Below are 56,870 nucleotides of genomic sequence, written 5' to 3' on the forward strand. Positions count from 1 at the left end.
CGCTCAAGGATGGCCAGATCGTCACCGCCGGCGGTCGCGTACTGTGCGCCACTGCCATGGGCGCCAGCGTCGACGCCGCCCAGCAGCAAGCCTACAGGCTGGCCGCCGCTATCGACTGGGAAGGCTGTTTCTACCGCAAGGATATCGGCTATCGTGCCATTGCCCGCGAGCGTGGTGAAAATCTGCAATAACCCGGCCTTTCAGCCAGGCAGGGGCGTGTGGCCCTTGCCTGTCTGCCGGGACGCCGCGCATAGTTATAATCTGGCATCAACCTTTGAAGGGAACTCGCCGTGCGCTGGCTCAGGATTGCCATAGGCTTTACCGTTACCCTGCTGACGCTGCTCTGCATGCTCCCGGCCCAGGCCGCGCCAGGCAGTGGTTGGGCGGTATTGCTCGACGAACAGGGCGACCTGAAGCTGAGCGACATCCGCTCCGCCCGCTACACCAATCAATTCAGCCCCATCGACCTGGACCGCCTCAAGGCGGCCGAACCGGGGGGCGCGCTGTGGTTGCGCTTTCGCCTGGCGCCCGACAAACATGAACAGATCCTGCGTATCTTCGCGCCCGACCTGTCGCGCCTGAACCTCTACGTACTGGACGGCGACGCACTGATCGACCAGCAGATCGGCGGTAATGCCCAGCCTCGCACCGAGCCTTCGGTGCCCAGCAGCGACGTCATGCTGGCCCTGCCCCGCAGCGACAAGCCCCTGGATGTCTACCTCAGGCTGGCATCGCGGCACGAACTGCGTCCCTATATCACACTGCAACCGGCAATCATGGCCGCCGCCGACCAGAACCAGACCCTGATCTATGGGCTGCTGTTCGGCTGCATCGCCATGCTGATCCTGCACAACCTCACCCGCTACGCCTACACCCGCTCACGCAGTTGCCTGTGGCTGGCGGCCTGTGAAGGGCTGCTGATGCTAAGCCTGGTGCTGTTGCTGAACCTTGCGGGAGGCTGGCTACCGGACTGGCCAGCGGTGCAGACGCCTGGCGCCTACCTGGCCCTGCTGCTGACCGCGCCCTGCGGGCTGATGTTCGCCTACCGCTTTTTCGCGCCCCTGGGGCCGCACCCGCTGAATCGGCTGCTGCTGGGGGACATCGTCTTCATCATGCTGTGCTGCCTGTTGCTGCTGTTCGTCAACACGCTGCCGCTCAACATCATGACCTATGCGTTGGTGGCCCTGGCCGGCCTGAGCATGCTGTTCGTCAGCGCCTGGCACTGGCAGAAGGGCTACCGCCCGGCCCGGCTGTTCGTCGCGGCCATGGTGGTCTTCAACCTCGGCACGCTGATCATCCTGCCCGCGCTGCAAGGCCTCACCGAAGTGGCACCCCAGGGCCTGATCGTCACGTTGCTGGTGTTCATCTGCATCAGCGGTCTGCTGATGAGCGTCGCCCTGGGCGAGCGCCAGCGCTCGATCAACGAAAGTCGTTTCAGCATCAGCCGCGACCTGGCTGCCAGCAACGCCGAGATCAATGCCAAGGCGGAATTCCTGGCCAAGATCAGCCACGAGATCCGCACCCCGATGAACGGCGTGCTGGGCATGACCGAACTGTTGCTGGGCACGCCACTGTCGGTCAAGCAACGCGACTACGTGCAGACCATCCACAGCGCCGGTAACGAGCTGCTCACCCTGATCAACGAGATTCTCGACATCTCACGGCTTGAATCCGGCCAGATCGAGCTGGACGACGTACAGTTCGATCTCAACGCGCTGATCGAGGATTGCCTGAGCATCTTCCGCGCCAAGGCCGAACAGCAGAATGTCGAACTGATCAGTTTCATCCAGCCCCAGGTACCCCGGGTAATCAGCGGCGACCCGACGAGGCTGCGCCAGGCGTTGCTGAGCCTGCTGGAAAATGCCCTGAAGAAGACCGACGAAGGCGAAGTACTGATCGTCGTGGCCCTCGACGAGCGCAGCAAGCAGCCGCGCCTGCGCATCGCGGTGCAGGACAGCGGATCGCCCATGGATGCCGAGGAGCGCGACACGCTGATGCACGCCGAATTGCACAGCAAGAACTTCCTCTCGGCCACGCGCCTGGGTGGAAACCTGGGCCTGGTCATCGCCCGCCAGCTGATCATGCTGATGCACGGCGAGTTCGGCATCAAGAGCGGCAACCAGGGCAGCACCCTGTGGCTGACCCTGCCATTGGACCCGGACCGCCTCGAACACCCGACCTCCGACCTCGACAGCCCACTGCAAGGCGCACGGGTGCTGGTGGTCGACGACAACGAAACCTGCCGCAAGGTACTGGTGCAGCAATGCAGCGCCTGGGGCCTGAACGTCAGCGCGGTGCCATCGGGCAAGGAGGCCCTGGCGCTGCTGCGCACCAAGGCGCACCTGCGCGATTATTTCGACGTGGTCCTGCTGGACCAGAACATGCCAGGCATGACCGGCATGCAACTGGCGGCCAAGATCAAGGAAGATCCAAGCCTGAACCACGATATCCTGCTGATCATGCTCACCGGCATCAGCAACGCGCCGAGCAAGATCGTGGCACGCAACAGCGGGGTCAAGCGCATCCTCGCCAAACCGGTGGCCGGTTATACCCTCAAGACCACCCTGGCCGACGAGCTGAACCAGCGCAACAGGGGCCACGCCCCCAGTTCCCCGGCAAGCGCGGGGCCTACCGCCCCGGTGAAGGTACCCAGCGACTTCCGCATCCTGGTGGCCGAGGACAACAGCATTTCCACCAAGGTCATCCGCGGCATGCTCGGCAAGCTCAACCTGCAACCCGACACCGCCAGCAACGGCGAAGAAGCCCTCAAGGCGATGAAGGAGCAACGCTACGACCTGGTCCTGATGGATTGCGAGATGCCGATCCTCGACGGTTTCTCCGCCACCCAGCAATTGCGTGCATGGGAGATGGGCAACCAGCGGACCCGCACGCCGGTGGTCGCCCTGACGGCGCACATCCTGGCCGAACACAAGGAACGGGCCCGCCAGGCAGGGATGGACGGTCATATGGCCAAGCCGGTGGAACTGTCGCAACTGCGTGAGCTGATCGAACACTGGGTGGCCCAGCGCGAACAGCAGAACCGCACGGCGCAAACGTCCTGAGCCGACAGACGTCCCATCGCCTGATAGACTCCCGTCGTCCTTCTCTGCCTTGAGCCTCGACCATGCTCCATGTGCTGTTCAGCGTTTACCTGAAGATGCTGGTGCTCTACAGCCCCTTCTTCGTGTTGTCCTGTTTCATCAGCCTGACGCGTGGCTATTCGCGCAAGGAACAACGGCGCCTGGCCTGGAAGGTCGCGATCGCAACGCTGGTCTCCAGCGTCTTGCTGTATTTGTTCGGGCGGGTGATTTTCACTGTGTTCGGCATTACCGTGGATGCGTTCCGTATCGGCGCTGGCAGCGTGCTGTTCATCTCGGCGCTGGGGATGGCCCAGGGCAAGTCGGCCGTACAGACCGACAACGTTCAGCAGGACGTGACCATCGTCCCGCTGACCATTCCCCTGACTGTCGGCCCTGGCACCATCGGCGCCTTGCTGGTGATGGGCGTGAGCCAGCCGCACTGGGACGACAAACTCACCGCCATCGTCAGCATCGCCCTGGCCAGCTTCACTGTCGGCGTCGTGCTCTACCTGTCCAGCCGCATCGAGCGGATCCTGGGTGACCAGGGCTTGCAGATCGTCAGTCGCTTGATGGGGCTGTTTGTCTGCGCGCTGGCGGCGCAGATCATCTTCACAGGGGTGAAAGGCTATCTGGGGCCATAGCCCGACGCCCCTTCACCCCAGCCTGCGACGGTTGAATCGCTGGCGCAGGACTTCCCTGCGGTGCTCGCCCAGGTACTCTTCGATGTCCTGCCGGAACTCTTCGTAGCGCGCCGGATTGAAGGTCACCAACGATTTGCCGCGAAAGATTTCCCGCGCCGAGGACTGCCAGTTCACGAACAGTACGCCGCCGTTACTCGAAGTACCGACCTGCCTGATCGAGGCAGACGAAGCGATCAGGGTACCGTTGGCCAACTGCTCGCAAGGGATGACCGACAGGCGCGCCCCTTCGGGCGTCTTGACCTGGCTGTTGAACAGGTTGAGGGTGTTGTTGTCCTGCTTCAGGCCGTCGATCGTGGTGTTCACCACGGCACCGAGCACCGAAGCCGCCGGCACGCTGGCCTTCACCCCGTCGATGATCCCCCTGACGATATCGCTGATGACATTGTCCATGTCCACCCGCTGGGAGCTTTCGGAGTAGCGGGTGTAGCCATCATCGGCCACGAAACACCCCAGGTCCCGCAGACAGTGAATAAAGGCGTCGTACCAGGCCAGGGTGTTCTTGCCGCGAGGCACTTCGTAGTTGGCCTCCATGATCGCCATGGTCATCAGGTTTTCCATGATCGCCATGTTGGTGAGCGACATGTTCGTGCCGTAGCCCAGCAACGCATCCCCCAGCATCAGTGCATCCAGGGCCTTGGTAGGGCTGTCATGCATTTCTGCGGAACGACGCACGCGTCGATGGGCAGAAGCCAGCGCCTTGCGCCTGTCGATACGGGCGCCGATCAGTTCAATACTTTGTTCAACGCTGATTTTACTTTCAAACTGTTCCATATAACTTTCCTTGGTTATTCAATGACCGCTCCTGCGGACCAGCGTCAATCTAATTTATTATTCAAACGCACTACAACTCCGCCCCATTACAGCGTATGTAGTTACAACCGCTCATTACAATAAAATATTCAGCCTCAAAATAAGCGGCGTTAGCCATACACACTTTTCTCCTTGCACTGTATTTATAAAAAAACATTCCCAAGGAGAATCTTCCATGAACGACGAATCATTGACCGGACTGGTCACAGGCCCCAATCTGCTGTCTTATATCGAAACGCTGTCCCTGCAGGACCACAACGATATTGCCGATTGCAACAACATCGCCACCCAATCGGCGGACCTCGGCCATGACCGCTACACCGACGCCAAGGGCTGGTTCGAAGAATATGCCCGCACCCTGAACTTCCTCGGCTGGGCGCTACATGGCGACTCCATCTTCACCCGCACGCAACATCTCGTATCGGGCTCCGTGGCCGACTTCCTGGTCCAAAGCGCCTGGTCCATGAGGGATTCGCGGCAGGCGAACGCCATGATCGACACCCTCGACGCGTTGAAGATCGAGCGCCTGGCCATGCTTTCATTCGACAATGAAACCCGGGAGGGGGAATCGTTCCAGATCATTCCGGCTCGCTACGACACCCAAAACAATCTGAACATCGCCGTGTATAAACTCCAATTGAACGTGAACATCAAGAAGCGTGGTTTTCTGTTCTGGAACTGGGAACAGCGCTCGGCCACAATCACCCAGCAACGCATCTTTTTAAGATTGGACAGGAGCGAACTGGAGCGCAAGCGCGGACTGATCAGGAACAAACTGAACGAGCAATCCATGCGGCGATTCAATTTAAGGAGAATCGCCTCATGAATGGCAGAATGAGCTGATTCAGCACTTTAGGCCGTCTCAACCCACCAGGTTGCTCTCTAATACTTGCGGGACGCTCAGCAACTCTTTCAGCGTTATGCTGTCCTGAGACTTCTGCCGAGCGTCCATTCGCTTGACCAGCGTCGAAACAGCATAACGCCGATGTTCTTCAAAGCTGAGCAGCACTTCTCCACGCAGATTGATATCCGCGGCATAGGCTTCTCGGAATATCACACTGTGCCCATTGTCCGGGTCGATGATTACCAGGTGTTCATCGACAAGACTCAGCAGCAGCTTTTCCGGTTCGTCCAATTCCCAGATCAGCTTGCCCGGCTCTGTCGCTGCGTTGTCCAGGGTATGCCGGCAGTTGAGAATGACCGACTCGAGCCTCAACCAGGCCGCTTTCGACAATCGGTAGCTCTGCGTGCCTTGCCCCATGCGCAGGACCAGGGTCGTGATGCCGTCGGGCATGAGCGGCAGGAAATCGTCGATCTTGGTCTGCCCTTCCATGACCATGACCTCGCCAACGCGCTGCACATAACTGAGGGGCCCCGCATGCCCGATGTCCGGATAGGTCAGCAGTTTTCCATGGCGGCCTTCGTGAATCAGCAGGTTGGTTTGCTTCTTCGTCCCAAGCACTTCGAAGGACTCGGGAATCGCGGTCCGTGGAACCCGTATCAGGCGTTTGCTCTGGGTGACGAACCATTTCAGGTTATCGGGATCCTCCACCGACAACAGCGGGCCATGGAAAGGATACTCCAGCAATCGCTTGAGTCCTTCATGCTCGCGCCCCCCCTGAGCGATGCTCCACTCCAGCGTGACACCGGTGATGAACGCCGGCTCCGGCTCTCGCAACGAGACCACCACGCCTTCGAATGTCACGCCACGCAAGCCAGCCCCTTCGACCGTCAGTTCGGCGAACTGCCAGGGCGCCCATACACGTTGCGGGACGGGCAGGGCGTCAGCCTGCAACAATTGCGAGCCTTCGCCAAAGGCCGGCTCCAGGCGTTGCGGATCGATGAACGCCTGGCGATAGACTTCACCATTTGAAACATTGAACAGCCAGGCCGCCTCGCCGTCCGGAGTCGTCCTGAGCAGTCGCAACTCCTTGCCATGCCCCGGGTCGATCAACAGCAATCTGTTGTCGATGTACCAGGCCCCCAGCTTCGCATCCCCCTTGAAGTTGGCCAGGCCGATCAAGGCGAGGGGCCTGCCCGGATAGCGCCGGGCCAACGGGTCCAGTGCCGACCACCAGTACGCGCGGTCCTTGAACCAATGTTCGGTCACACCGCCCAGTTCCTGGCGTCCCTGGTCCGTCAGGTTGTAGAACAGGCCATCGGACATCAGTGCCAGATAGCCGTCCTCGACGGCGATGATATTGTCCAGTTTCTCAGAGCGTAGCCATCGGTTGGACCACTGCCCTTTTCCCTCCACCAGGGTGCGCTGCCTACGGCACAGCTCCTGCCTGGTCCTGTCGTAGATGACGAACACATCGCTCCCCTGCGCCGGTGTGAGCAGCGTCAGATCGGTGAGGTTCTTGATCGAGTCCGGCCACCCACGGTAATGATTGCGTCTCGGCGAGGGGCGGATGATCAACTGATCGCTGCGGCGAACCCAGGCCATGTCTCGCAACGTCTCGTCGATCTTCCAGCAGACCGAAACAAAGGGGGCCGGCTGCCAGTTGACGGTGGCATAGGTACGGTCAGCGACGTACGGTGTAAAAGGGTAGCCAGCACCCAGTACCTGCGACCAGTCGGCCAGCGTTTCGCTGGCGCTGAACACCGATTCAAGCGTCGGATCGAGATCCCGGGTCACGGAACTCAGCAGCAGTTGCCCATCGTGGACGACATAGACCAGCACCTCGGTGGTCTGGTCCTCGCGGGTGATTTCCTGCGCCACATGCACCACCCCCTGGGCATCCGCCTCGACACTTTTGATGATCGTCTGCCTGTCTTTCGCAGGCCATAGCCAATAACGGTGGCTCAGCAGCCCGGTGACCGCATCGACTTGCCAGACGATCAGGTTCGCCGGTTCGAAAAAGTAGGCGTAGCGGCCCGCCACGGTCCCCAGGATCGCATCCTCGGCACCCGGTACATCGTCGCGGATATACAGGAAACGATCTTCCCGGGCGTCATACCAGGCCGTGAGATAACGGGGCTCGTCCGGCTTTTCGAACGGAACCAGATAGTGGTGCACAGGCGTGTAGGGCATCACCAGGCGATGCTCGCGGGCCAGGGCCTTGAGGTGCGCCTGCAACACCTGCCGATCCATGCCTGGCGGCACGTCCTGCTCGATGAGGGCCAGCTTGAGCTGCGTCATCTCGACCTGGAACACCTGATTCCCGCTGATGCGCAGCAATATGGCGTGGCGGCGCGTCCCCGTGAAGTTCACCTGGACATCGCCAACGAACATCCTGGTGTAGCGCTCGAGCCGGATATCGTCCTCGCTGGCCCAAGGAGCGTCCAGCACCCAACTGGCCTCCTGCAGGCTCAACGACTCCAGGGTGAGGCTCACGCCAGGATTGAGCGTTACCGCACAGCGTTTGCCGGCGCTGCGGATCTGATAGGCGATCTTCCCGCGCCAGTCCGTGGGGATGGCAGGCACCACCAGTGAACGCTCGTGGTCGTCGAGCAGCACATCGATGACCGTTGGCCGGTAATCCGGGACCAGGCGGTACAGGATGTAGTCGCTGGGAAACGAATAGAACGAAAACAGGAACAGCCAGCCGCCATCGGCTTTCCTCTTCTCCAGGCGCCGTGCCGTGTCGAACCCGGCATCATGGCGCAGGCTGGCGAATGGCAGCGCCTTGTACTCATAGCGATAGCAGGCTTGCGGCGTGCCGGGCAGCATGATGGCCTGTCCGGCGGGCGGTGTGAACATGACCCGACCGGGCAGGCGCAATTCGCTGCGGATGTCGATCGAACGGTCATAGTCGAGATCGAACGTCGGCACACCGAAATGATCCCGCAACGGGTACAACCTGGGACTGTCCAGCTGAAGTTGGCCGCGCGCCAGGTCCAGTGTCCGGACAATCAACGAGGCGTTCGGGAGCCACGCGTTGCCATGGGCGTCAAACCGATAGGGCTGCAGATGCGCCTTTGTCATCTCGTCGAAGAACAGTCCGACCTGCTTGGCTTCTTCGGCAATGGTCGCGAACCCCTGGGCCAACGCCGCCACCCCCACCGCCAACCCGCCCAGGATCACCCCCGCCCCGCCTAGAAAAGCCCCTGCGGTGGCGGAGCCCGCAGCGAGTGCTCCGGCCGACAACACCAGGCCGGCCGAGTCGAACGCCAATTGAGTACCGAACTGGGCACGTGCGACTTCGTTGGTCGCGGTGGCCAACTGATAGATGTCGAACCCGACATTCGCCAGTTGCAGCAGGCCGCCGGTCGCTTCGCTCAAGCCAGACCCCACGGCCGCCTTGACCACGGGAGCGACGGTGCGGGCGATCAGTTTCTCTTCTGCCAGCGCCTGGCGGACCAGCCCGACCAGGCCCGCCACATCGGACACGACGCCATGCACCAATTGCGCGTAATTGACATAGGCGTGCAGCCGGACTGCCAGGGACAGCGGTCGATCAGGCCCTTCATGCGCGGTCAGCGCCATCATCAGCGCCTGGATGGCGAAGCCGGCATTGAGGGTGTGGACACTGCCCACCTCGGCAGGATCGCTGGGCAGGGAAGGCTTGTTGGCCAAGGCCAGGAAGCGTTCCGACAGGTAGCTCTTGATCCGCAGGAGCCGGTGGTCATCCGACGTGACCCGCACCAGGTGCTCGGGCTCTTCAGGATCGATCAGGCTCACCCGGTACGTGCCATCCGACATGATCTCCAGGGTCTCGAACAAAGGCACGAGCCGGGGGGCCAACTGATCCTGCTGACGCAGGCCGGTAGTCACTTGCGCGATCTGCTGTCCCCACCAATGACCATCCAGCGCCAGCAGGCAACTGCCGAGTCGGGGATTGCTCATCAGCGACTGCCCACGGGCAGAGGCCAGCCGCTGTTGGACAGGATGTTGCGCCTGTCCTGGCAAGGCACCGGGATGCAGCAGGTCCGAGACCTTGATCGCACCCGGTAACGCAATTTTCGACACGCGCGTACCGTCCAGTTCAAGCAAATCGAAGGTGGGACGCGTCGCGTCGCCGTAGGCGGCGTAATAACCGGCCATTCCCTGATCGAGGAAAAACCGCTCCAGCGCTTGCCTGAACCGCGTGGCGTGCTCGAACTCGAAGACACCGAAATTCGGATCGTAGAAATGATAGGTACTGCGCTCGCCTTCGACAGTCCTGGCCACCAGCATGGCGTGGTTGTCGGAGCTGAGCATCAACGTGCTGGTGGTGGTCCTGGCCTGCAACGCCTCCACGACCTGCTTCAGGTCCGAGCGCGCCAGCGCGCTGCCGACGTCACCGACCTGCACCTCACGCAATGCTTCCACCCCTTGCAGGAAGGTCACGCAATCGCTTGCCTCGGGCTCGATGGCTCCCAGGTAGAAGCGCTCGCGCAAGGTGTTGACCGCCGCTTTTCCCGTCGACAAGGCCGCCGCCATGGCCAGGGTCAATGGATAGCAACGTCCGCCCACCCTGTCCCCTTCGCCCTGCAGCAGCAGATCCTGGGGCACAGGCTTGGTCACGTCGGCCTCGAAACCATCCAGTACGACTCCGACACGCTCGGTGACCCGGATACGGAACTCGAGCTGCGCCAGTCGCTGGATCCGGGCCACTTGGCGCCCCCACTGGCGCAATGTCAGCGGCCGCTCCAAGGCGTCTTTCTTCAGGCCCAGGGCAGTGTCCGAATGCAGGAGCGAATATTCGACCGGGTCAGCCAGTCCGGCCAGGAATGCCGGCGCCTGCTGTCGGTACAACGCCTGCTCGATCATGGCGTAGCTGCCCACGGTCCCCCGCTCGCCAAGGTTGTTGGCCAGGTTGTCCAGATGCGGGCGAAGTGCATCGAAGTTGCGGTTGTCCAGGGACTTCGCGCCGATCAAGGTACCCAACAGCAGGCGTTGCAAGGGGCTCAACTGGACCACGTCGAGATCGCCATCGGCGAGCTGGCCCAGCACTTCGGCAACAGAAAGCCGCTGCGTTTGAGGATCGCCCAACGAGGCAGGCGCCAACAGGCTGGAACCTTGGACGCGAATTGCCTGGCGCGCATCGAAACTCAGCGGTATGGGCTGGTCGAAGGCCACCACGCCGGTATGGCTGCGCCCCATCATCGCCATGAAAGGCTCGCCCAACTGATCGGCCAGATGCTGCAGCAAGTCGGTGGACAGCACGTGACGCCCTTCAACCACCGGCCAGCCTTCATCGAACTGAAGCGTGCGGTATTTGAGCAGTTCCGCCAGCTCACCGGCGTAACGCGCCTGGAAGAGGCCCTGTTGCCAGCGTTTTTTCTCATTGCCCAGCCATTGCACGACGTCGCTTTCGTTTTCTTTCCAGGAATGGTCCAGTTCTTCCTCGGTGGCCCGGTTCACCGTTGCGACAGCAGGTATGGCGAGCTCGCTACTCCATCCTTCGGCACTTCGAGGGGTGAAATTTGCCTTCTGATAATCCAGCATGGCGGCGCGCATGGCTCCGGGCCCGGTCAGGTAGATGGTCACTTCGCTCTGGGGGCGGATGCCGTCGCTGTAGTAAGTGGCGGCGGCCTGAGCCAGGAAAGAAATCGCCATCTCCTCTTCCGGGGGTAGCTCGTGCAAGTTGCCGAAGATCGCTGTCGCGGCCTGGGAAGCAAGCTGTTCCATGGTGCGGATATCGGTGAAGGCAACGTTTTGCTCATCGGCCAGGTGCGCGGTGGCATCGACGAGTTCATAGTTGAGCCTGAAGCGGTCGATGACGGTCTTGAGCATCGCCGCCCCTGGATGAGCCATCAGGAACGCGTTGCTCATCGAATGCTGCTCGGCTACAGCGCGCAGTTCGTAAGGCCGGGCGAGACGCTGCGCCGGTATGCGAAATACCTGCTTGAGCCCGGGCTTGCTGTCGGCGAAACGCTCGAGGGCCTCACGACTTTGCAATGGGACCTGGTCTTGATAATCCTTGTATCGGCTGCGTAATGCCTGGCGACCCGGCATCCACTCAGGGTTGCGATCGAGCAACAGTTGCAGCACACCCAGGCGGGCGTCCGTCTGGAAGGCGCTGATATCCACAGCGCCCAGTTTATCCAGCAAAGGCGGTAGGTTATCGACGTCAGCGTAGAACCCGCCTTCGCCGAAAAGCGCTTCGACACGCACGACATCCGAGCCGGAAGCCAGGTTGCAACGCAGGTTGATCTCCCGCTCGTAGATATCCTGCAACTGCAAGGGGGCCTCGCCCCGGGCAAGATCGCGCAATGTCAGGCTCCCTTCGGCCACTGCCGAAAGGCTGAGCAGGTTGGCCGCCTTCAAGGCCGTCAGCCGAGCCTTGTCCTGGCCATAGGCTCGGACCAGCAGATCGATCCTCGCGTCATCGGCGCTACCGCCGCTTTCCACCACATCCCTGATATGCGCAAACATCTGCTGCTTCAGGACAATCACCCGCTCTTCGTAGCGGTCGCCCAATTCAAATGCATCGGTAATGTCCAATGCACCATTGAGCATGGCATCGGCCTTGGCGGCTTCGACAATGATCCGATTGGTTTCATAAGCCAACAACGCATCGTTGTCATACCAGAGATTAAGTTGATAACCATCGTCGACCATCACCTTTTGCCAGATATTTATATAGTCGCGCTGAATAGCGCCAATGCCGCCTCCCAGCCAGACGAAATGCAACTTTTTCGGAACTTCGAGCGCCGCTGTCCTCAACTGTTCGACGCTGTTTTGCAGACGCGCCTCAAAACTTTCGACGGCAGTGCAGATGTGCGCCAGGTCCATCGACTCGGCAGCGCCGGACGGCGCCGGTTCCGCCGTGCGCCGATGACGCCCGACGCCCTGGAATGCCTTCAACGCCTGCTTGAGCAACCCGAGCGGCTCCAACATCGATGGCGAATCCAGCGAGGCGATACAGCCAAAGTAATAACGCAGCACCGCCTCGTATCGATCAGTGCCTTTATGCGGCATCAATGCCTGTTCAAGATCCTTGAGTTTCAATAAACCCATGAAATCGACGTAACCCTGCGTCGATTTTATTCCGCTCTCACTCATCACCAATAATTCCATTTATTGCATACGAACATGCCGAAGCCGGTTTTCGGCAACAGCAAACTGCACGTGCATCCAGGCACGTGGACATAAACTTTCAGAACGCAGTACGCCCGATAAGGTGGCGCAAAACTAACTCACCACTCTTCCTCGTTCAAACCGAATGAATTACCAAATAAAAACCGAACAGCATGTAACCAGCCAAACTTATCGACAACTTGCTGTTTTACCGACCGCATGCAACCAAGCAGACCTCGGAGTGATGGCAGCCCGAGCGGGCTGCCGAGTTGCATCAAAGAGGCTTTTCGCCGTACCAGCGTGGGGTATATACCCAGTCGCCACCTTCGGCGCGAGGAAAGACACAGGTGGTGGAAGAGCCCACCAGCACCATGGTGCGCATATCCACCTGGTCCGGCGTCAACTGGCCCAGTGTGGTGACCCGCAGCGTCTGGCCCGGGCGCGCGATGTCGCGCCCCAGGACCACCGGCGTCTCAGGGCTGCGATGGTGCGCGACGATTTCCAGCGCTCGTCCCAGTTGCCAGGGCCGCGACCGGGAAATCGGGTTATAGAACGCCAGGGCCAGGTCTGCCTGTGCGGCCAGGTCCAGGCGCTTCTCGATGACCGACCAGGGCTTGAGGTTGTCCGACAGCGACATCACGCAGAAATCGTGCCCCAGGGGCGCACCGGCCTGGGCGGCCGTAGCCAGGGAGGCCGAGACGCCCGGCAGGATCTGCAGATCGACGTTGTGCCAGTGGACATCCGGCGACTCATGGAGCGCTTCCAGCACCGCTGCCGCCATGGCGAACACGCCTGGATCGCCGGACGATACCACCACCACGCGTCGGCCCTGGGCGGCCAGCTCGAAGGCATGCCGGGCACGCTGCATTTCTTCACGGTTGTCGGTGCAATGCTGCACCTGATCGGCCCGGAACGGCCCCGCCATCCGCACATAGGTTTCATAGCCCAGCACATCGGTGGCCAGGTCGAGTTCGGCGCGTACCGCCGGCACCATCAACTGCGCCGCTCCAGGCCCCAGGCCGATCACCGCCAGACGCCCCCGGGGACGGCCGATCCGTTGCGGGTCGACGGGGTGCTTGGCCACAGCGATGGCCAGGTCGTCGGTGACCCGTAGCGATGCCGGTTGGCCGAGGGACTCGCTCATCCACCGGGCAATATCGTCACCGGCCGGGGCGAAGCGCAGCGGCACCTCCAGTGCCGAGGCCGCCTGATGCAACCCGGGACGCGCCATGTCGGTGTCAGGGGCCAGCAGGCACGCCAGCGATTGCACCGCCAGGCCCTCCTGGCGCAAGGCATCTGCGACGACAGTGGCAACCTCCGACCTGCCTGTCCTTATCGCCACCACCACCTGGCGCGGGTAGATGCGCAACTCGTCAGGCGACGGCGGGGCCGCACTGCAATCGATACGGATCGCCAGGCGCGCCTGAGCGTCCTGGGGCAACTGCGCCTGGTCCAGCCAGGATGCGGCGCCTTCGATGCGCACCGTCTCGCCGGCCAGCAGGTCGGAGACAAAGCGCTTGCCCTGTTCAAGGTCGCCAAGGCGATAGCCGCCCGGCGGATTCAACAGGCAAGTGCCGAAACGCAATTCGCCGCTGGTGGTGATCGCCGCAGCGACCTGCAGGGTATCGGCAATCTCCCGGGCCAGGACATTGACGCCGCCCAGGCCGCCCAGCAGCGGCACCACGGCACTGCCGTCTTCCGCCACTGCCAGCACCGGCGGCTCCGCGCCTTTTTCCAGCAACAGCGGCGCCAGGGTACGGATGACGATGCCGGCCGCGCACAGGGCGATGATCGGCGTGTCTTGTTGATAAAGCTCGCGCAGCGTCGCGCCAAACTCGGTGTAGGAGCGATCCACACCCTCGACCCGCCCGGCCAGACCGTGAATCAACGCGTCGGGATAGCGCTGCTGGATCCGCCGGGCCGTTGCGAGGCTGCCCGGGCCGAGGATGACGATTGCCGCAGTCCTGGACGTCATCCTTGCCACCGCTCGCCCGGCACGATGATCAGCGAGAAGTACGGCGAGGACATCGGCTCGACTTCATCCAGCGGCACGATCTTCTGATTGGCCATGGTAGCCCGCTCGACGTAGAGCGCCCGCCCGTCCAGGCCCAGCTCACCGAGCACCTGGCGGACCTTGGGGAAGTTGCGCCCCAGCTTCATGATCACCGCCGCATCGGCATCGGCCAGGCGGCGCTTGAGTTCCTCATGGGGCAGCACACCGGACAGCACCGACAGGCTCTGGTTGCGATACACCAGCGGCGCTCCCAGTACCGAGGCCCCGCCCAGCATCGAACAGACGCCGGGAATGACTTCGGCCACATAGCGCTCGGCCAGGCGATCGTGCAGGTACATGTAGGAGCCATAGAAGAACGGATCGCCTTCGCAGATCACCGCCACGTCGCGACCGGCATCCAGATGCACCGCCAATTGCTGGGCGGCGGTATCGTAGAAATCGGCGATCACCTGTTCATAGGACAACGGCGCCGGCAGCGCCTCGGTAGTGACCGGGTAGACCAGTGGCAGCAACGTCTGCTCGGCTTGCAGATGGCTTTCGATGATGCCGAAGGCATTGCCTTTCTTGCCCTTGGCAACGAAGTACGCCACCACCGGCGACTCCCGCAGCAGGCGCAGCGCCTTGAGCGTGATCAGTTCAGGATCACCGGGGCCCACGCCGAGGCCGATCAGACGTCCAGGCTGCTGCATCATTCAATCTCCGTGGCGAGGGCGTTGACAGCGGCGGCGGCCATGGCGCTGCCGCCAAGCCGGCCTTGCATGATCACGAACGGCACGCCACGACTGTCGGCCGCCAGCATCGCCTTGGACTCGGCGGCACCGACGAAGCCCACCGGGAATCCCAGGATCAACGCTGGTTTCGGCGCGCCGGCATCGAGCATCTCCAACAGGTAGAACAGCGCGGTCGGCGCGTTGCCGATCACCACGACACTGCCTTCCAGGTGCGGGCGCCACAGCTCCAGGGCCGCTGCCGAACGGGTATTGCCCAGCTCATGGGCCAGTTGCGGCACGCGCTCGTCACGCAATGTGCAGATCACCGGATTGTTGGCAGGCAGCCGGGCCCGGGTCACCCCCTCGGACACCATGCGCGCATCGCAAAGGATCGGCGCACCGGCGGCCAGCGCCTGGCGCCCGGCGGTACCCGCGCCCTCGGAAAACTGCAGGCCATCCACGGCCTCGACCATGCCGCAGGCGTGTATGACCCGCACGGCGAGTTTTTCCAGGTCGGCCGGGATACGCGCCAGGTTCGCCTCGGCGCGAATGATCGCGAAGGAGTTGCGATAGATCTCCTGACCGTCGCGGATGTAATCAAGCATCAAGGGGACTCCGGGGGTGAGCGTCGAGCCAGTGGCCGACCGACTCGATTGTCAGGTTGTGCGCCTGCAACGCGCCGAAACCCGGCAGCGCGGCATCGCGAAGATAGAGGTCGTAACGACCGGGGGCGACCGCCAGCAGGGTGACGGGCGCGATATGGGCCGCCGCGCAGGAACGCGGGCAGCCGGACAAATGGACTTTCAAGGCGCGGCCCTGGCCATGCAGCCGTTCAGCCAATTGCCAGGCATCGGCCTTGGTGTCGGCCAGGGCCTTGCCGCAACCACTGGAGCCGGTGCAGGCGATAAGGTGCGCCAGGGGGCGGGCGAGCGAGCCCACCAGGCCCAGCTCTTCGAGCCGCGCCAGCACTTCGTCCGCGTCCTGGCGGTCGATGTTGGGCAACAACAGGCTTTGCCAGGGGGTCAGGCGCAGGCTGCCATCGCCCTTGTCCCGTGCCAGTTGCGCCGCGCCGCGCAGCATGGCGGCGTCGAGCCGCCCCAAGGGGGGCGCGGCGCCGACGTAGAATCGCTCGTCGTGCTGGGAATGGATGCCGATGTGCAATCCATCCTCGGACGGGAGACGTCGCCAGTCACCGCATGGTTGCAGGGGGACGCGTTGAGCCAATCGAGCGATGAACGCATCCACCGTGATTTGCGCCAGCAGGTGGCGCATGCGCGTCTGGTCCGGGCGGGCCAGGTCGAGAAACAGTTCCAGCACCGCCACCACCAGGGCGTGCCCCTGTCCCAGCGGCACCCTCCCGGCCGGCTTATCCAGTGGCGAGCCGGCCAACCCGAAAGCCAGCCAAGGCTCACCGTCCTGGACCAGGGCTGACAGCCACAGGTCGTGAGGGTGTTCGAGCATCGCCATGGCCTCTGCGCCGTCCAGTTGCACGGCGAACTTGGCCGACAGCTCATGAAAACGTTCATGGGTCTGCAGGGTGAGCAGGATCCGCGCGGCCAGCGGCCGGGTGTCGATCAGCATCTGCCGGTCGATCCCGGCCGACGGGCTGAGCATCAGGTTACGGACATCGTCACCGGCCGGTTTATGAGGGCCGAGGCCGACGGCCAGCAGTTGGGCGATCAGGGCCTCCTGCTCGAGGCCGATCCCGCGGATCTGCAGGTTGGCACGATTAGTCGCCTCGATGACGCCACCGGCAAACCGCTCGGCCGCCGACGCCACGGCTTCAGCCTGGACTGCCTGGATGGACCCGCCGTCGAGCTTGATCCGACAGATCCCGCCGTCCAGCGCCTGGACGACACGCAGCAACCCCGGACAACCCGAGGGGCGGATGACGCAGGAGGATGGACGTTCGTTCAAGGGAAACCGGTCAATGAGGCACGCCACGGCGGCGAAGGACGGCCATTATGCCTGCTTTGCCGGGGGTCATGAAAAGCTTGCCGGTCGGATTGCGCACCCCCCTTGCCAATCGCGTCCCTCACGGCCTGGCCGACGACCTCGCCAGCGAGTTTCTGCCGAAGGCAGACAAGCCCCCGGAGCGTGGGATCCCGTCGCCTGCCTCGTAGTACTTTTTACCTTTAAAAACAGTGACATGAATTGAAACCAGGACTGGTTTGAACAAGTCGGAAAACACCGCTTTATTCAAAGGGCAGGCGATTACTTCAACCAATCCTCGATAAGGAAATCAGGGATGTCACACGCTCCGAACCACACCTACACCTACACATCGGCGCAGGTCACCGCCGCGTACGAGGAAATCATTGCCACGCTGCTGAGTGGCATCACGGCCGAGGCGGTTCCCAGGATGCTGGTCACTGCCGGAGCGCAAGGCTCGGGCAAAACCTATCTGCTGGAAAAGAACCTCCTGCCCTCCCGGCGCTACGACAACTACGTACGCCTGTACCTGCCCGAGTACCGGGAAAAACATCCGCAGTACCCACAGATGATCAAGCACGGCGCATCGCACGCCTATGAGCATACGGAGGCGTTTGTCCGGGAAGTCAGCACGAAAATCTTCGAGAAGGCCTTCCAGTGCAGGTACAACATCATCATGGAATGCGCCTTCGACAGCATCGACTTCGTTACCTTCCCCCCCATGGCGACAGCCGCCGGGTACCAGTTCGAAACCCACATCGTCGCCTGCAAGAAAGAATTCGCGCACCTGTCGAGCATTCACCGGGCACTCAGGAGCCTGGAAAAAAACGAGATGGAAAGGTTCGTCCCGCTGTCGGCGCTCAATGCCAGCCTGGCTAACGCCCAGGCGACGATCCTCGCTCTCGAGACCGCTGCCAAAGCAGTCGACGGCTCTCGGATGTTCCTCTACGAGCGCGGGCTCGGCCAGCTCCGGGAGCGCTTGCTGCGCGTCCAGAATACCTATACCCGGGGCTCGAACGGGGCCCTGGTCATAGACGGGCCCAAGGTGGCCTACGCAAGTGTCTTTGAAGCCATTGTCAACAATCGACTCCAGCTCATTGGCGATCGCGAGGAAATGGTCAGGCAATGCCACCTGGCGCTCCACGAGGCACGAGTACACGCCGAACACGTGCCCGACGCCGTTTTCAACGACCTATACGCCTATATCCTCAGGTACGTCTGTCGATAAGGCTGGCATCGACTTGTCGCGCGGATCCTGCTTCCACGGGTTTCGGCGCGTTATGATGGCGGCCCGGTTCGCGAACGCAACGGTTCGCCAATCAAACAACCCCATTCGAGGAACAAAGATGACCCCCTGGCTGACCATCGTGGGCATCGGCGAAGACGGCTTCAAAGGCCTGGGCCGCACGGCTCGCCACGCCCTGCTGCAGGCCCCGCGTATCGTCGGCAGTGCCCGTCAGTTGGCGTTGCTGCCGGCTTGCATCCGCAGCGAGCGGGAGCCATGGCCCAGTCCGTTTTCCCTCGAACCGCTGCTGGCACGCCGCGGCGAGCCGGTGTGCGTACTGGCCAGCGGCGATCCGATGTTCTACGGCGTGGGGGCCAGCCTGGCCAAGCAGGTGGCTGCGGAGCAGATGCGGGTCATCCCGGCACCCTCGTCCTGTTCGCTGGCGGCGGCACGCATGGGCTGGCCGTTGCAGGAAGTGCTCACCCTGTCGCTGGTGGCACGCCCCCTGGCGGCACTCAACGCCTGTCTGTCCACGGGCGTCAGGCTGGTGCTGCTGAGCAATGACCGTCATAGCCCGGCGGCAGTGGCGGCGCTGCTGCGCGAGCGCGGCTTCGGCCCCAGCCCCATGACCGTGCTGGAGCATCTCGGCGGCCCGGCGGAACGGCGAATCCAGGGCAGCGCGGCCCAGTGGGCCGATCCGGCCGTCGCCGACCTGAACCTGATCGCCATCGAGTGCCGGGCCGACCCCACGGCGTTGCGCCTGTCACGCCTGGCCGGCTTGCCCGATCACGCATTCGAACATGACGGCCAGTTGACCAAGCGCGATGTCCGAGCCATCACCCTGGCCCGCCTCGCCCCGACGCCCGGCGAACTGCTCTGGGACGTTGGCGCCGGCAGCGGATCCATCGGTATCGAATGGATGCGCGCCCATCGAAGCTGCCGCGCCCTGGCCATCGAAGCGGACGAGCAACGCCAGGACCTGATCGAGCGCAATCGCGACGCCCTCGGTGTGCCCGGCCTGCAATTGATCCGTGGGCGAGCCCCAGAGGCGCTGGAGGGGCTGGACGCTCCGGATGCCGTATTCATCGGTGGCGGAGTCACCCGTGAAGGCGTGTTCGAGACCTGCTGGAGCCGGCTCAAGCCCGGCGGACGCCTGGTGGCCAACGCCGTGACCCTGCAAAGCGAGGTGGCGCTCATGGCCTGGCGCGAACGTCATGGCGGCGAGCTGACCCGCATTCATGTCGCCCAGGCCCAGCCACTGGGCGGATTCGACACCTGGCGCCAGGCGCTGCCGATCACGTTGCTGGAATTGGTAAAACCCCTCGATGCGTGACGAAACCGCCGAGCAACCCGCCCCCCTGCGCAGCGGCCTGACCACCGGCAGCTGCGCCACCGCCACCAGCCTCGCGGCGGCGCGCCTGTTGCTGTGCGGCATCAGTGCCGACGCCGTGGAGATCGTCCTGCCCAAGGGCAAGCACGTGCAGATGCGCCTGGAGTTCTGTCGACTGACCGAACTGGGGGCCGAGGCCGGGACGCTCAAGGACGCCGGCGACGATCCGGATGTCACCCACGGGGCGCTGCTGTTTTCCCAGGTCCGACTGATGCCCGAGCCCGGGGTCCGCTTCCTGGCAGGGCGCGGCGTGGGCACCGTGACGCGGCCGGGACTGGTCCTGGAGGTCGGCGAGCCGGCGATCAATCCGGTACCACGAAAGATGATCGGCGATCACCTCGGCCGCCTGGCCGGGGAGACCGGCTACACCGGGGGCTTCGAGGTCACCGTCAACGTCGAGGGCGGCGAGGCCCTGGCGCTGAAGACCATGAACCCACGGCTCGGCATTCTCGGCGGCCTGTCGATCCTGGGCACCAGCGGCATCGTCCGGCCCTTTTCCTGCGCGGCCTATATCGCGTCGATCCACCAGGGCATCGACGTGGCGAAGACCAACGGCTACCTGCACATCGCCGCCTGCACCGGCAACGCCAGTGAGGACACCATGCGCCGGGTCTACGACCTGCCGGAAATCGCCCTGATCGAAATGGGCGACTTCGTTGGCGCCGTACTTAAGCATGTCCGCAAGGTTGCGGTGGAAAAGCTCAGCCTCTGCGGCGGCTTCGGCAAAATCAGCAAGCTCGCCGCCGGGCACATGGACCTGCACAGCCGTCATTCGAGCATCGACCTGCCACAACTGGCGGCATGGGCGGCCGCTGTCGGTGCCGATGAAGCTCTGCAAGATGACATCCGCCATGCCAACACCAGCCAGCAAGCCCTGGCAATGGCCAGCGCCGCCGGCATCGCCCTGGGCGACGCGGTGTGCGGGCACGCCCTGGCCTTCGCCCGGAGCATCGTACCGGCCCAGGTTCAGGTCGAAGTCTTCGCCATCGACCGCCAGGGCGGGATCGTCGGTCATGCCGGAGCCCTGCAATGAATCGAATCCTGTTGTTGGGCGGCGTCACCGAAGCCCTGGCCATCGCCCGTACGCTGGGGCCTGACCATATCTACAGCCTGGCGGGCATCGGCCGTGTTCCCACGGACCTGGCGTGCCAGGTTCGCGTGGGCGGTTACGGCGGCGCGCAAGGGCTGGCGCAATTCATCCGCGAGCACCACGTCGACCTGTTGCTGGATGCCACTCATCCCTACGCCGCCCGGATCAGCCATAACGCCGCCCAGGCGGCCCGCGCCTGTGGCCTCCCCTGCTGGGCCCTGCGCCGTCCGGCATGGCACCCCCTGGCCGGTGACGACTGGCGCGAGGTGGCCGACTGGGACGCGCTGATCCAGGCCCTGCAGCCGTTCCGCCGCCCCTTGTTCACCTTGGGCCGCGAACCGTTGCAGCACCTGCACGAAATTCCCCCCGAACAGTTCTGGACCCTGCGTGCCCTGGACGTTTACCCCGGCAATGAACGCTGCGAAGTCATCGGCGCCCGCGGGCCGTTCAATATCGAAGACGAACGCGAACTGTTCGAGCGACGGCGGATCGATGTGCTTATCAGCAAGAACAGCGGTAGTACGGCCACCGAGCCGAAGCTGGAAGTGGCTCGCGAACGCGGGATACCGGTGCTGGTATTGAAGCGCCCCCCATTGCCGGAAGTGGACCGGGAATTCGGGACGCTCGACGAGCTATTGGCAGCGCTGTCCACGTCGCGCGGATCCTGAGATCAAGCGCCATGGATTTTGTCGCCACCACGACAGAACGCTCCCTTGCGAATCTGTTGCTACTGTTAATACGAGCCCTGCGACCCTACACCGCACATGGCTTTTTTACTTCTGCCCCTCGATCAGGCTAAATACCGCCACCTGATCGCCCAACCGAGCGGATTGCCCCATGTCCCGACAACGGCTTGCATTTGCCTGGATCGCCTGCTTCGCAGTGCTGTTCAACATGCTCGCCATGCCGCTTTCCGGGAACGCTTCAGCGACTGCAAACGCGCCGGCCGAGCAACTGCTCTGGGGCAGTTTCTGTTCGTCCAGCGGCACGAAGATGGTGGCGATTTCCCTGGGCAAGTTCGAACAGAATACGCCGCAGAACGACGATCACTCGACGATGCAGCATTGCTGGTGCTGTTCCGGTTCCGCGCCGCTGGTGGCGCTGGCCGGGCAACCTGCGCAATTGTACGTGGATGCGCGACTGGCCCACGCCGGCGCCGTCCCTCCGACGCTCGACAGCCTCACTGCGCGCCAGCAATGGCCAAGTCTCAACCCCCGCGCCTCGCCTCTGGTCTGATTCCTTTCGCACATACCTGCGCCCTGAATCACTTCGGAGAACTGCCATGTTGAACAGACTCATCCTGCTGGCCGCCCTGTTGCTTCCCGTCGGCTTCGCCCACGCACATCAGTACAAAGCGGGGGAACTGGAGATCGGCCACCCGTGGTCCCAGGAACTGCCACCCAACGCGCCCACCGTGGCTGCGTACTTCGTGCTTCACAACACCGGCAAGAGTGCCGACAGACTGCTCAGCGTCGAATCGCCGATTGCCGCCAAGGCCGAGCTCCACGAGCACGTGAAGCAAGACGACCTGATGAAGATGCAGCCGGTGCCCGTGGTGGATATCGCCCCCGGCGCTACCGTCACCTTCGCGCCGATGGCTTATCACGTGATGTTGCTGGAGCTCAAGGACCGCAGCCTTTTGAGCGACGGCAAGCGTTTCCCCATGACACTGCATTTCGAAAAAGCCGGGGATATCACCGTCGACGTCGCGGTGCAGAAAAAAGCCCCCGACGGCAGCAAGCCGTCGATGCACGCACACTGATCGAGCTTGTCCATGGGTAACCCCCGCAGCAGCCCGGCCCGTCCCCGTCGCCAGCCCATGAGCCTGGCACGCGGCAGCTGGATCAGCCTGTTCGCGATGCTGATGATCTTCATCGGTCCACTGATTTCTCAGTCGATGCCGATGGATCGGCCTATGCCTGCGTCCATGAATATGGACATGAGCATGGGCATGATGGGCATGGACACGATGGACATGTCGACGAGTGCCCAAGCCGAGCACGACGCGACAGCCGCCGAGCACTGTGCCCCCCAGAGCCAGCACCATGCGCTGTGGGAAAAGTGCGGCTACTGCAGCCTGTTGTTCAATTGCCCTGCCCTGCCGGGCGGACAATCCTTCGCCGTTTTCGACACGCCAACGGCCAACACCCACACCAGCCCGTCCCCACGCCTGGGCCATGTCCGGCCCTCCTTCTTCCCGGGTGCCCGCACCCGCGCACCGCCCTTCGCCGCGTAAGCCCGACACTTACTTCACCCGGTCGCACAAGACAGCCCCAGGCTGCCCGACCGTGTCGTTTACGTCTGTTCGATGGAATCCTCATGTCCAGGTTTTCTGCCGGCATCGCTTTGGTTCGATGCCTCCCGAACGAGCCACGGGTTCGTTTACGCCCTATGGTCGCTGCGCTGTGCGGCCTGTTGCTGGCCCAACACACGCTGGCCGATGAGCACGATCATCACGAAGGCCAGCTCGAAGAGCTGAGCCCGACGGTCATAACCGCCATCGCCCCCAGTTCACCCCTGACCGTCGTCACCGATCCCAAGGATCCGCGCCAGCCGGTGCCGGCCAGTGACGGCGGCGATTACCTCAAGACCATTCCCGGCTTTGCCCTGGTACGCAACGGCGGCACCAATGGCGATCCGGTGCTGCGGGGCATGTTCGGCTCGCGACTGAATATCCTCACCAACGGCAGCATGCTGCTGGGCGCCTGCCCGGGCCGCATGGATGCGCCGACCTCCTACATTTCGCCGGAAACCTACGACAAGCTCACCGTCATCAAGGGCCCGCAAACGGTGCTCTGGGGCCCTGGCGCATCGGCCGGGACCGTCCTGTTCGAACGCGAGCCGGAGCAGTTCGGCGAACTGGGCACCCGGGTCAACGCCAGTGTGCTGGCCGGCTCCAACGGTCGCTTCGACAAGGTGCTGGATGCCGCCGCCGGCGGCCCACTGGGTTATGTACGGGTGATCGGCAATACGGCCCACTCGGACGATTACCGTGACGGCAACAACGACACCGTGCCATCGCGCTACGACAAGTGGAACGGCGACGTCACCCTTGGCTGGACGCCGGACGCCGACACCCTGCTGGAACTGACCGCGGGCAAGGGCGATGGTGAAGCGCGCTACGCAGGGCGAGGCATGGACGGTTCGCAATTCAAGCGCGAAAGCCTCGGGCTGCGTTTCGAGCGATCGAACATCGGTGACGTGCTGGACAAGGTCGAGGCCCAGGTTTACTACAACTATGCCGACCACGTCATGGACAACTACACCCTGCGCACGCCATCCGGCACCGGGATGATGGCCGGGCCCATGGCTTCCAATGTCGACCGCCGCACCCTGGGCACACGTATCAAGGCCACCTGGCGCTGGGCTGACGTGCAGTTGATCAGCGGCCTGGACGCCCAGACCAACGAGCATCGCCAGCGCAGCGGTATGGGCATCGATACCTACAAGGACCTGCCGTACACCAAGGACGCCGACTTCCACAACTATGGCGTTTTCGGCGAAATGACCTGGTACGCCGCCGACCGCGACCGGCTGGTGAGCGGCGCCCGGCTCGACCGCGCCTCGGCCAAGGACTATCGCCAGAGCATCGGTTCCGGCATGTCGGCCCGCCCCAACCCCACCGCCGACGAGACCCGGGCCGACACCCTGCCCAGCGGTTTTGTCCGCTATGAACATGACTTGGCCGACAGCCCGACCACTCTTTACGCGGGCCTGGGCCACGCCCAACGCTTCCCGGATTACTGGGAGCTATTCTCGCCGAACGCGGGCCCCAGCGGTTCGCTGAATGCCTTCGACTCGATCAAGCCGGAAAAGACCACCCAGCTCGACTTCGGCCTGCAATACAAGAGCGAAACCCTCGAAGCCTGGGCCTCGGGTTATGTCGGGCAGATTCGCGACTACATCCTGTTCGACTACACGCCCGGCATGATGGGGACCACCTCCCGTGCCGAGAACATCGATGCGCGAATCATGGGTGGCGAACTGGGCGCGGCCTACCCGTTGACCGACCACTGGAAGACCGATGCGACCCTGGCCTACGCCTGGGGCAAGAACAGCAGCGATGGCAGCGCCCTGGCGCAGATGCCACCGCTCGATGCCCGCCTCGGGCTGACCTACAGCGAAGACCGCTGGAGCGCCGGCGCCTTGTGGCGTGTGGTGGCGGCGCAGCATCGGGTCGACGAGAACAGGGGCAACGTGGTGGGCAAGGACTATGGCAAGAGCTCGGGCTTCGGCGTGTTCTCGCTCAACGGTGCCTACCGCATCAACAAACACTGGAAGGTCAGCAGCGGCGTCGACAACCTGTTCGGCAAAGCCTATGCCGAACACCTGAACCTGGCCGGCAATGCCGGGTTCGGCTACCCGGCAAGCGACCCGCAGGCCATCAACGAACCGGGGCGCACGCTCTGGACCAAGGTGGACATGAGTTTCTAACCGGCACCGGAGATCCGTCAGCAAGGACACAAACTGTGGGAGCGAGCTTGCTCGCGATGGCGAAGGCGCATTCAACATCGATGCAGGCTGAACCATTGCTATCGCGAGCAAGCTCGCTCCCACAGGGTTCGATCCCACCTTGACTGACGGCACAACATAACGACCTATTTGCCCTGCGGAGCGCTTTGCAATGAGCCAACCGAAACCGAATTTCTACAACCTGGCCTGGCGCTGGCATTTTTATGCCGGGCTGTTCGTGGCGCCGTTCATGGTGATGCTGGCCCTGACCGGTATCATCTACCTGTTCAAGCCACAGCTCGACCCATTGATGTACGGCAGCCTGCTGAACGTACCCGCCGGGCATCACACCCTGGCGGCGGACGACCTGCTCAAGCAGGTTCGCCAGGCCTACCCCGAAGGCCAGGTCACCCAGTACCTGCCGCCGCCCGACGCCGGGCGCAGCGCGCAATTCGTGGTGATCGAAAAGGGCCGGGAATTGAATGTGTACATCGATCCGTACCATGGCGACGTGCTCGGCGAACAGGATGCGAAGAACAACCTCCAGGCCATGGCCCGGGCCATCCACGGCGAGTTGCTGATCGGCACCATCGGTGACCGGCTGGTGGAAATGGCCGCCGGCTGGGGCGTGGTGCTGGTGGTGTCGGGGCTGTACCTGTGGTGGCCGCGCGGGCAATCGACGGCCGGTGTACTCTGGCCCCGATGGCACGTTCGCGGCCGGCTGTTCTGGCGCGACTTGCATGTCGTCATGGGTTTCTGGGGCGCGGCTTTGCTGCTGGTGATGCTGCTCAGTGGCATGACCTGGACCGGCTTCTGGGGCAAGCAGTACGCCGACCTCTGGAATCGCTTTCCGGCGGCGATGTGGAACGACGTACCCAAGTCCGACGTGGAGGCCCGCAGCCTCAACAACGCTCATCGCCAGACCGTGCCCTGGGCCGTGGAAAACACTCCGATGCCGATGTCCGGCGACCATGCCGAACACATGGGCCATGGCCGCCAGCATGAAGGCCCCGCCGCCCCGACGGTCAGCCTGCAGGCTGTGCAGGACATCGCCAGCGAACGCAACGTGACGCCCGGCTACAGCATCACCCTGCCGAAGACCGCCAGCGGCGTATTCACCATTGCCGTCTTCGCCGACGACCCGCGCAACGACGCCACCCTGCATATCGATCAATACACCGGCAAGGTCCTGGCGGACGTGCGCTGGGAGCAGTACAGCATCGTCGCCCGCGCCACCGAAACCGGCGTAATGCTGCATGAAGGCAAGATGTTCGGCCCGCTGAACCAGATCATCGTGCTGCTGATCTGCCTGATGATTCTGCTCAGTGCCGTCAGCGGTCTGGTGATCTGGTGGAAACGCCGGCCCCAGGGCAAGTTCGGCGTGCCGCCGTTGCGTCACGACTTGCCGACCTGGAAGACCGGGGTGTTCATCATGCTGGCCCTGGCGGTGGTGTTTCCGTTGGTGGGCGCGTCGCTGGTGGTGATCTGGATCGTCGACCGCGTGTTGGTTTCGCGCTGGGCGCCAGACACCAACAGCGATGCCGTACGCTGAAAAAACGATCAGGGTCGAAACAGGTCCCCACAGGACTCCCGTTGAAGGATGCCGTTGCAGATGTGAAGACTTTTCACCTCGATGACGCTGACCCCTTCGACCTCGTTGGGCGTGCCTCCACCGTAGGCGTTTCTGCACGTCACGGTGATCCGGCATTGCCCGTTGCCCTGAGGCTCGATCATCGCGCGAGGTGGGCGCCCCTCCACGGCGCTCACCGTCGCCTTGCAGCTGGAGCTGATGGGGTTGGCTCCCCATGCCTGCTCGCAGGAAAGCTCGGAAGTAGCAGCAGGGCGGATGAACAGACACCAGAAGGTCAGCACGCCGACAAACACCCGAAACCTGGACATTGTCATGGCTTTCAACCTCGCTTGAGGAGAAGCAGGCCGACCCGCATCCAACAGGCCTTGCGGTCATTCTCGATACCAATGCCGCTTCAGACCACTTCGGTCGCAAGCGACAGCATTCGGGGCAAAACGGCAAGCGCGGAGTCGACGCTGATTCCGCGCTGCCCGACCTCGACGCCTTTCAAAGTCATGGAGCGACCTTGAGCACTCCGTTGATATTTTGCAGCTTGGACAGCGTATCGGGCGTGCCACGGAAGGAGTTTGGCATGCCATTGTGGGTTGGGCCTACCGTGCACCAGGTATGAAGCAAGCACTGCCCGTTGCCTTCATCCTTGATATCGGCCCAGCCGCCCCCTATTCCTTGGCCTTGCGCCCCGCAACTCTGGGCGGCCGAGCTTTTGCGCCACCCCTCGGTGCAGTCATCCGCCAGCGCGATTTGATGAATACCTGCCAGCAATGCTGCCAGGGTAAGTCCATTTATCAAGCGGTTCATCGATTCATCCTCATGATGAGTAGTGGAGACTCCAGAGTAAAAGCCAACCGCAACCAGATAAACTGTAATAAATGACAGTGCATTTAACTGATTAGGAATTACCTCGCTCTTTTTTAGACGGCAAAGCTACAACGCAATCACTACCCCTGTTGCAGGACGAGCTGTCAACCGGAGCCAATCTAATCCTGCGATTGAAGACGGCGCGTTAACGGAAAGCGGCGTGAACCATTACAATCGCGCCCGCTATTGGAAAAACGCGAACACAACCCTGTGGGATGCGCGCGCCACCATGACTTGAGTAGATGCATGACCTCCCTGTCCCTCACCCATCTCGCCTGGACGCCCCTGGGCCACGGTCACTGCCATCATCAGTTCCAGCTGCGGGACGTCACGCTGCAGGTGGCGGCAGGTGAATTCGTCGGGTTGATCGGGCCCAACGGCAGTGGCAAGACCAGCCTGTTGCGCTGCGCCTATCGTTTCAGCCGACCGGAACATGGCGAGGTGAAGCTGGCCCATTACAACGTCTGGCAACAATCCTCGCGCTGGTGCGCTCAACGCATCGCCGTGGTGCTGCAGGAGTTTCCCGACGCCTTCGGCCTGACGGTGGAAGAAGTAGTCGCCATGGGCCGCACTCCTCATAAAGGCCTGTTCGATGGCGACGATCACGAGGATCGGCGGCTTGTGCGCCAGGCACTGGCATCGGCCGGTCTGGAAGGCTTTGGCGACCATGCATTCGCGACCCTCTCGGGCGGTGAAAAACAACGGGTTATCCTTGCCCGCGCACTGGCCCAGCAGCCACAACTGCTGATCCTCGACGAGCCGACCAACCACCTCGATCCCCGCTATCAGCTGCAACTGCTGCAACTGATCAAGGGCCTCGGCATCGGTACCCTCGCCAGCCTCCATGACCTGAACCTCGCCGCTGCCTTCTGCGACCGGCTGTACGTGATCGACCACGGCCAGATCGTCGCCAGCGGCACGCCGGCAGAAGTCCTGACCGCCGCGCTGCTGCGCGAAGTGTTCGGTATCGAAGCCCTGGTGGACGAACATCCCCTGGCCGGCTACCCACGAATCACCTGGATAACCCAACCATGACCCTGCGTTCCCTGCTGCTTCTGCCCATGCTGCTGTGCAGTGCCCACGCCCTGGCCGAAGCCACCCGCTACCCGCTGACGATCGAAAGCTGCAACCGCCAGGTCGTGTTCGACCAGGCCCCCCGGCACGCCGTCAGCCATGACATCAACATGACCCAGATGATGCTCGCCCTCGGGCTCAAGCCACGCATGGTGGGCTACAGCGGCATCAGTGGCTGGAAGTCGGTGACTCCCGAGATGGCGAAGATCCTCGAAGGCCTGCCGGAGCTGGCGGCCAAGTACCCCTCCGTGGAAACCCTGCTCGATGCCAACGTGGACTTCTTCTTCGCCGGCTGGGACTACGGCATGCGCGTGGGCGGCGACCTGACACCGCAGACCCTGCAACCCCTGGGGGTCAATGTGTATGAGCTGACCGAGTCCTGCGCGTTCGTGATGAAACGTCCGGCGGCGTCCCTGGAAGATACCTATAACGACCTGCGCAACCTCGGCAAGATCTTCGACGTCCAGGATCGCGCCAATGAACTCATCGCCACGATGCAGGCACAAGTGGCCGAAGTCCGCGAACAGTTGCCCGCCGATCGACCGCGGGTGTTCCTGTATGACAGCGGCGAAGACCGGGCCATGACCTCCGGGCGCCTGGGCATGCCCCAGGCGCTGATCGAGGCGGCGGGCGGACGCAACATTCTCGACGACGTGGAGACCAGCTGGACCCGGGTGAACTGGGAGAACGTGGTGGAGCGCAACCCCCAGGTCATCGTGATCGTCGACTACGGTGAAGTCAGCGCCGAGCAGAAAAAGCAGTTCCTGTTGAGCAATCCGGCCCTGCAGTCGGTGGAGGCGATCAGGCAGCGGCGCTTCATCGTGATCCCTTATGTCCAGGCCACGCCGGGCATCGATAACGTACTGGCGGTGCAAACCCTGGCGAAGGGATTCCACGCCCGATGACCACACGTCGCTATGGCGCGCTGCTGGTGCTGCTCGGCGCGTTGCTGCTGGTGTCATGCGTGGTGTCCCTGGGCTTCGGGCCGGCGCGGGTGCCGGTGGGGGTGGTCTGGGACATCCTGCTGAACAAGGCTTTCGGGGCAGGCCAAGTCCACTGGACACCCGGCCAGGAACACATCGTGTGGCTGATCCGCGTCCCGCGCCTGCTCCTCGGCGCCCTGGTTGGAGCGGGACTGGCGCTGATCGGTGCGGTGCTGCAAGCGGTGACTCGTAACCCACTGGCGGATCCACATCTGTTGGGCGTCACTTCCGGCGCGACCCTGGGCGCGGTGATCGTGGTGCTGCATGTCGGCGAAATCGTCGGCCTGCTGACCCTGCCCCTGGCGGCGTTCATCGGCGCCTTGCTGAGCATGCTGCTGGTGTTGGCGATTGCCAGCCGCCAGGGCCGCCTGGAAAGCGATCGTCTGCTGCTGTGCGGCGTGGCGGTATCCTTCGTGATGATGGCGGTGGCCAATCTGCTGCTGTTTGTCGGTGACCATCGCGCCAGCTCCGCGGTGATGTTCTGGATGCTGGGCGGTCTGGGCCTGGCGCGCTGGGAATTGCTGGCGGTGCCGGCTGCCAGTGTGCTGCTGGGGCTGGTGTTGCTGCTGGGTATGGCTCGCCCGTTGAATGCATTGATGGCCGGCGAGCAGACCGCCGTGACCCTGGGCCTGAATGCGCCGAAAGTGCGAGTATGGATCTTCCTGATCGCCTCGCTGATGACCGGCGTGCTGGTGTCCATCAGTGGCTCGATCGGGTTCGTCGGGCTGATGGTGCCGCACATCGCCCGGCGCCTGGTGGGTGCCGAACATCGACGACTGCTGCCGGCCTGCGTACTGCTGGGCAGCCTGTTCCTGGTGTGGGTGGACGTGGCCGCCCGGACCTTGATCGCACCGGAGGACTTGCCGATCGGTGTGGCCACCGCTGCCATTGGCGGGTTGTTTTTCATCGGCCTGATGCGCCGCCGCTGACTTGTCACCGACTCGCCCTGTGGCGAGGGGATTGAGCGAAACGTCGCACCGCCCCGTCGGGCTGCGCAGAAGTCCCAGGAACCTGCCGTCGCCATCTATCTGGTTGGGCTGCTTTGCAGCCCAGCGGGGATGAATCCCCTCGCCATAGCTGGCTTGTTCCCGGAGGGCACTTGTCCCACTGCGCGCCAATGTGGCGCATCCCTTCGCACCAATACCCATGACGCGTTCGCTGATGGTGCAGAAGTTCTGCTCCCGTCATTGCCAACTCCCTGTTTACGGGTGTTTTTCCGACCGGGCACACCCCTTGCAAAAGCGCCTTCAGCGTCTGCATCTGCCTTCGAAAAAAATTCATAAGTCCACGGAGATCGCACCATGAAGCGTCGTAGCTTGATCAAGGCTTTTACACTCTCGGCCAGCATTGCCGCGATGGGCATGGCCTGGACCGTCCAGGCCGCCGAGACCATCAAGGTCGGCATCCTGCATTCGCTGTCCGGCACCATGGCGATCTCCGAGACGTCCCTCAAGGACATGGCGCTGATGACCATTGACGAGATCAACGCCAAGGGCGGAGTCAACGGTAAGAAGCTTGAAGCGGTGGTCGTGGACCCAGCGTCGAACTGGCCGCTGTTCGCGGAAAAAGGTCGTCAGCTGCTGACCCAGGACAAAGTCGCAGTGGTGTTCGGCTGCTGGACCTCGGTGTCGCGTAAATCCGTACTGCCGGTCTTCGAAGAACTCAACGGCCTGCTGTTCTACCCGGTGCAGTACGAAGGCGAAGAAATGTCGCCGAACGTGTTCTACACCGGCGCGGCGCCGAACCAGCAGGCGATCCCGGCGGTGGAATACCTGATGAGCGAAGAAGGCGGCAGCGCCAAGCGCTACTTCCTGCTGGGCACCGACTATGTCTACCCACGCACCACCAACAAGATCCTGCGCGCATTCCTGCATTCCAAAGGCGTGGCGGACAAGGACATCGAAGAGGTCTACACCCCGTTCGGCCACAGCGACTACCAGACCATCGTCGCCAACATCAAGAAATTCTCGGCCGGTGGCAAGACTGCCGTGATCTCCACGGTCAACGGCGACTCCAACGTGCCGTTCTACAAGGAACTGGCGAACCAGGGCCTCAAGGCCACCGACGTGCCGGTGGTGGCCTTCTCGGTGGGCGAAGAGGAACTGCGCGGCATCGACACCAAACCGTTGATCGGCAACCTCGCCGCTTGGAACTACTTCGAATCCGTGGATAACCCGACGAACAAGAAATTCGTCGAAGCCTGGAAAGCCTACGCCAAGGCCAAGAACCTGCCGGGCGCCGATAAGGCCGTGACCAACGACCCGATGGAGGCCACCTACGTGGGTATCCACATGTGGGCGCAAGCGGTGGAAAAAGCCAAGTCCACCGACGTCGACAAGGTTCGCGAAGCCCTGGCCGGCCAGACCTTCGCGGCACCGTCGGGCTACACGTTGACCATGGACAAGACCAACCACCACCTGCACAAGCCGGTGATGATCGGCGAGATCCAGGCCGACGGCCAGTTCAACGTGGTCTGGCAGACCGAAGGCCCGATCCGTGCCCAACCGTGGAGCCCGTTCATCGCCGGCAACGACAAGAAGCCTGACTATGCGGTGAAGAGCAACTGAGTCCATGGGTGTCGGCCCGGATCCCCGGGCCGATACACAACCCTGTGGGAGCGAGCTTGCTCGCGATAGCGGTGGATCAGCCAGAAGAACAGTGACTGAGACTGCGCTATCGCGAGCAAGCTCGCTCCCACAAAAAGCACTGCGCAAGGCCTAGCATATGCCCACTGCCCTTTACCGCCTCATTCTCGCCCTGGTGCTACTGCTGCCACTGGAGGCCCACGCCGGTGACGCCGAAGACTTCGTCGCCGCCAACCCGACCCAGCAGGCCAGGTTGCTTGAAACCTGGGCCGCGCAACCTGAGCCCGAGCGTGTCGAACTGATCGACGCCTTGCAGCAGGGCCAACTGACCATCGATGGCCAGCCGAAGACCCTGCGCCTGAACAACCGCTTGCGAGGGCTGGTGGAAACCGCCCTGGCCAGCCATCAACTGCTCGCCGTGGATGCCCGCGTACGCCTGGGCGCCGCGCAGCAATTGCAAAAAAGCGCCCGCCCGGCGCAACTGGCATTCCTCGACCGGCAACTGGCCGGCGAACAGGACGAAGATGTGCACGCCGCCCTGAGCCTGGCCCTGGCGAACCTGCAACTGGTGGACAGCAACCCGAGCGTGCGCCTGAACGCCGTCCGGCTGCTGGGTGAAACCGGCGACCCACTGGCTCGCACACGCCTGGAAGGCCTGCTCGAACCCGGCGTCGAAACCGATGCCGGCGTGCGCACCGCCGCCGAAACCAGCCTCGGCCAGGTCAAGCGCAAGCTCCTGGTGGGCGAACTGCTGGGCCAGGCCTTCAGCGGCATGTCCCTGGGTTCGATCCTGCTGCTGGCGGCGCTGGGCCTGGCGATCACCTTCGGCCTGCTGGGTGTGATCAACATGGCCCACGGCGAGATGCTCATGCTGGGGGCCTACTCCACGTATGTCGTGCAGATGCTGTTCCAGCGCTTCGCGCCGGGTGCCATCGAGTTCTATCCGCTGATCGCCCTGCCAGTGGCGTTCTTCATCACCGCCGCCATCGGCATGGCCCTGGAGCGCACGGTGATCCGTCACCTCTACGGGCGCCCGCTGGAAACCCTGCTCGCCACCTGGGGCATCAGCCTGATGCTGATCCAGCTGGTGCGCCTGGTGTTCGGCGCGCAGAACGTCGAGGTCGCCAACCCGGCCTGGCTGTCGGGTGGGATCCAGGTATTGCCGAACCTGGTGCTGCCGTACAACCGTATCGTGATCATCGCCTTCGCGCTGTTCGTGGTGGTGTTGACCTGGCTGTTGCTGAACAAGACCCGCCTGGGCCTGAACGTGCGCGCCGTCACCCAGAACCGCAACATGGCCGCCTGCTGCGGCGTGCCCACCGGTCGCGTGGACATGCTCGCCTTCGGCCTCGGCTCGGGCATTGCCGGGCTCGGTGGCGTGGCCCTGAGCCAGATCGGCAACGTCGGCCCGGACCTGGGCCAGAGCTACATCATCGACTCGTTCCTGGTGGTGGTCCTGGGCGGCGTCGGCCAGTTGGCCGGCAGCGTGTCCGCCGCGTTCGGCCTGGGCATCGCCAACAAGATTCTCGAGCCGCAGATCGGCGCGGTGCTCGGCAAGATCCTGATCCTCGCGCTGATCATTCTGTTCATCCAGAAGCGTCCGCAAGGCCTCTTCGCCCTCAAAGGACGGGTAATCGACTGATGAACCAGCCCCTGATGCTCACGGCCGCGCAAAAGGCCGGTCCCAAAACCACCTTCATCGTTGGCGCGGTGATCCTGGCACTGTTGCTGAGCCTGCCGCTGCTGTCGCTGCTGCCACCGGACAACACACTGCACGTGTCGGCCTATACCCTGACACTGGTGGGCAAGATCCTCTGCTATGCCATCGTCGCCCTGGCGCTGGACCTGGTCTGGGGCTACGCCGGGTTGTTGTCCCTGGGCCACGGCCTGTTCTTCGCCCTGGGCGGCTACGCCATGGGCATGTACCTGATGCGCCAGGCCGCCGGGGATGGCTTGCCGGCCTTCATGACCTTCCTGTCGTGGAGCGAACTGCCCTGGTACTGGACCGGCACCGACAGCTTCCTCTGGGCCCTGTGCCTGGTGGTGCTGGCGCCGGGGCTGCTGGCGCTGGTTTTCGGGTTCTTCGCCTTTCGCTCGCGGATCAAGGGCGTGTATTTCTCGATCATGACCCAGGCCCTGACATTCGCCGGGATGCTGCTGTTCTTTCGCAACGAAACCGGTTTCGGTGGCAACAACGGCTTCACCAATTTCCGCTCGATCCTGGGCTTCGGCATCACCGAACCCGGCACCCGCGCCGTACTGTTCCTGCTCACCGTGCTGTTGCTGGTGGCCAGCCTGTTCATCGGCTGGCGACTGGCCCGCAGCAAGTTCGGCCGGGTACTGACCGCCCTGCGGGACGCGGAAAACCGCCTGATGTTCTGCGGCTACGATCCACGGGGCTTCAAGCTCTTCGTCTGGGTATTGAGCGCCATCCTGTGCGGCCTGGCCGGCGCGCTGTATGTGCCCCAGGTAGGCATCATCAACCCCAGCGAAATGTCGCCGACCAATTCCATCGAGGCCGCCGTGTGGGTGGCACTCGGCGGGCGCGGCACGTTGATCGGCCCCCTGCTGGGCGCCGGCGTGGTCAACGGCATGAAGAGCTGGTTCACCGTGGCCTTCCCGGAATACTGGCTGTTTTTCCTCGGTGCGCTGTTCATCGTCGTGACCCTGTACCTGCCCAGGGGCGTGATCGGCCTGCTGAAGAAAAGGGCTGAACAATGAGAATCACAGCGAGTGTCGAATTCATGCTCGAACCTGCTTTCTTCCCCACGGAGCCCAACAAGGACGCCGGTAGCAGCCGCGACGCCATCGGCCTCGGCCAGGCGGCGGGCGTCGGCCTGAACACCCGCCATGGCACCATCCTGACCCTGGAAGACATCAGCGTCAGCTTCGACGGCTTCAAGGCCCTGAACGACCTGAACCTGTACATCGGCGTCGGCGAGCTGCGCTGCATCATCGGCCCCAACGGCGCGGGCAAGACCACCTTGATGGACGTGATCACCGGCAAGACCCGCCCCAGCCATGGCAAGGCCTGGTTCGGCGAGACCCTGGACCTGACCAGCATGAGCGAGGTGCAGATTGCCCAGGCCGGTATCGGTCGCAAGTTCCAGAAGCCCACGGTATTCGAGGCCCTGAGCGTGTTCGAAAACCTGGAGCTGGCATTGAAGGCCGACAAATCGGTCTGGGCCAGCCTGCGGGCCAGACTGACCGGCGAGCAGCGCGACCGCATCGACGAAGTGCTGGAGACCATCCGCCTCACGCCGTCGGTCAACCGCGCGGCAGGGTTGTTGTCCCACGGGCAGAAGCAGTTCCTGGAGATCGGCATGCTGCTGGTACAGGACCCGCAATTGCTGCTGCTCGACGAGCCGGTGGCGGGCATGACCGACGCCGAAACCGACTTCACCGCCGAACTGTTCAAGACCCTGGCGGGCAAGCATTCGCTGATGGTGGTGGAACACGACATGGGCTTCGTCGGCACCATCGCCGACCACGTCACCGTGCTGCACCAGGGCAGCGTACTGGCCGAAGGGTCACTGGCGCAGGTACAGGACAACGAACGGGTGATCGAGGTGTATCTCGGTCGCTGAGCGGCAAATGCTGCTCCCACAGGGAACTTCAGGAGAATCTGGAACATGCTGCAAGTCGACAAGCTGCACCAGTACTACGGCGGTAGCCACATCCTGCGAGGCCTGTCGTTCGACGCCAAGGTGGGCGAGGTGACCTGCCTGCTGGGGCGCAACGGCGTGGGCAAGACCACGCTGCTCAAATGTCTGATGGGCCTGTTGCCAGCCAGGGAAGGCGCGGTGAATTGGGAAGGCAAGGCCATCACAGCGTTCAAGCCGCACCAGCGGGTCCACGCGGGCATCGCCTATGTGCCCCAGGGCCGGGAAATCTTCGGACGGTTGACCGTGGAAGAAAACCTGCTGATGGGCCTGTCGCGCTTTCCGGGGTCCGAAGCCCGGGAGGTACCGGCGTTCATCTATGAACTGTTCCCGGTGTTGCTGCAGATGAAACAGCGCCGCGGAGGCGACCTCTCCGGTGGGCAGCAACAACAGCTTGCCATCGGCCGGGCCCTGGCCAGTCGCCCGCGGCTGCTGATCCTCGACGAACCCACCGAAGGCATCCAGCCGTCGGTGATCAAGGAAATCGGGGCGGTGATCAAGAAACTGGCGGCCCGGGGTGACATGGCGATTCTGTTGGTGGAGCAGTTCTACGACTTCGCCGCCGAACTGGCCGATCAATACCTGGTGATGTCCCGGGGCGAGATCGTGCAGCAGGGGCGCGGAGAAAATATGGAAGCCGAGGGTGTGCGCGGGCTGGTTACGATCTAGTCTGTAGCGTCCTGACGATAATCAGAAATCATGAATCTACCTGTCTGTTCATTGGCGCCTCCGGCCCTGTTCACTCCCAGCTGGCACGCCGAGCTGGAATTGGGCTACGCCCGATTCGGTGAGTGCACACGCCCGGTACAGCGCCGTCACAAAGGCCCGCTGCGGGTGCAGAAGCACTTGTACGCCGAAGGTCCCGAGGTGTGCCAGCACATCATCGTCCACCCGCCCGGCGGGATTGCCGGCGGTGACCGGCTGGACATCTCGGCCCACGTCGGCCCTGGCGCCTGGACGCAACTGACCAGCCCGGGCGCGGCCAAGTGGTACCGCGCAGCGGGGCCCGCCTATCAGCAACTGAACCTGAGCGTGGCGGCCGGCGCGACACTGGAATGGTTGCCCCAGGAAACCATCGTCTTCAGCGCGGCCCAGGCCGAACTCAGCACGCGTATCGATCTGCAGGGCGACGCACGCCTGTTCTACTGGGACATGGTCGCCCTCGGCCGACCGGCCAGCGGCGAGCGGTTCGACCTGGGACACTTTCAATCGCGACTGGACATTCGCCGCAACGGCCAGTTGCTGTGGCATGAGCGCCAGCGCATCACGGGCGGTGACGGGCTGCTGGATTCGCCCATCGGGCTGGGTGGCGACCCGGTGTTTGCCACGATGCTGGTGACCGGCGAGATCGACAGCCAGCTGCTGGAGCGATGCCGATCCCTGGGCCAAGCGGTGCGCGGCGACCTGACCCAGCTGCCGGGCCTGGTCGTGGCCCGCTGCCTGGCGAGCGAGGCGCTGCTGGCGCGGGGATGGTTGATTGAATTATGGCGCTTGCTCAGGCCCGCATTGCTCGGAAGAGAGGCCGTACCACCGAGAATCTGGAGCACTTGATCTGCTTTCTGTGGGAGCGAGCTTGCTCGCTCCCACAGGGGGCGTGTTTACAGCGCAAACTATTTATCTGCCCTTATGGATTGCACATGGACCTGACCCCACGCGAAAAAGACAAGCTGCTGATCTTCACCGCCGGCCTCGTCGCCGAACGACGGTTGGCCCGTGGTCTGAAGCTCAACTATCCGGAGGCCATGGCCTACATTTCCGCGGCTCTGCTCGAAGGCGCCCGGGACGGCCAGACGGTGGCTGAACTGATGCACTACGGCACCACCCTGCTGAGCCGCGAGCAAGTGATGGAAGGCATCCCGGAAATGATCCCGGAAATCCAGGTCGAGGCGACGTTTCCCGACGGCACCAAGCTGGTCACCGTCCACCAGCCCATCGCCTGAGGCCACCTCATGACCTACCAGATTCGCGACGCTCGCCCCGCAGACCTGCCGGCCTTGCGCGACATCTACAACGACGCGGTGCTCAACACCACGGCCATCTGGAACGAACAGGCCGTGGACCTGGACAACCGCCAGGCCTGGCTCGACGGCCGGCAGGCCCAGGGATATCCGGTCCTGGTGATCGAAGGCCAAGGGCATGTGCTCGGCTACGCTTCGTTCGGTGACTGGCGTCCCTTCGACGGCTTCCGGCACACCGTGGAGCATTCGGTGTACGTGCGCAGCGACCAACGCGGCCATGGCCTCGGCCCACGGCTGATGGCGGCGCTGATCGAACGTGCCAGGGCCTGCGGCAAGCATGTCATGGTCGCGGCCATCGAAAGCGGCAACGCGGCCTCGATCCGCCTGCATGAGCGGGCCGGGTTCGTCGTCACCGGACAGATGCCCCAGGTGGGCGTCAAGTTCGGTCGCTGGCTCGACCTGACCTTCATGCAGTTGATCCTCAACCCCGGTGCGCCAGCGCCAGCCTTGCACAAGGAGTGAAAAGCCGATGAATCCCGCCCAGTTGCGTCGAGTCCACGCTGAAAGCTTTGCGCATTACCGCCAGGGCCTGATCGACCTGTTGCTCGACGCCGTCGAAAACGGCGCCAGCGTGGGGTTCATGGCCGACCTCGATGCGACCCAGGCCCGCGCCTATTTCGACGAGGTCCAGGCCAGCCTCAACCAGGGCCACCTGCTGCTGTGGGTGGTGGTCAAGGATGAACAGGTCCAGGCCAGTGTCCAGCTTGCCCTGTGCCAGAAGCCCAACGGCCTCAACCGTGCCGAAGTGCAGAAGTTGCTGGTGCGCGGCGATGCCCGGCGCCGGGGCCTGGGCCAGCAATTGATGAGCGCCCTGGAACTCGGCGCTCGCCAGCACAAGCGCGGCCTGTTGTACCTCGACACCGAGGCCGGCTCCGAGGCCGAAGCGTTCTACCGCGCCATGGGCTACACCCGCGTCGGCGAACTGCCCGACTACTGCCAGAGCCCGGACGGCACCTACAGCCCGACCGCCATCTACTACAAGACTTTGGGGCAACCGCAATGATTCCAGGCCAATACCAGGTCCAGCCCGGCGACATCGAGCTCAACGCCGGTCGCCGCACCTTGACGCTCACCGTCGCCAACCAGGGCGACCGGCCGATCCAGGTCGGCTCGCACTTTCACTTTTTCGAGACCAACGATGCCTTGAGCTTCGACCGCGCCGCCAGTCGCGGCATGCGCCTGAACATCCCCGCCGGCACCGCCGTGCGCTTCGAGCCGGGTCAGAGCCGGGAAGTGGAGTTGGTGGACCTGGCCGGGCATCGCCGGGTGTTCGGGTTTGCCGGGCGGGTCATGGGCGACCTGTAAGTCATGGGTGCCTGCACCCGCCTCATCGCGAGCAGGCTCGCTCCCACAGGGGAACGCGATCAAATGTGGCAGCGAGCTTGCTCGCGATGAGTGAGCGCAGCGAACGGTTTCAACATCCAATCGAATTCCAAGGCAAGCACATGAAGATTTCGAGACAAGCCTATGCCGACATGTTCGGCCCCACTGTCGGCGACAAGGTCCGCCTGGCCGACACCGAGTTGTGGATCGAAGTGGAGAAAGACTTCACCACCTATGGCGAAGAAGTGAAATTCGGCGGCGGCAAGGTGATCCGCGACGGCATGGGCCAGGGTCAACTGCTGGCCGCCGAAGTGGTCGACACGCTGATCACCAACGCACTGATCATCGACCACTGGGGGATCGTCAAGGCCGATGTGGGCCTCAAGGACGGCCGCATCGCCGCCATCGGCAAGGCCGGCAACCCGGACATCCAGCCCGACGTGACCATCGCCATCGGCGCCAGCACCGAAGTGATCGCCGGCGAGGGCATGATCCTCACGGCCGGCGGCATCGACACCCATATTCACTTCATCTGCCCGCAGCAGATCGAAGAAGCCCTGATGAGCGGCGTCACCACCATGATCGGCGGCGGCACGGGCCCGGCCACCGGAACCAACGCCACCACCTGCACCTCCGGCCCGTGGCACCTGGCGCGCATGCTCCAGGCAGCGGATGCATTCGCGATGAACATCGGCCTGACCGGCAAGGGCAACGCCAGCCTGCCGGAGCCGTTGATCGAGCAGGTCAAGGCCGGGGCCATCGGCCTGAAGCTGCACGAAGACTGGGGCACCACGCCCGCGGCCATCGACAACTGCCTGAGCGTGGCCGACCAATACGATGTGCAGGTGGCGATCCACACCGACACCCTCAACGAGTCGGGCTTCGTGGAAACCACCCTCGCCGCGTTCAAGGGCCGCACCATCCACACCTACCACACCGAAGGTGCCGGTGGCGGGCATGCGCCGGACATCATCAGGGCCTGCGGTTTCCCCAACGTATTACCCAGTTCCACCAACCCGACCCGGCCGTTCACCCGCAATACCATCGACGAACACCTGGACATGTTGATGGTCTGTCATCACCTGGACCCGAGCATCGCCGAGGACGTGGCCTTCGCCGAGAGCCGCATCCGCCGCGAGACCATCGCCGCCGAGGACATTCTCCATGACCTGGGCGCGTTCTCGATGATCAGCTCCGACAGCCAGGCCATGGGCCGCGTCGGCGAAGTCATCACGCGTACCTGGCAGACCGCCGACAAGATGAAGAAGCAACGCGGCGCCCTGCCTGGGGATGGAGAGGGCAACGACAACTTCCGCATCAAGCGCTACATCGCCAAGTACACCATCAATCCGGCGATCACCCATGGCATCAGCCATGAGGTGGGCTCCATCGAAGTGGGCAAGTGGGCCGACCTGGTGCTGTGGCGCCCGGCGTTCTTCGGCGTCAAGCCGACGCTGATCCTCAAGGGCGGCGCGATTGCCGCCAGCCTGATGGGCGACGCCAACGCCTCGATTCCGACGCCACAACCGGTGCACTACCGACCGATGTTCGCAAGCTTTGGCGGCTCGCGTCATGCCACCAGCCTGACCTTCATCAGCCAGGCCGCTGCCGAGGCCGGGTTGCCGGAACAACTGGGGCTGAAGAAAAGAATCGCCGTGGTCAAAGGTTGCCGCGACGTGCAGAAGACCGACCTGATCCACAACGACTACCTGCCGAGCATCGACGTCGATCCACAGACTTACCAGGTCAAGGCCGACGGGGTGTTGCTGTGGTGCGAACCGGCTGAGGTGCTGCCGATGGCGCAGCGCTATTTTCTGTTTTGATGGTCGACTGACACTGGCCGACTACACATTTGGTAGGGAGCAATTGGGCGATCCGGGGGTGAAGGAATCCAACCTGTGGTGAGGCGGTAGCGTCTGTGGCGAGGGGATCTAGCGAAACGTCGCCCCGCTGGGCTGCGCAGCAGCCCAGGACTCAGCACCTCGGTGGGTCAGGCCGATTGCGTCCAACCCTCCTCTGGGGCTGCTGCGCAGCCCAGCGGGGCGGTGCGACGTTTCCCCTCGCCACAGGGCCTGCATTTAGCTCAAGGGCTGCGTCACTCCACCAGCCGCCCCAACCGCTGCTTGAGCATGCGGTTTTCGCTGCGCAGTTGCTGCACTTCCTCCAGCAGGTCCAGCGCCAGGGCGACGCCGTCCCATTCCAGTTCCAATTCACGCCGCAACTTGGCGGCGCGGCGCGCCAGGACCAGTTCGTAGTCGGTGAAACGCCAGTCGGATGGGGCCTTGCCGTGGGGTTCGAGAATGCCATGGGCGACGATTTCTATCACATGGACATCCGCCAGCGCGGCGGCCTCGCAGAATTCCTTCAGGTTCAGTTCAATGATCGGGTTGTTCATGGTCTGCTTCTCCCAATGCTCTAACCGTGCAGCAGCGGTGTGATGACCTGGGCCGTCAGAAATTCGCCCGTGGATCGAACGCAGCTTTCTTCGCCAGCTCCGCCCACAATGCCTTGACCGACTCGTCGTTGGCCTTGGGCATCACGGCCTTGAGTTGCACGAACAGGTAACCCCGTTCGCCCGCCTTGTTGCGCAAGCCGTGCCCCTTGGCGCGCATGCGCTGGCCGTTCTGGCTGCCGGCCGGCACTTTGAGGTTGATCTTGCCGGTGAGGGTCGGGACAGCCACTTCGGTGCCCAGGGCCAATTCCCAGGGCGCCAGGGGCAAGGTGATGATCAGGTCCTGGCCTTCGACATCGAACTTGGGGTGCGGGGCGAAGCGAATGGTCAGGTACAGGTCGCCATTGGCGCCGCCACCGATGCCTGGCGCGCCCTGGCCCTTGAGGCGGATGCGCTCGCCGTCGGTCACCCCCAGAGGGATCTTCACGTTCAGGCTCTTGGTGGTGTTGCTCACGTGCTGGCCTGCGGCGTTGTGCTGCGGCACCTGGTAACTGATCTTCTTCGATTCGTTGGACAGGGTCTCTTCCAGGAAGATCGGTAATTCCAGTTCCACGTCCTGCCCCCGACGGCCGGCGCTGCGACCCGATTGCCCGCCACCGAAACCTGATCCGCGATTTCCGAAGATCGAACTGAAGAAGTCCGAGAAGTCCCCGGTGTCCTGGCCGCCAAAACCGCCACGGCTCTGCCAGCCCGGCGGCCCCTGGAACGGTTGACCGTGCTGACCGTAGCGCCGCAGGTCATCGTACTCGGCGCGCTTGTCGGCGCTTTTCAGCGCTTCATAGGCCTCGGAGACGTCCTTGAACTTGGTCTCGGCGTCTTTTTCCTTGCTGACATCCGGGTGGTATTTGCGCGCCAGCTTGCGGTAGGCAGCCTTGATCGTGCTGTCGTCAGCCGTCGGCTCGACACCCAGAATCTTGTAGTAGTCTTTGAAGTCCATCGAAGCATCACCATCCGTTATCGACGTCGCACCGCCACGCACAGCATGCCCGGATGAGCGGACAGCGGGTTGACCAACCTCAAGGTTGTGACCGGGCGGCGTATCAGAAGTTTATCGGCAGTCGGTGGCGATTCTTGCGCTCGCCCTGTGACCACCCGTTGATGCATACAAGATTGGGGATAAAACCGGCCCTTTCAAGGCTGGACTGGCGCACAGGCCGTTTTTTCAGCGCACTATGTACATCCTGCGATTCTTTTCATGCCTGCCGGATAGCCGGCCTTCGAATCCGCTGCGTACTGGCATACACTGCGCGGCCGTTTTTTCAACCGGAACCTGGAAGACATGAAAAACGCATCCCCGGCCCGTGCCTGCGGCATCGACTTCGGCACGTCCAACTCCACCGTCGGCTGGCTGCGCCCCGGCATGGAAACGCTGATCGCGCTGGAGGACGACAAGATCACCCTGCCTTCGGTGGTTTTTTTCAATCAGGAGGAGCGCCGCCCGGTCTACGGCCGCCTGGCCCTGCACGAATACCTGGAAGGCTACGAAGGCCGCCTGATGCGCTCGCTCAAGAGCCTGCTGGGTTCCAAGCTGATCAAGCACGATACCAGCGTGCTGGGCACGGCAATGCCATTCAAGGACCTGCTGGGGCTGTACATCGGCCAGTTGAAGAAACGCGCCGAAGCCACTGCCGGCCGCGAGTTCGAAGAAGTCGTGCTGGGGCGTCCGGTGTTTTTCGTCGATGACGACGAACTGGCCGACCAGGAAGCGCAAAACACCCTGGCAGACGTGGCCCGAGCCATCGGCTTCAAGGAGGTCTCGTTCCAGTACGAGCCCATTGCGGCGGCGTTCGATTATGAATCGACCATCGAGAGAGAAGAGCTGGTGCTGATCGTCGACATTGGCGGCGGTACCTCGGACTTCTCTCTCGTGCGACTGTCACCGGAGCGCCGCACCCACGACAACCGTCATGCCGACATCCTCGCCACCGGCGGCGTGCACATCGGCGGGACCGACTTCGACAAGCAGCTCTCCCTGGCCGGCCTGATGCCGCTGTTCGGCTATGGCAGCCGGATGAAAAGCGGCGCCTACATGCCCACCAGTCACCACATGAACCTGGCGACCTGGCACACCATCAACGCGGTGTATTCGCAGAAGTCCACCCTGGCCCTGGGCAGCATGCGCTACGACATCGAGGACACCGGTGGCATCGACCGGCTGTTCAAGCTGATCGAACAGCGCGCCGGGCATTGGCTGGCAATGGAAGTGGAAGAAACCAAGATCCAGCTGACCCAGGCCGACCATCGGCATGTGGCGCTGGATCGGATCGAGCCGGGCCTGAGCGTGGACTTGAGCCGGGCCCTGTTCGAGTCGGCCATCGACGGGTTGCTGGAGCGGGTGCGCACCAGCGTCACGCAATTGCTGGGCGATGCCGACGTCGGCGTCGATCAGGTCGACACGGTGTTCTTCACCGGTGGTTCCAGCGGCATCCCGGCGCTGCGCAACAGCGTCTCGGCCATGCTGCCCAAGGCGCGGCATGTGGAAGGCAACATCTTCGGCAGCATCGGCAGCGGGTTGGCGATCGAGGCGATGAAGCGCTATGGCTGACACCCGGAGTCGCCTCGTGACCTGCACGAGGCGACTCCTCGCCCTCATGTTCAGAGTTCTTCGACCCAGGTCTTGAAGACACCTTCGTATTTATAAAAACCGACAACCGTGCGTTGCAACTCGCCGCCCTTGAAGAAAAGCGTGGTGGGCGCGGACTGGACATCGTAGTCCGGGTCTTTTTCGATGCTGCCTTCCTTCTCGAAAGCTTTCTCGAGAAAGGTAATACGGCCGGCGTTTGAGCTGGCTGCCTCTTCCAGGCTGGCGGTCATGTTATCGGAGCTTTTCTTGCCCTTCGTGCCAAACAGCACGATCACCGGCAGCGTTGATTTGAGGACCAGTTCTTCGAAATTGGTCGTGGTGACAGTTTTCAAAGTCATGATGCAGCTCCCATGGGGCTCGCTGCGAAGCGGATTCTTCGCTCAAGGAGCTAAGCAATCCCGATGTCCGCCATCTACTGTCGGAAATAACAGTGCGGATGAACGGACATGGCGTTCAAACCATCCCGATCTGCTTCAACTCACTCTTGAGATACGCATAGTAGATCGGCCCCGCCACCACCCCTGGCAAGCCGAACGCGGCTTCGAACACCAGCATCGCCATGAGCAGTTCCCAGGACTTGGCACTGATCTGCCCGCCAACGATCCGCGCATTGAGGAAATATTCCAGCTTGTGGATCACGATCAGGTAACCCAGCGCCGCCATCGCCACCCAGATCGACAGGGACAGGCCGACGATGGTGATCAGGGTGTTGGAGATGAGATTGCCGATGACCGGCAACAACCCCAGCAGGAACGTCATCACGATCAGAGTCTTGGTCAGCGGCAGCTTGATTCCGAACAACGGCAGTACCACCGCCAGGAAGATCCCGGTGAAGAAAGTGTTGAGCAGGGAGATCTTGATCTGGGCGAAGACGATGTTGCGAAACGCCTTGACCAGCAGGTTCAGGCGGTCGAACAGCGCGGCGGCCAGGGGCTTGCGCTTGGTCAGGTCGGGGATGCGCTGCAGGGCGACGATGGCCCCCAGCACCATGCCGATCAGCAGCGTCACGAACATGTGGGCCGCATCCTTGCCCACCAGTTGCAGGTCGCTCAGGTGCTTGCTCATCCAATCGCCGATCGCTACCCGGAACTCGGCGGCGCTGGCCGGCAGGTAGGCATCGATGAACGGTGGCAGTTGCCCGCGGGCGCGGTCGACCACTGCCATGAACTTGTCCAGGGACGCACCGGGATTCTCCGCTTCATGCAGGAGAAAGCTGAAGGCGCCGGCGAAGATCAGAGTCAGTACGCTGACCACCAGCGTGCCCAGCAACGCCACTGCCAGCCAGCGTGCGCGCCGGCCTTCGATCAACCGCTGCAACTGCGGGGTCAACATGTTGACCAGCTCGAACACCAGCAACCCGGCCAGCAGGCTGGGCAACAGGCGCAGCGGCAACACCAGCAACAACCCACCAAAAATGATCACCCAACTGATCACCAACAACACATGACGCTGAGAAAACGTTGGCATACAGCCTCAGAACGAAACGGCGTGAAAGGATTGGCAGTCTGCCAGCGATCCACGGGCAGCACTAGGCTCTGTATGAAAAGCCCAGGGATTGTATCGGCCGACCCCAGTCGCAGGTGCAGGTATTTTTTTTCAGGCGCCAGTGGGGCCTGCTCGCGATGAGGCCCCACTGGCCCGGGTTATTTTTTCTTCAGGCAATCGCTCATGAAAGCCTTGCGGGCATCGCCCTTCAATGCCTGGGCCGTGGCCGTGGCGTTGCAGCTCGTCATACGTTCCTGAGGCGTGACCGGCCCTTCAGGTGGCTTGGTCTTGAGGCAGGACCCCATGAATTCCCGTCGTGCATCGCCCTTCAGGCCCTGGGCCGTGGCGTCGGCATTGCAGGTGACCATCAGGGTCTGTTGAGAGTTGGCGGCAAAACCTTCGGTACACAGCAGTAAACCGACCACCAGCAAAGGCACACGCAACCGGTTCATGATGCTTCTCCTTGTAGCCGCGCAAGAGGCGGCGGTACAGAGCAGTGTAGACATCCCCGTTACATCCACGGCCTCTCATACCCCGGCCGCCTTCAAGCGCTGGGCATGCTCGACAAACAAGCGGACCGGCTCGGCGCCTCGCCCCACCAACCCCAACGACTGGTTGACGATGTCGAAATGGTCCAATGGATAGTCGTCGCCGATCACCGTACCCAGGTGTGAACTGAATCGCCCGACCATGCCATCGCACTGCCCCGCCTCGCGGACGAAGGTGCGGGCGAACAGCCGGCAGCTGCGGTTCGTGCCATCGAACAGATTGCGCCCCCTGTCGGTCCTGCCTGGCTGCAGGATCCCGGACCAGGAGTAATAACGTACGCCGTCGACCTCTTCCGGCCCCTGCCCACCCCAGGTGTCAGGCAGACCCTGTGGATAATGCTCGTTGAACAGCGCCACACCGGTGGTGGTCAGGGATTCATGGGACGCCTGGATATCCACCGGCAGCTTCGGCCCGCGATAGCCGGTCTCCAGCAGGTTCATCAGGGCATTGATCAGCCACAGCAGGGCTTTGAGCAGGCGGCCCTTGGCACGGTCGGATGGGTAATGGATGCGCAGGTAGTCGGCCAGCTCCGAGCCGTGGTTGGGCCCGGCCACCGAGGTGACCGAGGCCACCAGGTCCGGGCGTCTGGCCGCTGCGTAACGGGCTGTCAGGGCGCCCTGGCTATGGCCGATCAGGTTGACCTTGCCGGCCCCGGTCTGGCGCAGGATGTCCTGGATCTGCACCAGCAGTTGCTCGCCACGCACCTCGGATGAATGCAGCGGCGACACTTTCACCGCCACCACTACCGCCCCTCTTAGACGCAGCGCCGAGACGATCCCATACCAGTACGGATACAGCACCAGGCGAATGAACCCGAGCATTCCCGGAACCAGCACCAACGGATAGCGGGTGGCACATTGTTGCGACATGGGTGGACGTCCTTGTGATCGGAGGGGTGTGCCAGGATCGGCATCGATGATGACCAGTCTATGACACACCCGTCACTTCAGCCCGCTCACCCCCGCCACGATCAGCCCCACCGAGACCAGCTTGACCAGCGTCAGGCTTTCCCCCAGCAGCACGAATCCCAGCAATACGGTGCCCAGCGAGCCGATAGCCGTCCAGATCGGATACGCCACGCTCACCGGCAGTTCGCGCATTGACAGTGTCAGGAACCAGATTCCGCCGACCGCGGCCACCACCGTAATCAGCGAGGGCCATGGACGGGTGAAGCCTTCGGCGTATTTCATGCCCATGGCGAACGTGACCTCGAAGCCGGCCGCCACCAGCAGATAGACCCAGGCCATCAGAAGGTCCGCGCCAACGCCAGCAGGCGCTGCTCGGCCTCAGCGCAGGACTGGGCAAAGCTGCGCTCGGCCGATTCTTCGCCTTCGGCGGCAACCACGGTCACATCGGTGATGCCGATAAACCCCAGGACCGTGCGCAACAGGGTGTCGGCATGGTTCATCGCCTCCAGCTGTCCGCCGGGACCGAAGCCGAAGTCGCCACGGCTGGTCACGATCAGGGCTTTCTTGCCCAGCACCAGCGGCTCGTAATGCGAGACACCGTTGTCCAGGCTGTGGTTGAAGGTCAGGCCGATCCGCACGATTTGATCGATCCACGCCTTCACCCCGCCCGGCACGCTGAAGTTGTGCATGGGCGCGGAAATCACCAGCCGGTCGTGGGCCCGCAGCTCCGCGACCAGAGTGTCGCTCAATGCCAGGTCCGCCTGAATGGTCAGCGGCCGTGCCTGGGGCTCGGGATAGAAGGCGGCGGCAATGAAGGCTTCGTTGACCGGTGGTATCAAGGTGCGCCCCACTTCACGACGAGTCGTCAGGGCGTCGGGATGGACGGCCTGCCAGGCCGACAGAAAGGTTTCGGCCAGACGCCGGGAATGGGAACGTTCACCACGCGGACTGCCATGCACCACAAGAACACTGCTCATCTGAAGCTCCTTTGATTCATCTACAATGAAAACTGCCTGGGGCCTCAAAATGCGGTCTTTCAAAGCCCCCATGCAAATGAGCGCTTATCAACCCGGATGAATAAATCTCATCCATCCAGCCAATCTGGAGTCTCGATGTTCGCCAACCTGCCCCTCAACGCCCTGCGCGCCTTCGAATCCGCCGCGCGGTTGCTCAGCTTCAAGGCCGCTGCCGAGGAGCTGGCCGTGACGCCCACGGCGATTTCCCATCAGGTCCGCGCCCTGGAAACCTGGCTCGGCGTGCAATTGTTCGAACGCTTGCCACGCCAGGTGCGACTGACCGACGGCGGCCAACGCCTGTTCCACAGCCTGCACGGCGCCCTGCTGGACGTGGCGCAAAGTGTCGATACCTTGCGCCCGCAACGCAGCGGCACCCACCTGACACTTTCCACCACCGCCGCGTTCGCCGCACTCTGGCTGGTGCCGCGACTGGGGCGCTTCTATGCGCGGCATCCGGACATCAAGGTGCGCCTGGACACCCATTGCGAAGTGATCGACCTGCATCAGGACGCCAGCGTCGACCTGGTGGTGCGCTACAGCCTCGATGACTACCCGAACCTGTACGGCTTGTGTCTGTTCGACGAGCGCTTCGGCGTGTATGGCTCGCCCGGGCAAGTAGCCCTCGCGGCCGAGCAGACGCCAACGTTGATCAGCGTGCGCTGGCACAACTCCAAGCTGTACGCCCATGGCTGGGATGCCTGGTGCGCCCAGGCCGGGGAAAACTGGCTCACCCGGCAGCCCTGCATACGCGAATACGACGAGGAGCACTACGCCTTGCAAGCGGCGATCGCCGGGCAAGGCCTGGTGCTGGCAAGCAACATCCTGGTGTCCGAAAGCGTCGCCAGCGGCCTGCTGGTGGGCTACCGCCCGCAGGTCCAGGTCGATGGCGCCGGTTACAGCGCCCTGTGCGTACCGGGTCGCGAACGCCATCCACCGGTGCGTGCGTTCTTCAAATGGCTGGAGGAGGAGGTACGCCTGTCCGGCTCGCAGCACTTGCCGGTCGCTCGGACAGTTTCATAAAACTTTTCCTTTCGCTCATGACTCCCACCATAGGCGTTGTACGAAAAGTCGCCGAGCGGCGACAGGCATCGTTCGTACAACGCCCAGAAATGATCACGCCGACAGAGCGCGACATACAACCGGATCAGCCTCCAGGAGAACGAGATGAGCGACATGCACTTGACCGATGTAACCACCCTGCGCGAGCGGGCGCGCCAAAACGTGCAGAACGGCGCAGTGACCGAGGGCTACAACGCCGATCGACAGGAAGTCGTGCGCCTGCTCAACGAAGCGCTGGCCACCGAGCTGGTGTGCGTGCTGCGCTACAAGCGCCACTACTTCATGGCCACCGGCCTCAAGGCCAGCGTGGCCGCCAGCGAGTTCCTCGAGCACGCGAACCAGGAAGCCGAACACGCCGACAAACTGGCCGAACGCATCGTCCAGCTGGGTGGCGAGCCGGAGTTCAACCCTGACCTGCTGACCCGCAATTCCCACGCCCAGTACGTCGCGGGCAATACGCTCAAGGAAATGGTCTATGAAGACCTAGTGGCCGAGCGCATCGCCATCGACAGCTACCGGGAAATCATCCAGTACATCGGTGAGAAAGACCCGACCACCCGGCGTATTTTCGAGGACATCCTGGCCCAGGAAGAAGAACACGCCGATGACATGGCCGATATTCTGGCCGATCTGTAATCCCGCTGACGTGGACAGGCTCGCTCCCCCGGGCACCGGCCAGATGAAGGGGCGAGCCTGCTCGCGATCCGGGCCCTGAGCCGGCCCATGAGCCCGGCGTTCAACGGGTAGGCTTGACCGTGACCGGTGCCTTGCCGGCCTTCATCTGCTCCAGCAACGGTGCGCACTGGTTAGGTTCGCCGCCGCTGGGCGCCACCAGCGCCAGCAACCCGGCCGCTGGCGCGGCGATCACTCCCAGCGCCACCATGCCGGCTCCGCGCAGCATCAGCGGCACGGCCTTGACGCCCGCCGACGGCTTGGCGAATGGGCCCCGGACATAGAGTGGCGAGCGCAGGGAAATCAGCCGCCAGCCCTTGGACTCCGGCGTGACGGTCAGGTCCAGTTGTTCGGTGGCCATGTTCGCCGTGCCATCGACGTAGATGATCGCGTTTTCGGTGTCGAAGACAAACAGGCGGGTGGTCGCCAGGCCGCTCTTGATGTCGAAATCCGCCGCCGCGCAGTTGATCTTCACCTCCTTGTCGCCAAAGATTTTCCCCACCACGTAGTTGCCGACGTTCAATCCCGCCAACTCCATCAATTCGCGACTGATGGCACCGTCGTTGATGAGCATTTTCAACGTGCCATTGGACGTGCCCAGCAAGGCAGCCACCGAGTTTCCTCGCCCGGCGATATCGGCATCGCCGTTCAGCTCGCCGAAACTGGTTTTCATCGGCTCGAACCCTGGAAACAGTTGCTTGAGCTTGAAACCGCGAGCCGTGAGCCGAGCCCTTCCCTCCAAAGGCTGGGTATGGCCGTTGAGGCGGATCTGCGCGTCGAGCCGACCACCCGCTACCCCGAACCGCAGGGGCTCGAGGCTCAACTGGCCATCGGTGAGCACCAGGTGGGTATAAAGATCGTTGAAGGGCAACTGCTCACTGTGGACGATGCGTTTACCGGTGAACTCCACGTCGGCATCCATTGCGCTCCAACGCTCGGTACGGAACTCCTCCACGGGCAAGACCTTGTCCGAAGGTTGTTTGCTGGCCGCGCCGCGGGCCTTCTGTTCGGTGTTGGAGTCTGCGCCGATCAGGGGGGCCAGGTCGCTGAACAGCAGCTGATCGGACACCAGCGCGCCACTGAGCTTGGGGCGCGGCTCACCGGCAGCATAGGCCAGGTCGCCATGGATATCACTGTCGCCGATCCTGCCGTTGAACGCCTCATAGCGAAACAACGCACCAGCCGGCTCATGGAGCTTGGCAACCAGGTGACCGTCGGTGGCATAAGGCGGCGAATCGGGCAGCGTTACCCCCGTCAGCGGGTAAAGATGGGCCAGGTTGCTGCCGGCCAGTTTCAGGCGCAGGTCCAGGGCACCCAGGTTCTTCGGGTCGGTGAGGGTCCCGGCCAGCTCGATGCGGGTCTCGGCGATCTTCGCCTGGGCCTGCAATGGGAAGGGCTGTGTCGCATCCTGCAGAGCCAGCAGGCCGCCGACCTTGCCGGAACCGCTGAGGCCCTGGCCGTGATATTGCCCGTCGACCTTGAAGGCGAATGCGTAGTCCTGGGGCAGTGCCCCCTGGTCACGGGCTTTGCTGGCGGTCTTTTCACCGACGATATCGCTGAACGGGACAGGCTTGCCCAGCAGCTCGATCACCAGGTCGAGACGGGTTTTCAATGTCTGGTCGTCCAGGGTGACATGCCCCTTGTCGAAGCCGATGGCCCCAATGTCCACCGTCCAGCTCGACGGCTCGGCGTCCGGGTCTTTCGGATCGAACTGGAACGCCCAGTTCGCACGGCCGTCCGCCAGGCGTTGCAGATTGGCGTTGGGACCGGTCAGGTCGATACGGGGGATCGCCACGCGCCGGGCCAGCAAGGCCAAGGGCGAGATGCGCAGCTCCACGCGCTCGAGCGTGGCCATCTGCGGGCTTTTCGACCAGTCGGGATTGCCCAGGGTCAGGTCCTCGGCCACCACATGAGGCCACGGCACCCACCCTCGCCAGCCACCCTCCTGTTGCTCGCGTTGCCAGAGCACGGCCAGGTTGCCGTTGATGGCGAACGGGCGATGCAACTCTTCGGAAACCTTGGCATTGAGTGCCGGCTTGATCCGGTTCCAGTCGAAAAAGGCTATGACCAGCACCAGCGCCGCCAGCAGCACAACGAGGCTGGCAAAGCTCCAGGCAAGGATTTTTGAAGTGCGCGTCATGCACAAGGCTCCTGATGAAAGACCGGCGCCCGGACCGCGACGCCTGAAAGTCGAACCTGTCGTCGGTTCGTTGATAGTGAGACTGGCGAAACACCCAACAGGTTTAACGCCCAAGGGCGAAAACCTGACCGATCCGCCAGGCATCTGTTACCGCCCCCGCACATTTGCGTGGCACCAGTGAGTACAAAATACCCACCACGGTGCAAAAGCGCACCTCGGAAACCCGCGATCTAGAGCCTCCCGCCCGAACAATCAATTCCGTTGATTATTACCATTGCGTTTATGAACTTTTATATCGACTTATCGAGAGTAGCATTGCCTCCGTACCCACTTTATCGCCCTCCCAAGGAGCAACGATCATGAAACGCCAATTACTGATGAGCCTTTCCCTTTCACTGCTGGCTTCCACTGCTTTTGCACTGCCAGCCTCCGAGCAAGCCACCCCACAGGTCAAGGACAGTCATTCTGTCTACAGCCAGACGGTAGCTGAAGGTGGATCCGACCGCACCCCACTGGGCGAATCCCTGGCCGAAGGTGGTTCCGACCGCACCCCACTGGGCGAATCCCTGGCCGAAGGTGGTTCCGACCGCACCCCACTGGGCGAGTCCCTGGCCGAAGGTGGTTCCGACCGCACCCCACTGGGCGAGTCCCTGGCCGAAGGTGGTTCCGACCGTACCCCACTGGGCGAGTCCCTGGCCGAAGGTGGTTCCGACCGTACCCCGCTGGGCGAATCCCTGGCCGAAGGCGGTCGTGACCGGCTGGAAGAGAAAGGCCTGGTCGAAGGTGGCTCTGATCGCACCCCACAAGGCCAGCTTTTCGCAGCAGACGGTGGCGACCGCGTCATCGATCGTCGTGACCAAGTGAGCTGAGCCCATGGTGGCCCGGAAAAAAGCCCGATTCCTTCAATCGGGCTTTTGACTTTCAAGACCCCGTGTTTCCCGCCCCTTTCCTTCTACCGTTCGACGCCGGCAAAGCCGATTTGCTAGAGTGCATCGCTCCCCAGAATCAGAAGCCAGCCCTGCGATGCTGCCCCGTGCCGAACAGAAACAACAGACTCGAAATGCCCTGATGGACGCAGCCCGTCATCTGATGGAGTGTGGCCGTGGGTTCGGCAGCCTGAGCCTGAGGGAAGTCGCCAGGACAGCGGGCATCGTGCCCACCGGCTTCTACCGGCACTTCGATGACATGGACCAACTGGGCCTGGCGCTGGTCAGCGAGGTTGGCCAGACCTTTCGCGAAACCATCCGTCTGGTGCGCCATAACGAGTTCGTCATGGGCGGCATCATCGATGCCTCGGTGCGGATTTTTCTCGATGTCGTGCAAGCCAACCGTTCACAGTTCCTGTTCCTTGCCCGCGAGCAGTACGGCGGCTCCCTGCCCGTACGCCAGGCCATCGCACAACTGCGCGAAGGTATCAGCTCGGACCTGGCCGCCGACCTCGCGCTCATGCCCAAGCTCCAGCATCTGGACCTTGCCGGGCTGAGCGTGATGGCCGATCTCATCGTCAAGAGCGTGTTCGCCACCCTCCCCGATATCATCGACCCTCCCGCCGAAGCCCTGCCTGACCATCTCACCCCCCAGGTGAAGATCACCCAGCAATTGCGCTTCATTTTCATCGGCCTCAAGCACTGGCGCGGACTGGGCAGCACGGAGTGACTGCCGACGGACGCTCTTGAGCGTTCCCTTTGCGGGCACACCCCACTTCACAAAATGGTGCACCCGCCAGTATCGCGCACCAAATCAATGCGCCCACCTTCATTCACTGAAGCGCCATCCGCCCATTCCCATTGCTTTTTCCTACACCGGCATCCCTTGGCAAGCCCCTTGCTCTAAACACCGCACCGTTCATTGCTGGAAGCACTCCGATGCTGGTGATTCATCGCAGAATCGACATTCAATCCTGCTGGGATGCAGAGCTGCACCTGACTTTCGACGCCCGCAGCAAAAGCCGCCTGCGCTGTTTCAGTGCCGAGGGTGAAGATGTGGGGTTGTTTTTGGAGCGGGGCCAGCCACCGCTGTACGACGGCGAATGCCTGCAGGCCGAGGACGGTCGTGTCGTGCGGGTGTGCGCTCGCCCCGAACAGTTGCTGCATGTCACCTGCACCAACGCCTTCGAATTGACCCGGGCGGCTTATCACCTGGGCAACCGTCATGTCGCCCTGCAAGTGGGGGATGGCTGGCTGCGCCTGCTGGACGACTACGTGCTCAAGGCGATGCTCGAACAACTGGGTGCCCGCGCCGAATCCATCGAAGCGCCGTTCCAGCCCGAACATGGCGCCTACGGCGGCGGCCATCATCATTCGCGACACGGCGACGAGGATTTCAATTACGCGCCGCGCCTGCATCAGTTCGGCGTGCGTCCATGAATCCGGCCTGGGCGCTGCTGCGTCTGGCCAGCCCGCAATTGCCGATCGGCGGCTACAGCTATTCCCAGGGCCTGGAAATGGCAGTGGACAACGGCTGGATCAAGCATCCCGATGATGCGCGTCGCTGGATCGGCGATCAATTGCTGCTGAACCTGGCACGCTTCGAGGCCCCCTTGCTACTGGCACACTGCACAGCCGCCGCGGCCGACGATTGGGATGTCCTGCGGCAACACTGTGAAACCCATCGCGCCAGCCGGGAAACCCGCGAGCTGCACCAGGAAAGCCGGCAGATGGGGTATTCGCTGCAACAACTGCTGGGCGGCCTGCCGGAACTCGACGTCGCGGCCCAGGGTTTCTTCGAACAATGCACCGAGCCACACCTGGCACTGGCCTGGGCCCTGGCGGCCCGCGCCTGGCACATCACCCCCCAGGATGCCCTCGCCGCCTGGCTATGGAGCTGGCTGGAAAACCAGCTGGCGGTGCTGATGAAAACCCTGCCCCTGGGCCAGCAAGCGGCCCAGCGCCTGACCAGCGAACTGCTGCCGCTGTTGCAACAGGCCCAGCACAACGCATCGAACATCGACCCCGAGCACTACGGCAGCGCCGCGTTTGGCCTGTCCCTGGCGTGCATGGCCCATGAGCGCCAGTACAGCCGTCTGTTCCGTTCCTAGGAGACCCACATGAATACACAACCTTTGCGCGTCGGTATCGGCGGCCCGGTCGGTTCCGGCAAAACCGCGCTGACCCTGGCCCTGTGCCTGGCCCTGCGCGAACGCTACAACCTGGCAGTGGTCACCAACGATATCTACACCCGCGAAGATGCCGATTTCCTGGTGCGCAACCAGGCCCTGGCGCCGGAGCGAATCATTGGCGTGGAGACCGGCGGTTGCCCCCATACCGCCATCCGCGAGGATGCGTCGATCAACCTGGAAGCGGTGGACCAGCTGAACCGACGCTTCCCCGGGCTGGACCTGATCCTGGTGGAGTCCGGCGGCGACAACCTCTCGGCCACCTTCAGCCCGGAGCTGTCGGACCTGACCCTCTATGTGATCGACGTATCGGCTGGCGACAAACTGCCGCGCAAGGGCGGGCCGGGCATCTGCAAATCCGATTTGCTGGTGATCAACAAGATCGACCTGGCACCGCTGGTGGGGGCATCCCTGGAAATGATGGACAGCGACACCCGGCGGATGCGCAACGGCAAGCCCTTCGTCTTCAGCAACCAGAAAACCGGCCAGGGCCTGGACGAAATCATCGCCTTCATCGAGCGCCAGGGCCTGCTGACAGCCGCCTGACAGCCGGAACTCCCGCCTTTTCCACAATCAACAAGGAAGCTTATCCATGACACTCAAACGCCTCTTTGGCGCCCTGGCCCTGCTGCTGACTCCGGCCCTGGCATTCGCCCACCCCGGCCACGGCGACAATGGCCTGACCGCCGGCCTCGGCCATCCCATCGGCGGGCTCGACCATTTGCTGGCGATGCTGGCGGTCGGTTTGTGGGCTGCGCAACAACAAGGCGCCGCGCGCTGGGCATTGCCATGCACCTTCGTCGGTACGATGCTGCTTGGCGGCCTGCTGGGCTTTGAAGGCCTGGACCTGCCGGCGCTGGAAAGCGGCATCGCCGCCTCGGTGCTCGCCCTGGGCCTGGCCGTGGCACTGGCGGTGCGTCCGCCGCTGGGCCTGGCGGTCGGTGCAACCGCCCTGTTTGCGCTGTTCCATGGCATCGCCCATGGCTTGGAATTGCCGGACATGTCGACCCCGTGGGCTTATGCGACAGGCTTTGTCGCAGCCACGGCGGCGCTGCATGGCGCAGGTTTCGCGCTGGTGCGGGTGTTGCCTCGGGCAGCGGCGCCGTTGATTCGATTGGCCGGGGCAGCTTCGGCGGCGACTGGGGTTTGGTTGCTGGCGGGCTGATTCTTTAGCGCCTGCCAGGCCGTCATCGCGCGCTTGCTCGCGATGACGGACTTGCAGGCGCCATCTCTCTGGAGTCGGTCACTCTGCTACCATGTCGCGCAATCGCCCCCAGCCGTGACGACCTCCACCGATGCCTGATGCTTCCCGCCCCGCTCCCCAGCCTGAATTGATCGCCCTGTTCGCAACAGTGCGTCAGCATTTTCACGACGTGATCGTGCCGATGTGGCAAGGCCCGGGTTGGAACGCCGATCTGGCACTGCCCTATGAAGCCCTGGATGC

The 56,870-nt window shown here is 63.1% G+C and carries 54 protein-coding genes (2 of these 54 only partly in view); 37 read left to right on the plus strand and 17 right to left on the minus strand.

What is annotated here, in order from left to right; genetic code table 11:
* The 3 genes from purD to BT179_RS16745 all read left to right on the plus strand — a co-directional run.
* Positions 1-191, plus strand: the 3' portion of a protein-coding gene (gene purD, locus BT179_RS16735; protein WP_072397832.1) for a phosphoribosylamine--glycine ligase. 1,105 nt of this gene lie to the left of the window's left edge; only the last 191 of its 1,296 coding nucleotides appear in the window; the start codon falls outside the window, past its left edge; the stop codon is at positions 189-191.
* A gap of 99 nt (positions 192-290) precedes the next feature.
* Positions 291-3,062, plus strand: a complete 2,772-nt coding sequence (locus BT179_RS16740) for a hybrid sensor histidine kinase/response regulator (RefSeq protein ID WP_072397833.1) — start codon at positions 291-293, stop codon at positions 3,060-3,062.
* Positions 3,063-3,124: 62 nt separating this feature from the next.
* Positions 3,125-3,721 (plus strand): MarC family protein, encoded by a 597-nt coding sequence (locus tag BT179_RS16745; protein ID WP_072397834.1) that lies wholly within the window; start codon positions 3,125-3,127, stop codon positions 3,719-3,721.
* Between the two features lie 12 nt (positions 3,722-3,733).
* Here the strand turns inward: BT179_RS16745 and BT179_RS16750 are convergent, their stop codons facing one another.
* Positions 3,734-4,552: a hypothetical protein gene (locus BT179_RS16750; RefSeq protein WP_072431724.1), complete on the minus strand. Its 819-nt coding sequence runs from the start codon at positions 4,550-4,552 to the stop codon at positions 3,734-3,736.
* Positions 4,553-4,766: 214 nt separating this feature from the next.
* On the opposite strand from BT179_RS16750, the gene BT179_RS16755 reads away from it, so the two are divergent.
* Positions 4,767-5,417 carry a hypothetical protein gene (locus BT179_RS16755; RefSeq protein WP_072431723.1) on the plus strand — a complete coding sequence of 217 codons (651 nt, stop codon included), beginning with the start codon at positions 4,767-4,769 and terminating at the stop codon, positions 5,415-5,417.
* 36 nt (positions 5,418-5,453) lie between these two features.
* On the opposite strand, the gene BT179_RS16760 is transcribed toward BT179_RS16755, so the two are convergent.
* The 5 genes from BT179_RS16760 to cobG form a co-directional block, all read right to left on the minus strand.
* Positions 5,454-12,524: a TcdA/TcdB pore-forming domain-containing protein gene (locus BT179_RS16760; protein WP_072431722.1), complete on the minus strand. Its 7,071-nt coding sequence runs from the start codon at positions 12,522-12,524 to the stop codon at positions 5,454-5,456.
* 289 nt (positions 12,525-12,813) lie between these two features.
* A complete protein-coding gene (gene cobJ / locus BT179_RS16765) occupies positions 12,814-14,514 on the minus strand; it encodes a precorrin-3B C(17)-methyltransferase (protein ID WP_072431721.1) in 1,701 nt (566 codons plus the stop codon).
* Positions 14,511-15,242, minus strand: coding sequence for a precorrin-2 C(20)-methyltransferase (locus BT179_RS16770; protein ID WP_072397839.1), 732 nt, complete (start codon positions 15,240-15,242; stop codon positions 14,511-14,513). The genes cobJ and BT179_RS16770 overlap by 4 nt, the downstream gene beginning before the upstream one ends.
* Positions 15,242-15,868: a precorrin-8X methylmutase gene (locus BT179_RS16775; protein ID WP_072397840.1), complete on the minus strand. Its 627-nt coding sequence runs from the start codon at positions 15,866-15,868 to the stop codon at positions 15,242-15,244. The genes BT179_RS16770 and BT179_RS16775 overlap by 1 nt, the downstream gene beginning before the upstream one ends.
* Positions 15,861-17,180, minus strand: a complete 1,320-nt coding sequence (cobG, locus tag BT179_RS16780; protein WP_072397841.1) for a precorrin-3B synthase — start codon at positions 17,178-17,180, stop codon at positions 15,861-15,863. The genes BT179_RS16775 and cobG overlap by 8 nt, the downstream gene beginning before the upstream one ends.
* A gap of 331 nt (positions 17,181-17,511) precedes the next feature.
* Here cobG and BT179_RS16785 point away from each other — a divergent pair, with 331 nt between their 5' ends.
* The 9 genes from BT179_RS16785 to BT179_RS16825 all read left to right on the plus strand — a co-directional run bounded on the left by BT179_RS16785 (position 17,512) and on the right by BT179_RS16825 (position 26,904).
* Complete coding sequence (locus tag BT179_RS16785) at positions 17,512-18,423, plus strand: zeta toxin family protein (protein ID WP_072397842.1); 912 nt, start codon at positions 17,512-17,514, stop codon at positions 18,421-18,423.
* A 118-nt stretch (positions 18,424-18,541) separates the two neighbouring features.
* Positions 18,542-19,753, plus strand: coding sequence for a precorrin-6y C5,15-methyltransferase (decarboxylating) subunit CbiE (gene cbiE, locus BT179_RS16790; RefSeq protein WP_072397843.1), 1,212 nt, complete (start codon positions 18,542-18,544; stop codon positions 19,751-19,753).
* Positions 19,746-20,843, plus strand: coding sequence for a cobalt-precorrin-5B (C(1))-methyltransferase (locus tag BT179_RS16795; protein WP_072397844.1), 1,098 nt, complete (start codon positions 19,746-19,748; stop codon positions 20,841-20,843). The genes cbiE and BT179_RS16795 overlap by 8 nt, the downstream gene beginning before the upstream one ends.
* Entirely contained in the window at positions 20,840-21,568 is a 729-nt protein-coding gene (locus tag BT179_RS16800) for a cobalt-precorrin-6A reductase (protein WP_072397845.1), read from the plus strand. The genes BT179_RS16795 and BT179_RS16800 overlap by 4 nt, the downstream gene beginning before the upstream one ends.
* A 169-nt stretch (positions 21,569-21,737) precedes the next feature.
* Positions 21,738-22,136 carry a DUF2946 domain-containing protein gene (locus BT179_RS16805; protein WP_072397846.1) on the plus strand — a complete coding sequence of 133 codons (399 nt, stop codon included), beginning with the start codon at positions 21,738-21,740 and terminating at the stop codon, positions 22,134-22,136.
* Positions 22,137-22,182: 46 nt separating this feature from the next.
* Complete coding sequence (locus BT179_RS16810; protein ID WP_072397847.1) at positions 22,183-22,662, plus strand: copper chaperone PCu(A)C; 480 nt, start codon at positions 22,183-22,185, stop codon at positions 22,660-22,662.
* A 57-nt stretch (positions 22,663-22,719) separates the two neighbouring features.
* Positions 22,720-23,136 (plus strand): DUF2946 domain-containing protein, encoded by a 417-nt coding sequence (locus tag BT179_RS16815; protein WP_072397907.1) that lies wholly within the window; start codon positions 22,720-22,722, stop codon positions 23,134-23,136.
* Positions 23,137-23,219: 83 nt separating this feature from the next.
* On the plus strand, positions 23,220-25,334 hold the full coding sequence (locus BT179_RS16820) for a TonB-dependent copper receptor (protein WP_072431720.1): 2,115 nt from the start codon (positions 23,220-23,222) through the stop codon (positions 25,332-25,334).
* Positions 25,335-25,524: 190 nt separating this feature from the next.
* Positions 25,525-26,904, plus strand: a complete 1,380-nt coding sequence (locus tag BT179_RS16825) for a PepSY-associated TM helix domain-containing protein (RefSeq protein WP_072431719.1) — start codon at positions 25,525-25,527, stop codon at positions 26,902-26,904.
* 8 nt (positions 26,905-26,912) lie between these two features.
* On the opposite strand, the gene BT179_RS16830 is transcribed toward BT179_RS16825, so the two are convergent.
* Entirely contained in the window at positions 26,913-27,257 is a 345-nt protein-coding gene (locus BT179_RS16830; protein WP_072431718.1) for a hypothetical protein, read from the minus strand.
* A 178-nt stretch (positions 27,258-27,435) separates the two neighbouring features.
* Positions 27,436-27,741 carry a hypothetical protein gene (locus BT179_RS16835; RefSeq protein ID WP_072397851.1) on the minus strand — a complete coding sequence of 102 codons (306 nt, stop codon included), beginning with the start codon at positions 27,739-27,741 and terminating at the stop codon, positions 27,436-27,438.
* 306 nt (positions 27,742-28,047) lie between these two features.
* Here BT179_RS16835 and BT179_RS16840 point away from each other — a divergent pair, with 306 nt between their 5' ends.
* The 14 genes from BT179_RS16840 (at position 28,048) to ureC (ending at position 41,269) form a co-directional block, all read left to right on the plus strand.
* Positions 28,048-28,836, plus strand: a complete 789-nt coding sequence (locus tag BT179_RS16840; protein ID WP_072397852.1) for an ABC transporter ATP-binding protein — start codon at positions 28,048-28,050, stop codon at positions 28,834-28,836.
* Entirely contained in the window at positions 28,833-29,780 is a 948-nt protein-coding gene (locus tag BT179_RS16845; RefSeq protein WP_072397853.1) for an ABC transporter substrate-binding protein, read from the plus strand. The genes BT179_RS16840 and BT179_RS16845 overlap by 4 nt, the downstream gene beginning before the upstream one ends.
* On the plus strand, positions 29,777-30,787 hold the full coding sequence (locus BT179_RS16850; protein ID WP_072397854.1) for a FecCD family ABC transporter permease: 1,011 nt from the start codon (positions 29,777-29,779) through the stop codon (positions 30,785-30,787). Before BT179_RS16845 ends, BT179_RS16850 begins: the two co-directional genes overlap by 4 nt.
* A gap of 372 nt (positions 30,788-31,159) precedes the next feature.
* A complete protein-coding gene (urtA, locus tag BT179_RS16855; RefSeq protein WP_072397855.1) occupies positions 31,160-32,425 on the plus strand; it encodes an urea ABC transporter substrate-binding protein in 1,266 nt (421 codons plus the stop codon).
* Between the two features lie 157 nt (positions 32,426-32,582).
* Positions 32,583-34,085, plus strand: coding sequence for an urea ABC transporter permease subunit UrtB (urtB, locus tag BT179_RS16860; protein ID WP_072431717.1), 1,503 nt, complete (start codon positions 32,583-32,585; stop codon positions 34,083-34,085).
* On the plus strand, positions 34,085-35,164 hold the full coding sequence (gene urtC / locus BT179_RS16865; protein WP_072397857.1) for an urea ABC transporter permease subunit UrtC: 1,080 nt from the start codon (positions 34,085-34,087) through the stop codon (positions 35,162-35,164). The genes urtB and urtC overlap by 1 nt, the downstream gene beginning before the upstream one ends.
* Entirely contained in the window at positions 35,161-36,030 is an 870-nt protein-coding gene (gene urtD, locus BT179_RS16870) for an urea ABC transporter ATP-binding protein UrtD (protein WP_072431716.1), read from the plus strand. Before urtC ends, urtD begins: the two co-directional genes overlap by 4 nt.
* A gap of 45 nt (positions 36,031-36,075) precedes the next feature.
* Complete coding sequence (gene urtE, locus BT179_RS16875) at positions 36,076-36,774, plus strand: urea ABC transporter ATP-binding subunit UrtE (RefSeq protein ID WP_072397859.1); 699 nt, start codon at positions 36,076-36,078, stop codon at positions 36,772-36,774.
* Positions 36,775-36,804: 30 nt separating this feature from the next.
* Positions 36,805-37,656 (plus strand): urease accessory protein UreD, encoded by an 852-nt coding sequence (locus BT179_RS16880; RefSeq protein WP_072431715.1) that lies wholly within the window; start codon positions 36,805-36,807, stop codon positions 37,654-37,656.
* A gap of 86 nt (positions 37,657-37,742) precedes the next feature.
* Positions 37,743-38,045 (plus strand): urease subunit gamma, encoded by a 303-nt coding sequence (ureA, locus tag BT179_RS16885; RefSeq protein WP_003197350.1) that lies wholly within the window; start codon positions 37,743-37,745, stop codon positions 38,043-38,045.
* 9 nt (positions 38,046-38,054) lie between these two features.
* Positions 38,055-38,585 carry a GNAT family N-acetyltransferase gene (locus BT179_RS16890; protein WP_072397861.1) on the plus strand — a complete coding sequence of 177 codons (531 nt, stop codon included), beginning with the start codon at positions 38,055-38,057 and terminating at the stop codon, positions 38,583-38,585.
* A 7-nt stretch (positions 38,586-38,592) separates the two neighbouring features.
* Entirely contained in the window at positions 38,593-39,126 is a 534-nt protein-coding gene (locus BT179_RS16895) for a GNAT family N-acetyltransferase (RefSeq protein ID WP_072431714.1), read from the plus strand.
* Positions 39,123-39,428 (plus strand): urease subunit beta, encoded by a 306-nt coding sequence (locus tag BT179_RS16900; protein WP_072397863.1) that lies wholly within the window; start codon positions 39,123-39,125, stop codon positions 39,426-39,428. Before BT179_RS16895 ends, BT179_RS16900 begins: the two co-directional genes overlap by 4 nt.
* A 140-nt stretch (positions 39,429-39,568) precedes the next feature.
* Positions 39,569-41,269, plus strand: a complete 1,701-nt coding sequence (ureC, locus tag BT179_RS16905) for an urease subunit alpha (protein WP_072397908.1) — start codon at positions 39,569-39,571, stop codon at positions 41,267-41,269.
* Positions 41,270-41,541: 272 nt separating this feature from the next.
* Here the strand turns inward: ureC and BT179_RS16910 are convergent, their stop codons facing one another.
* On the minus strand, positions 41,542-41,841 hold the full coding sequence (locus tag BT179_RS16910; RefSeq protein WP_072397864.1) for a chaperone modulator CbpM: 300 nt from the start codon (positions 41,839-41,841) through the stop codon (positions 41,542-41,544).
* Between the two features lie 55 nt (positions 41,842-41,896).
* On the minus strand, positions 41,897-42,835 hold the full coding sequence (locus BT179_RS16915; protein WP_072397865.1) for a DnaJ C-terminal domain-containing protein: 939 nt from the start codon (positions 42,833-42,835) through the stop codon (positions 41,897-41,899).
* Positions 42,836-43,177: 342 nt separating this feature from the next.
* Between BT179_RS16915 and BT179_RS16920 the strand changes: the two genes are divergently transcribed.
* Positions 43,178-44,443 (plus strand): Hsp70 family protein, encoded by a 1,266-nt coding sequence (locus BT179_RS16920; protein WP_072431713.1) that lies wholly within the window; start codon positions 43,178-43,180, stop codon positions 44,441-44,443.
* 50 nt (positions 44,444-44,493) lie between these two features.
* Here the strand turns inward: BT179_RS16920 and BT179_RS16925 are convergent, their stop codons facing one another.
* From BT179_RS16925 to BT179_RS16950, 6 genes are all read right to left on the minus strand, one after another.
* Positions 44,494-44,820 carry a thioredoxin family protein gene (locus BT179_RS16925; RefSeq protein WP_072431712.1) on the minus strand — a complete coding sequence of 109 codons (327 nt, stop codon included), beginning with the start codon at positions 44,818-44,820 and terminating at the stop codon, positions 44,494-44,496.
* A gap of 115 nt (positions 44,821-44,935) precedes the next feature.
* Positions 44,936-45,949, minus strand: coding sequence for an AI-2E family transporter (locus BT179_RS16930; RefSeq protein ID WP_072431711.1), 1,014 nt, complete (start codon positions 45,947-45,949; stop codon positions 44,936-44,938).
* A 176-nt stretch (positions 45,950-46,125) separates the two neighbouring features.
* Positions 46,126-46,419 (minus strand): PsiF family protein, encoded by a 294-nt coding sequence (locus BT179_RS16935; RefSeq protein ID WP_072431710.1) that lies wholly within the window; start codon positions 46,417-46,419, stop codon positions 46,126-46,128.
* Positions 46,420-46,494: 75 nt separating this feature from the next.
* Positions 46,495-47,385, minus strand: coding sequence for an esterase/lipase family protein (locus tag BT179_RS16940; protein ID WP_072431709.1), 891 nt, complete (start codon positions 47,383-47,385; stop codon positions 46,495-46,497).
* 72 nt (positions 47,386-47,457) lie between these two features.
* Positions 47,458-47,763 carry a DMT family transporter gene (locus BT179_RS16945; RefSeq protein ID WP_072397870.1) on the minus strand — a complete coding sequence of 102 codons (306 nt, stop codon included), beginning with the start codon at positions 47,761-47,763 and terminating at the stop codon, positions 47,458-47,460.
* Positions 47,763-48,401 carry an FMN-dependent NADH-azoreductase gene (locus BT179_RS16950; RefSeq protein ID WP_072431708.1) on the minus strand — a complete coding sequence of 213 codons (639 nt, stop codon included), beginning with the start codon at positions 48,399-48,401 and terminating at the stop codon, positions 47,763-47,765. Before BT179_RS16950 ends, BT179_RS16945 begins: the two co-directional genes overlap by 1 nt.
* Before the next feature lie 96 nt (positions 48,402-48,497).
* Between BT179_RS16950 and BT179_RS16955 the strand changes: the two genes are divergently transcribed.
* Positions 48,498-49,460 carry a LysR substrate-binding domain-containing protein gene (locus BT179_RS16955; protein ID WP_177305125.1) on the plus strand — a complete coding sequence of 321 codons (963 nt, stop codon included), beginning with the start codon at positions 48,498-48,500 and terminating at the stop codon, positions 49,458-49,460.
* Between the two features lie 144 nt (positions 49,461-49,604).
* The gene (locus BT179_RS16960; protein WP_072397873.1) at positions 49,605-50,135 is read left to right on the plus strand and encodes a ferritin-like domain-containing protein; all 531 of its coding nucleotides are present in this window, start codon (positions 49,605-49,607) and stop codon (positions 50,133-50,135) included.
* Between the two features lie 100 nt (positions 50,136-50,235).
* Here BT179_RS16960 and BT179_RS16965 read toward each other — a convergent pair whose 3' ends face one another.
* On the minus strand, positions 50,236-52,311 hold the full coding sequence (locus BT179_RS16965) for an AsmA family protein (protein WP_072431707.1): 2,076 nt from the start codon (positions 52,309-52,311) through the stop codon (positions 50,236-50,238).
* A gap of 359 nt (positions 52,312-52,670) precedes the next feature.
* Between BT179_RS16965 and BT179_RS16970 the strand changes: the two genes are divergently transcribed.
* From BT179_RS16970 to BT179_RS17000, 7 genes are all read left to right on the plus strand, one after another.
* Positions 52,671-53,180: a hypothetical protein gene (locus BT179_RS16970; RefSeq protein WP_072449260.1), complete on the plus strand. Its 510-nt coding sequence runs from the start codon at positions 52,671-52,673 to the stop codon at positions 53,178-53,180.
* Between the two features lie 154 nt (positions 53,181-53,334).
* Positions 53,335-53,967, plus strand: a complete 633-nt coding sequence (locus tag BT179_RS16975; RefSeq protein WP_072397875.1) for a TetR family transcriptional regulator — start codon at positions 53,335-53,337, stop codon at positions 53,965-53,967.
* Between the two features lie 209 nt (positions 53,968-54,176).
* The gene (gene ureE / locus BT179_RS16980) at positions 54,177-54,677 is read left to right on the plus strand and encodes an urease accessory protein UreE (RefSeq protein WP_072397876.1); all 501 of its coding nucleotides are present in this window, start codon (positions 54,177-54,179) and stop codon (positions 54,675-54,677) included.
* The gene (locus tag BT179_RS16985; protein WP_072431705.1) at positions 54,674-55,348 is read left to right on the plus strand and encodes an urease accessory protein UreF; all 675 of its coding nucleotides are present in this window, start codon (positions 54,674-54,676) and stop codon (positions 55,346-55,348) included. The genes ureE and BT179_RS16985 overlap by 4 nt, the downstream gene beginning before the upstream one ends.
* 9 nt (positions 55,349-55,357) lie before the next feature.
* Positions 55,358-55,972 (plus strand): urease accessory protein UreG, encoded by a 615-nt coding sequence (gene ureG / locus BT179_RS16990; RefSeq protein WP_072397878.1) that lies wholly within the window; start codon positions 55,358-55,360, stop codon positions 55,970-55,972.
* A 46-nt stretch (positions 55,973-56,018) separates the two neighbouring features.
* Positions 56,019-56,591 carry a HupE/UreJ family protein gene (locus tag BT179_RS16995; RefSeq protein ID WP_072431704.1) on the plus strand — a complete coding sequence of 191 codons (573 nt, stop codon included), beginning with the start codon at positions 56,019-56,021 and terminating at the stop codon, positions 56,589-56,591.
* A gap of 130 nt (positions 56,592-56,721) precedes the next feature.
* Positions 56,722-56,870, plus strand: the 5' end (the start) of a protein-coding gene (locus BT179_RS17000; protein ID WP_072431703.1) for an AGE family epimerase/isomerase. The gene runs 985 nt beyond the window's last position; the window shows 149 of its 1,134 coding nt (coding positions 1-149); the start codon lies at positions 56,722-56,724; its stop codon lies beyond the right edge, outside the window.

Origin of the sequence: Pseudomonas sp. NFACC43 (assembly GCF_900119645.1) — a bacterium.
Lineage (GTDB): Bacteria > Pseudomonadota > Gammaproteobacteria > Pseudomonadales > Pseudomonadaceae > Aquipseudomonas.

What these genes read in the sequence shown, in the direction of transcription:
- BT179_RS16745 (WP_072397834.1), top strand. Translation starts at nt 3,125, where the DNA reads ATGCTCCATGTGCTGTTCAGCGTTTACCTGAAGATGCTGGTGCTCTAC.
- BT179_RS16750 (WP_072431724.1), bottom strand. Translation starts at nt 4,552, where the DNA reads ATGGAACAGTTTGAAAGTAAAATCAGCGTTGAACAAAGTATTGAACTG.
- BT179_RS16755 (WP_072431723.1), top strand. Translation starts at nt 4,767, where the DNA reads ATGAACGACGAATCATTGACCGGACTGGTCACAGGCCCCAATCTGCTG.
- BT179_RS16760 (WP_072431722.1), bottom strand. Translation starts at nt 12,524, where the DNA reads ATGAGTGAGAGCGGAATAAAATCGACGCAGGGTTACGTCGATTTCATG.
- cobJ (WP_072431721.1), bottom strand. Translation starts at nt 14,514, where the DNA reads ATGACGTCCAGGACTGCGGCAATCGTCATCCTCGGCCCGGGCAGCCTC.
- BT179_RS16770 (WP_072397839.1), bottom strand. Translation starts at nt 15,242, where the DNA reads ATGCAGCAGCCTGGACGTCTGATCGGCCTCGGCGTGGGCCCCGGTGAT.
- BT179_RS16775 (WP_072397840.1), bottom strand. Translation starts at nt 15,868, where the DNA reads ATGCTTGATTACATCCGCGACGGTCAGGAGATCTATCGCAACTCCTTC.
- BT179_RS16785 (WP_072397842.1), top strand. Translation starts at nt 17,512, where the DNA reads ATGTCACACGCTCCGAACCACACCTACACCTACACATCGGCGCAGGTC.
- cbiE (WP_072397843.1), top strand. Translation starts at nt 18,542, where the DNA reads ATGACCCCCTGGCTGACCATCGTGGGCATCGGCGAAGACGGCTTCAAA.
- BT179_RS16795 (WP_072397844.1), top strand. Translation starts at nt 19,746, where the DNA reads ATGCGTGACGAAACCGCCGAGCAACCCGCCCCCCTGCGCAGCGGCCTG.
- BT179_RS16800 (WP_072397845.1), top strand. Translation starts at nt 20,840, where the DNA reads ATGAATCGAATCCTGTTGTTGGGCGGCGTCACCGAAGCCCTGGCCATC.
- BT179_RS16805 (WP_072397846.1), top strand. Translation starts at nt 21,738, where the DNA reads ATGTCCCGACAACGGCTTGCATTTGCCTGGATCGCCTGCTTCGCAGTG.
- BT179_RS16810 (WP_072397847.1), top strand. Translation starts at nt 22,183, where the DNA reads ATGTTGAACAGACTCATCCTGCTGGCCGCCCTGTTGCTTCCCGTCGGC.
- BT179_RS16815 (WP_072397907.1), top strand. Translation starts at nt 22,720, where the DNA reads ATGAGCCTGGCACGCGGCAGCTGGATCAGCCTGTTCGCGATGCTGATG.
- BT179_RS16820 (WP_072431720.1), top strand. Translation starts at nt 23,220, where the DNA reads ATGTCCAGGTTTTCTGCCGGCATCGCTTTGGTTCGATGCCTCCCGAAC.
- BT179_RS16825 (WP_072431719.1), top strand. Translation starts at nt 25,525, where the DNA reads ATGAGCCAACCGAAACCGAATTTCTACAACCTGGCCTGGCGCTGGCAT.
- BT179_RS16830 (WP_072431718.1), bottom strand. Translation starts at nt 27,257, where the DNA reads ATGACAATGTCCAGGTTTCGGGTGTTTGTCGGCGTGCTGACCTTCTGG.
- BT179_RS16835 (WP_072397851.1), bottom strand. Translation starts at nt 27,741, where the DNA reads ATGAACCGCTTGATAAATGGACTTACCCTGGCAGCATTGCTGGCAGGT.
- BT179_RS16840 (WP_072397852.1), top strand. Translation starts at nt 28,048, where the DNA reads ATGACCTCCCTGTCCCTCACCCATCTCGCCTGGACGCCCCTGGGCCAC.
- BT179_RS16845 (WP_072397853.1), top strand. Translation starts at nt 28,833, where the DNA reads ATGACCCTGCGTTCCCTGCTGCTTCTGCCCATGCTGCTGTGCAGTGCC.
- BT179_RS16850 (WP_072397854.1), top strand. Translation starts at nt 29,777, where the DNA reads ATGACCACACGTCGCTATGGCGCGCTGCTGGTGCTGCTCGGCGCGTTG.
- urtA (WP_072397855.1), top strand. Translation starts at nt 31,160, where the DNA reads ATGAAGCGTCGTAGCTTGATCAAGGCTTTTACACTCTCGGCCAGCATT.
- urtB (WP_072431717.1), top strand. Translation starts at nt 32,583, where the DNA reads ATGCCCACTGCCCTTTACCGCCTCATTCTCGCCCTGGTGCTACTGCTG.
- urtC (WP_072397857.1), top strand. Translation starts at nt 34,085, where the DNA reads ATGAACCAGCCCCTGATGCTCACGGCCGCGCAAAAGGCCGGTCCCAAA.
- urtD (WP_072431716.1), top strand. Translation starts at nt 35,161, where the DNA reads ATGAGAATCACAGCGAGTGTCGAATTCATGCTCGAACCTGCTTTCTTC.
- urtE (WP_072397859.1), top strand. Translation starts at nt 36,076, where the DNA reads ATGCTGCAAGTCGACAAGCTGCACCAGTACTACGGCGGTAGCCACATC.
- BT179_RS16880 (WP_072431715.1), top strand. Translation starts at nt 36,805, where the DNA reads ATGAATCTACCTGTCTGTTCATTGGCGCCTCCGGCCCTGTTCACTCCC.
- ureA (WP_003197350.1), top strand. Translation starts at nt 37,743, where the DNA reads ATGGACCTGACCCCACGCGAAAAAGACAAGCTGCTGATCTTCACCGCC.
- BT179_RS16890 (WP_072397861.1), top strand. Translation starts at nt 38,055, where the DNA reads ATGACCTACCAGATTCGCGACGCTCGCCCCGCAGACCTGCCGGCCTTG.
- BT179_RS16895 (WP_072431714.1), top strand. Translation starts at nt 38,593, where the DNA reads ATGAATCCCGCCCAGTTGCGTCGAGTCCACGCTGAAAGCTTTGCGCAT.
- BT179_RS16900 (WP_072397863.1), top strand. Translation starts at nt 39,123, where the DNA reads ATGATTCCAGGCCAATACCAGGTCCAGCCCGGCGACATCGAGCTCAAC.
- ureC (WP_072397908.1), top strand. Translation starts at nt 39,569, where the DNA reads ATGAAGATTTCGAGACAAGCCTATGCCGACATGTTCGGCCCCACTGTC.
- BT179_RS16910 (WP_072397864.1), bottom strand. Translation starts at nt 41,841, where the DNA reads ATGAACAACCCGATCATTGAACTGAACCTGAAGGAATTCTGCGAGGCC.
- BT179_RS16915 (WP_072397865.1), bottom strand. Translation starts at nt 42,835, where the DNA reads ATGGACTTCAAAGACTACTACAAGATTCTGGGTGTCGAGCCGACGGCT.
- BT179_RS16920 (WP_072431713.1), top strand. Translation starts at nt 43,178, where the DNA reads ATGAAAAACGCATCCCCGGCCCGTGCCTGCGGCATCGACTTCGGCACG.
- BT179_RS16925 (WP_072431712.1), bottom strand. Translation starts at nt 44,820, where the DNA reads ATGACTTTGAAAACTGTCACCACGACCAATTTCGAAGAACTGGTCCTC.
- BT179_RS16930 (WP_072431711.1), bottom strand. Translation starts at nt 45,949, where the DNA reads ATGCCAACGTTTTCTCAGCGTCATGTGTTGTTGGTGATCAGTTGGGTG.
- BT179_RS16935 (WP_072431710.1), bottom strand. Translation starts at nt 46,419, where the DNA reads ATGAACCGGTTGCGTGTGCCTTTGCTGGTGGTCGGTTTACTGCTGTGT.
- BT179_RS16940 (WP_072431709.1), bottom strand. Translation starts at nt 47,385, where the DNA reads ATGTCGCAACAATGTGCCACCCGCTATCCGTTGGTGCTGGTTCCGGGA.
- BT179_RS16945 (WP_072397870.1), bottom strand. Translation starts at nt 47,763, where the DNA reads ATGGCCTGGGTCTATCTGCTGGTGGCGGCCGGCTTCGAGGTCACGTTC.
- BT179_RS16950 (WP_072431708.1), bottom strand. Translation starts at nt 48,401, where the DNA reads ATGAGCAGTGTTCTTGTGGTGCATGGCAGTCCGCGTGGTGAACGTTCC.
- BT179_RS16955 (WP_177305125.1), top strand. Translation starts at nt 48,498, where the DNA reads ATGAATAAATCTCATCCATCCAGCCAATCTGGAGTCTCGATGTTCGCC.
- BT179_RS16960 (WP_072397873.1), top strand. Translation starts at nt 49,605, where the DNA reads ATGAGCGACATGCACTTGACCGATGTAACCACCCTGCGCGAGCGGGCG.
- BT179_RS16965 (WP_072431707.1), bottom strand. Translation starts at nt 52,311, where the DNA reads ATGACGCGCACTTCAAAAATCCTTGCCTGGAGCTTTGCCAGCCTCGTT.
- BT179_RS16970 (WP_072449260.1), top strand. Translation starts at nt 52,671, where the DNA reads ATGAAACGCCAATTACTGATGAGCCTTTCCCTTTCACTGCTGGCTTCC.
- BT179_RS16975 (WP_072397875.1), top strand. Translation starts at nt 53,335, where the DNA reads ATGCTGCCCCGTGCCGAACAGAAACAACAGACTCGAAATGCCCTGATG.
- ureE (WP_072397876.1), top strand. Translation starts at nt 54,177, where the DNA reads ATGCTGGTGATTCATCGCAGAATCGACATTCAATCCTGCTGGGATGCA.
- BT179_RS16985 (WP_072431705.1), top strand. Translation starts at nt 54,674, where the DNA reads ATGAATCCGGCCTGGGCGCTGCTGCGTCTGGCCAGCCCGCAATTGCCG.
- ureG (WP_072397878.1), top strand. Translation starts at nt 55,358, where the DNA reads ATGAATACACAACCTTTGCGCGTCGGTATCGGCGGCCCGGTCGGTTCC.
- BT179_RS16995 (WP_072431704.1), top strand. Translation starts at nt 56,019, where the DNA reads ATGACACTCAAACGCCTCTTTGGCGCCCTGGCCCTGCTGCTGACTCCG.